Here is a 57,671-nt window from a genome sequence, read left to right on the forward strand (position 1 = left end):
ACCAAGCCCGGCCCTTCAAATGGACCAAGACCGCCGACCAGATCCTCGACCGCATCTGCCGCTACTGCGACAGGATCTCCAAACCAGGTCACTAGGGATACGCCGCCAGCACCTCGGCCCGGCACGCGGCCGGGGTGCCCCAGGCGTCCCGCAGGGGCCGGGCCTTGCGCAGCCAGAGCGAGAGGTCCAGCTCCTCGGTGTATCCGACCGCCCCGTGGAGCTGGAGCGCGGCCCGGGCCGCCGTGTACGCGGCCTCGCCCGCCGCCGCCTTCGCCGCCGCGAGGTCGCCCGGGGCGAGGGTGAGCGCAGCCCCGTACACCAGCGGGCGCGCGAACTCCACCGCGAGCAGCGTGTCCGCGAGCCGGTGCTTGACCGCCTGGAACGAGCCGATCGGCACCCCGAACTGGGTGCGCTGCTTGACGTACGCCACGGTCCGCCGCAACAGCTCCTCGGCCACCCCGACCGCCTGCGCCGCCGCCGCGAGCCGCGCCCAGCGCACCGCGCACCCGACCGCCTCGGCCAACAGGGGCCCGGAGGAGAGGAGTTCGCCTCCGGGGTCGGGGCGGCCCAGCCGCCGCGCGGGGTCGAGGGAGGCGTGGAGAGGGCCGTGGCCGGGGGCGAGCCGGAGGTGGGGGCCGACGGAGCCGGGGCCCACGGCACCGGGCTCTCCGGCCTTAGCCGTGGCGGCACCGACCTCTCCGGCCTCTGCCGTGGCGGCACCGGACCCTCCGGCCCCGCTCGCCCCCGCCCCCGCCCCCGTCACCACCAGCACCGTGTCCGCCCCATCCGGATCCAGGACGTACCCCCCGCCCTCCGGCACGCTCAGCGTGATCACCGTCTCGCCCGTGAGCAGGCCCGGCAGCAGGCGTTTGGCCGGGGCGGGGTCGCCGCCGTCCGCCAAGTGGCACAGCAGGGCCGTCGCCGCCGCCGTCTCCACCAGCGGGCCCGGCACCGCGTGGCGGCCCAACTCCCGGTAGGAAAGGGCCATTTCCACCGGGAGGCGGCCCAGGCCGCCGTGCTTCTCCGGCGCCGCGAGCGCGAACACTCCCGCCCCGGCGAGCCGCTCCCACAGCGCCCGGCCGGGCCCGTGGTCCCCGGCCGACCAGGACCGTACGGCCGACGGGGTGTCCGAGGCGGTCAGCAGCGCGTCCAGGGAACGGGTGAAGTCGCGCTGCTCGGCGGTCGGCAGAAACCTCATCGGAGGCGGCCCTTCGGTAGGCCGAGCAGGCGCTCGGCGACGATGTCGCGCTGGATCTCGTTCGTACCGGCGTACACGGGCCCGGCGAGCGCGAAGACGTACCCCTGAGCCCATCCGCCGGGCCCGTCCGCCAACTCGCCCTCCTCGCCGAGCAGTTCCAGCGCCGTCTCGTGCAGCGCGATGTCGTACTCCGACCAGAACAGCTTGTTCAGGCTCGACTCCGCGCCCATCTCCCCGCCCGCCGCGAAGCGCGACGCGCCCGCGTACGTGAACAGCCGATAGGCCCGCGCCCCGATCACCGCGTCCGCCACCCGGTCGCGCGCCCCGCGCTCCTCGCCGCGCTCGCGCCACAGCCGTACGAGCCGGTCGGCGGCGGCCAGGAAGCGGCCGGGGGAGCGCAGGGTCAGCCCGCGCTCGTTGCCGGTCGTCGACATCGCGATGCGCCAGCCCTGCCCGGGCTCCCCGATGACGTCCTCGTCGGGGACGAACACCTCGTCGAGGAACAGCTCCGCGAACGCCGGTTTGCCGTCGAGGCGGCCGATCGGGCGGACGGTCACCCCGGGCGCCCGCAGGTCGAACATCAGATAGGTGAGGCCCTGGTGCGGCCGGGGCGCCCCCGGGTCCGTACGGAAGATGCCGAAGGCGCGGTCGGCGAAGGCGGCCCGCGAGGACCACGTCTTCTGGCCCGAGAGGAGCCAGCCCCCGTCCGTGCGCACGGCCCGGGACCGCAGCGACGCCAGGTCGGACCCGGCCTCCGGCTCCGACCAGGCCTGCGCCCACACCACCGCCCCGCTCGCCATGTCCGGCAGCACCCGGGCGCGCTGCTCCTCCGTACCGTGGTCGAAGAGCGTCGGCGCGAGCAGGCTGACGCCGTTCTGGGAGACCCGGCCGGGCGCGCCCGCCGCCCAGTACTCCTCCTCGAAGGCCAGCCACCCGAAGATGTCGGCGCCCCGGCCCCCGAACCGCTCGGGCCAGGAGACGGCCGACCACCGCCCGGCGTGCAGCTCGGCCTCCCACGCCCGGTGCGCGGCGAAACCCTCCGCGGTCTCCAGGGAGGGCAGCGGAGCGGGCGGCACATGGGCCGCGAGCCACGCCCGCGCCTCGGCGCGGAAGGCGTCCTCGTCGGCCGTGTGGTCCAAGTCCATTGCGGGGCCCGCCCCTTCGCGACCGTTCCCTGACCAAGCCGTTCCCTAACAAGTGTTTGGTAGGTTAGCCTGCGGACGTGACCGACAACAAGGTTCCGTACGTGCCCGGGCACGGCCTCCTCGACGGCCGCACCGCCGTCGTCACCGCCGCCGCCGGAGCCGGGATCGGCGGCGCGACCGCCCGCAGGTTCCTGGAGGAGGGCGCGCGGGTGCTGGTCAGCGACGCGCACACGCGCAGGCTCAAGGAGACCGAGGAGGCCCTGGCGGCCGAGTTCGGCGCTGCCGCCGTGGCCGCGCTGCCCTGTGACGTCACCGACGACTCACAGGTGCGCGCGCTGTTCGACCGGGCGGTGCGGCTCCACGGCCGCCTCGACGTCGTCGTCAACAACGCGGGCCTCGGCGGCACGGCCGAGCTCGCCGACATGAGCGACGAGCAGTGGGACCGGGTCCTCGACGTCACCCTCAACGGCACCTTCCGCTGCACCAGAGCGGCCTTGCGCGCCTACCGCGCCGCCGGGCACGGGGGCGTGATCGTCAACAACGCGTCCGTCGTCGGCTGGCGCGCCCAGGCCGGGCAGGCCCACTACGCCGCCGCCAAGGCGGGCGTCATGGCGCTCACCCGGTGCGCGGCGATCGAGGCGGCCGCCCACGGGGTGCGGGTCAACGCGGTCTCGCCCTCCCTCGCCATGCACCCCCACCTCGCCAAGGTCACCTCCGCCGCTCTCCTCGACGAGCTGACCGGGCGGGAGGCCTTCGGGCGGTACGCCGAGCCGTGGGAGGTCGCCAACGTCATCGTCTTCCTGGCCAGCGACTACTCCTCGTACATGACCGGGGAAGTCGTGGCCGTCAGCAGCCAGCACGCGTAGAGCCAGAATGGGCGCGTGCCAGCGAACAAGAAGAAGCCCCAGGTGACCGCCTCGCCCGAGCGGCGGCGCGAACTCCTCGCCACCGCGGCCGAGGTGTTCGCCGCGCAGGGGTACAACGCCACCACCGTCCGCAAGATCGCCGACGCCGCCGGGATGCTCGCCGGCAGTCTCTACTACCACTTCGATTCCAAGGAGTCGATGCTCGACGAGATCCTCTCGGCCTTCCTGGACGAGCTCTGGGAGGGGTACGACGGCGTGCTCGCCGCCGGACTCGGACCCCGGGAGACCATCGAGGCCCTCGTCACCGAGTCCTTCCGGGAGATCGACCGGCACCGCGCCGCCGTGGCGATCTACCAGAAGGAGTCCCGCCACCTGGCCGCGCAGCCCCGCTTCCAGTACCTCTCCGACTCGCAGCGGAAGTTCGAGAAGGCCTGGCTCGGGACGCTGGAGCGCGGGGTGGCGGCGAAGGCGTTCCGGGCGGACCTGGACGTCCGGCTCACCTACCGGTTCGTCCGCGACACGGTGTGGGTGGCCGCGTCCTGGTACCGGCCCGGCGGACAGCACAGCCCGGAGGAGATCGCCCGCCAGTACCTGTCGATGGTGCTGGACGGTATCGCCGTACGCGAGTAATTCGCCGGTACGACAAGGGAGATGGGGAATGGCCGAGGCATTCATAGTCGAAGCGGTGCGCACTCCGGTGGGGCGGCGCGGGGGCGGGCTCGCGGGCGTCCACCCGGCGGACCTGGGGGCGCATGTGCTCGGCGCGCTCGTCGAGCGCTGCGGGATCGACCCGGCCGCCGTGGAGGACGTCGTCTTCGGCTGCCTCGACGCGGTCGGGCCGCAGGCCGGGGACATCGCGCGGACGGCGTGGCTGGCGGCCGGGCTGCCGCAGGAGGTGCCGGGCGTCACCGTCGACCGCCAGTGCGGCTCGTCCCAGCAGGCCGTGCACTTCGCCGCGCAGGCCGTGCTCTCCGGCACCCAGGACCTGGTGGTCGCGGGCGGCACCCAGAACATGTCGATGATCCCGATCGCCTTCGCCTCCCGGCAGGCGGCCGAGCCGCTCGGCCTCACCGAGGGCCCGTTCGCCGGCTCGGCGGGCTGGCGGGCGCGGTACGGGGACCAGCCGGTCAACCAGTTCCACGGCGCCGAGCTCATCGCGCGCAAGTGGGGGATCAGCCGCGAGGACCAGGAGGAGTTCGCGCTCCGCTCGCACCGCCGCGCGATCCGGGCCCTCGACGAGGGCCGTTTCGTCCGCGAGACCGTGCCGTACGGAGAGGTGCGCGTGGACGAGGGCCCGCGCCGCGACACCGGCGCGGAGAAGATGGCGGCCCTGAAACCCGTCGTCGAGGGCGGCACGATCACCGCCGCGTGCTCCTCCCAGGTCTCGGACGGCGCGGCGGCGATGCTCCTGGCGAGCGAGCGGGCCGTACGGGAGCACGGGCTCACCCCGCGCGCCCGGATCCACCACCTCTCGGTACGCGGCGAGGACCCCATCCGGATGCTCTCGGCGCCGATCCCGGCGACGGCGTACGCCCTGAAGAAGACGGGCCTGACGATCGACGCGATCGACCTGGTCGAGATCAACGAGGCGTTCGCGCCGGTGGTGCTCGCCTGGCTGAAGGAGACCGGCGCGGACCCGGCGAGGGTCAACGTCAACGGGGGCGCCATCGCCCTCGGCCACCCTTTGGGGGCCACCGGCGTACGGCTGATGACGACGCTGCTGCACGAGCTGGAGCGCACGGGCGGGCGCTTCGGCCTCCAGACGATGTGCGAGGGCGGCGGCCAGGCGAACGTGACGGTGATCGAACGGCTGTGACCAGCGAGGGAACCCGCTGCGGGGGAGTGGCGCGTGCCACACGGCCGCCCCTTCCCGGCGCGGGGGGATGTGGTAGAGTTTTCCCCGTTGCAGTTTTGGTACCCATAGACTTTATGTGCGCCTGACGGGAATGTTCCTCAGGCGCATTATTGTTTTTCCGGCTTTCTCCGGATGGGGCCCCTACCTATTCAGGAGAATGACATGGCTACTGGCACCGTGAAGTGGTTCAACTCGGAAAAGGGCTTCGGCTTCATCGAGCAGGACGGCGGCGGCCCGGACGTCTTCGCCCACTACTCGAACATCGCGTCCTCCGGCTTCCGTGAGCTCCTCGAGGGCCAGAAGGTCTCCTTCGAGGTCACCCAGGGCCAGAAGGGCCTGCAGGCGGAGAACATCATCCCCGCCTGATCGTCGGCGAATTCCGAGCCGGGGCCCGCACCGCGCAGGTGCGGGTCCCGGCTTGCGTGCTGTCCGTCCACCGGGCCCAGGAAGGCAATTTCCGTATGACGCGTATGACCCCCCGCAAGCGCTCCACCTCCAGCTCCGCCAAGCCCGCCGCGAAGGCCGCGCGCGGCCGGACCGTGCAGCCGCAGGGCGAATTCACGCTGCCGGAAACCGTCACGCCCGCGCTGCCCGCGGTGGCCGGTTTCGCCGACCTCGACATGCCCGCGGCGCTCCTCAAGACGCTGGCCGCGCAGGGCGTGACCGAGCCGTTCCCGATCCAGGCCGCGACCCTGCCGAACTCCCTCGCGGGCCGTGACATCCTCGGCCGCGGCCGCACCGGCTCGGGCAAGACCCTCGCCTTCGGCCTCGCGCTCCTCGCCCGTACGGCCGGCCACCGCGCCGAGCCGAAGGCGCCGCTCGCGCTGGTGCTCGTGCCGACGCGTGAGCTGGCCCAGCAGGTCACCGACGCGCTGACGCCGTACGCCACGGCCGTCAACCTGCGCCTGACCACGATCGTGGGCGGCCTCTCACTCACCAAGCAGGCGAACGCGCTGCGGCGCGGCGCCGAGGTACTCGTGGCCACGCCCGGCCGCCTCAAGGACCTCATAGAGCGCGGCGACTGCGTGCTCGGCCAGGTGCGGACCACCGTCCTCGACGAGGCCGACCAGATGGCCGACATGGGGTTCATGCCGCAGGTCACGGCGCTGCTGAAGCAGGTCGAGCCCGGTGGCCAGCGCATGCTCTTCTCCGCCACCCTGGACAAGAACATCGACCGCCTGGTGAGGATGTTCCTCACGGACCCGGTGGTCCACTCCGTCGACCCGTCGGCGGGCGCGGTCACGACGATGGAGCACCACGTCCTGTACATCCAGGACGAGACGGACAAGAAGGCCGTCACCGCGCGGATCGCCGCGCGCGACGGCCGGGTGATCATGTTCCTGGACACCAAGCGTTCGGTGGACCGGCTGGTCAAGCGACTGCTCGCGAGCGGTGTACGGGCGGCGGGCCTGCACGGCGGCCGCTCCCAGCCGCAGCGCAACCGCACCCTGGAGCAGTTCAAGACCGGTCAGGTCACCGCGCTCGTTGCGACGAACGTGGCGGCGCGCGGCATCCACGTCGACGACCTCGACCTGGTCGTCAACGTCGACCCGCCGACGGACCACAAGGACTACCTCCACCGGGGTGGGCGTACCGCCCGCGCGGGCGAGTCGGGCAGCGTCGTGACGCTGGTCCTGCCCGAGCAGAAGCGCGAGATGAGCCGCCTGATGACGTTCGCGGGGATCCGTCCCCGGACGGCGGCGGTGAAGTCGAGCGACGAGGAGCTGGTACGGGTCACGGGGGCGCGCGAGCCGTCGGGCGTCCCGGTCGTGATCGAGGTCCCGGCCCAGCCGCAGCCGTCCGCGGGTGGCCGCGCCCGGAGCCGGGGGGCGCGCGGGGGCTCCCGCACGTCGTCGGGCCGCGCCCAGTCGCAGGGCGCCCGCACGCAGGGCTCCGCCCAGGGGGGTCGCACGGGTCAGTCCCGCGCCGCCGCTCAGCCCCAGGCCGCCGGGGCGCGCCGTGGCCGCCCGTCTGCGGGCGGCCGCCGCAACGCGCCGGCGTAGCCGGATTGATCCCCCGCCCCTTCCCTGCCGCGACATGTGCGGCTCCGCCGCGTGGCCTGGGCGGGCGGCCGGACACTTCGTCTGCGGCCCGTGCCGGGTTGCTCGCGCCCACGCGGCGGAGCCGCAGATGTCACAGCCCCGCGCCCCTGAGCGCACCCCTTCGGGGCGCCCCGGGGATGCCGCGCAGCGGCATTCAAGGGGCGCGGGGAACTGCGCGACCAGCCACAACGGCCCGCAGACAAACGGGGTCCGGGGGTGAAGCCCCGGGTAACCCGCCCACCCCACTCGGGGCCCGGGGCGGAGCCCCGAAGCGGGGTGCAGGGGCCGCAGGCCCCGCTCGGGGGGCGGGGTCGTAGCCCCCGGGGGAACCGCCTCAGGTCGCTCCCGCCCCCGGAGGGTTCAGGGAAGCCCCATCGAATTGCAGTCAGCGCAGCCGACGTTGAACGGCCTACCTGTCTCAGGGGTGACTGTGAGGGTCACCCCGCGACCGTGCGGACAGAGTCGACGGGGGCGTCTTCCGGGGCGCTTTTCGACCCGAAGGCGCTGCCAGCTCGCCAGTAGCTTGCTGTACCGAGGGTCATCCCACCTGCGGGGCTCTCCGCCTTCTTCGCTCACTGTGGTTCCTTCCTGACGGACCGTAGCCAACTTTAGAGCGGTAACCGCAAGTTGGGGACAGATCTGCCGCCGGTCACTCAGACGGCTTGCGGAGCCGAGCATCCCGACCCGCCGTCGGTGCACTCGCTGTGCATGCAGTCGGCGGACACCAGCACCTCCTCCTGCGTCGCCTTGGCCCACAGGTACAAGTCCGGCACGTACCCGGCACGTTCGATGGCGCACAGCGTCCGGATCACTGTTGCTTCGTCGTGCTGCTTCGTCGCCGGGTTCTCCGGTACGTGGTGAACGAACCTGCCGAGTTCGTCCGTCAGGCGCTTATAGGTACGTGTGTCCTGAATCAGGGCATGCCACCCCTCATCGACGATCCGTGAGGGCCGAAGAGCGAGACCGGGCGTCCTGTTATGGGGGGCGGGGTCTTCGGGGCATGGGGGATCACCTCCAATTGAGAGGACGTGAGGTAGGCAGGGGCCGTGTCCGGTGGTCCAGCCCGCCCAAAGTGCCGCGCCCTGGCGAAGGGGACCGCTATGTTTGATGGCAGTCAGTTGGGGCGAGGGGGTGTGATGGAGGAGAGTCAGGCTCGCTACGCGATCGACGTGTCTCAGACTGCTTCGTTCTCAGCGCCCGAAGCTCCCGGTGAGGCGTGGATGCGGCGGCTGAATATGGACCTATGGGAATTCGCCCGCAGTCTCCACCGCAAAGGCGAAATTGAAGACCTCGTCAACGAGTTCTTGGAGGACCTGGCGGCCGCTTGGCGTGACCGCTTGTTCTCCATCCACGAGTGGGACGCGCGGCCTCTCGGGCCTGCTGCTGACGGTGTCCTCCTGCTGCTCTCACGTCTTCTCGACCTGCTCTCACGTCTCCTCGATCGAGCCGCAGCGAACGACGGACCTGTGTGGACGCCCGTCCCCATCGACACGTCACCACAAGTCACGCCCAGAGGGCCGAACTCTGCCTTCCCCGTGAACATCAACCGGGGCGGGCATCACCGCAGCACGCTGGGGAGCGTCGTACTCGCTGCGTAGACAGCCCGCCGACCCTGCAAGGTCGGAAGGCTCAACCATCGTGATCCACATGCCGGAGAACGCCCCTTGGTGGGCTGTACTGGCCGAGTTCATCATCTTCGGCGGTGTCATGTTCTGGGGCATCACGTGGCCCCAAGACAGCCGGGACCGTCGCGCGCTTCTCGAAGCACGGCGACGTGACCGCGCCGAGCGGCGGAAGGAACGCAACCGGCGCCGCATGCTGGGCCGTTGACCCCGTGGTGTTGGGGTCGCTCAGCGCCGTACGTCATGCGGCGCGAGCGGCCCCGAACTCCGTACTCGTCTTCAGTCCGTGGCACCCGTGGCACCCTGAACGTTGCTGTCTATGTCCTCGCCACCGAGGGACAGCGGCGCACATGGTCCACGTCCACCCCGTCCGCGGGGAAGTCGCCCAAGCACCAGTCACACCACGCGGAGCCCCGTTCCTGCACTCGCCGGCGGAGCCGTGCCGCAGCGTCATAGCGGGCGGCGCGTCGGGGTCCCTGTGCCCGGCGAGTACGGACGCTCGGGCGCCCCTCATACACCCCGTGGTGAGCCTTGCAGCGGCCGCTCGTCCTCGCTGGCAATGCGGGACAGCGGGGGGACTGCACGCGCTGACAACCCCTTTCGGCTCGCCCTGATGGGCGATTTACTCGTGGGCGGTGCAGTCCCCGCACTCGTTGCCTCACGACCCCTGCGACCACCCCGGTAACGCGGGTTGTGTGGTGCACGGGCAACGCTGAACCGAGCGCCGGACACTCAGACCGCCTGATGTCCCCGTAGGGCGGGTGCGCGGTAATGCCGGGCTCGGTAGTAGTGGAGAGCAAAGGTTGCCTACCGGCCGGAGGAGCATGGAATTCCCCGACTGCCTGACCTGCGCAGATACCGCCACGACCCGATCACTCCAGAACTATGACTCTGGAGCATCGGGAAGGGGCGGGGTGGGGGCAAAACCCCCGAGGCGCGACAACGTCGCCTCCGCCTCCCCCATCATCCTCCCCACCAGCTCCCCCACACTCGGCAGATCCCCGATCACCCCGGCCACCTGCCCGGCCGCCATCACCCCCGCCTCCACCCGCCCCTCCACCATCGACGCCCGCAACAGCATCGGCGTATTCGCCGCCAGCAGCACCTGACTCCACGTCAAGTCCTTGCCGTGGCGCAGCGCGCGCCCGTCCGCCACGAGGCGGGCCCACGACGACCCGGACAGCGCGCGGAACGCCGCCGCGTGGCGCACCGCCGAGGCGAGCGAACGTACCCGCCCGGTCCGTTCCAGCGACGCCACCAGATCGGTCCGCAGCAGCCGGTGCGGCAACCCGTCCACCGCCCGCGTCACCGTCACATCGGCCACCCCCGCCGCCAGATACCGCGCCTTCACCGCATCCGGCACCGGAGAGTCCGAGGTGAGCAGGAACCGCGTGCCCATCGCGACCCCCGCCGCCCCGAACGCCAGCGCCGCCACCAGCCCGCGCCCGTCGTGGAAGCCCCCGGCCGCCACCACCGGGATGTCCACCGCGTCCACGACCTGCGGGAGCAGGACCGTCGTCGCCACCTCGCCGGTGTGCCCGCCGCCCTCCCCGCCCTGCACGATCACCGCGTCCGCGCCCCACGCCGCCACCTTCTCGGCGTGCCGCCGCGCCCCGACGGACGGCACGACCACCACTCCCGCGTCCTTGAGCTCCGCGATCAGCTCCCGCGAGGGGGCCAGCGCGAAGGACGCCACCCGTACCTCCTCCTCCACGATGATCCGCACCCGCTCCCGCGCGTCCCCCGCGTCCGCCCGCAGATTCACCCCGAACGGCGCGTCCGTACGCGACTTGACCTCCCGTACCGCCGCGCGCAGCTCATCCGTCGTCATCGTCGCCGAGGCGAGGATGCCCAGCGCCCCGGCCCGGGCCGTGGCCGTCACGAGGCGGGGCCCGGCCACCCACCCCATCCCCGTCTGCACGATCGGGTGCCGCACCCCCACCAGCCGGGTCAGTGCCGTCTCCATCAGCCACGGACCTCCCCGTCGCGCCGCCCCCGCGGGTCCAGCACCTCCCGGATCAGGCGCAGTTCCTCCGCCGTCGGGCCCCGGGTGTACGGGACCTCGTCGGCCACCGCCGGCGCGAAGCCCGTCGCCGCGCGCACCTGCTCCACCGTCACCCCGGGGTGCAGCGACGCCAGCCGCATCGTTCGGTCCGGCGTGGCGAAGTCGAACACGCCGAGGTCGCTGACGACCCGGGGGATGCGGTGGTAGCGCGCCCCGACGGCGGCCGCCCGGTCGTGGCCGACGCCGCACACCATGTCGACCTCGGCCACGAACACCCGGGGGGAGTGGCGCGGGATCCAGTAACTCACCGGGTTGTTGAGGGTGTTGACCGGGGCTCCGCGTACCCCGAGCAGCTGGCGCGTGGGCGCGGCCCAGTCGCCGATGCAGGAGATGTTCTGGTTGCCGAACCGGTCGATCTGGCTCGCCCCCATCATCACGTGCCGCCTGCCCCCGGTGACCATGGTCAGATGGCGGCGGTACGGCAGCCAGCCCTCCGCCGCCCCGTCCGCCCCGACCAGCGTCGCCTCGCCGTCGGTGAGCAGCAGGTCCGGGGCGAAGGTGAGCCGGGCCAGCCGCGCGCCCAGCGACGGGATCAGCCCCATCGGGCTGGCCAGCACCTCCCCGTCGCCGCGCCACGCCTCGGCGCAGGCGATCACGCAGTACTCGGCGCGGCTGATCACCACGGTCGCGTCCGTCATCGGGCCTCCTCGTGCCAGGCCTGGACGGCCGACTGGTAGCTCTTCTCGTCCGGCCCCGCCAGGAACCGGGTGGTGAACTCGTCCCACGGTGTCGTCGCGTACAGCTTCTGGAACGGCTCGTCCCGCCCGTAGTCCGGCACGCACGACGTGAAGTGCGCCCCGTTCGGCGTCTCGACGACGCCCATGACCGAGTGGCGCCCGACGAGCAGGGTCTGCGGCACGGCGTCCGCGAAGCCGCCCGGCTCGACGAGCTGTTCGCAGGAGACGTACGCGCTGTCGGCGGCCTCGCAGAACAGGTCGTCGAAGTACGGGTCGGGGCCCAGGTACTGGGCGTTGCCGAGCCGGTCGGCGCGGTTGAGGTGGACCAGGGCCGCGTCCATGCGCAGCGCGGGCACCGCCACGAACGTTTCCCCGTCCTCGTACGGTGAAGTGACCGTCCGCAGCCCGGGGTTGACCCGCATCACGTCCGAGCCGAGCCCGGCCCGTACCGGCAGGAAGGGCAGCCGATTGGCGGCCGCGTGCAGCCCCCACATGAACATCGCCTCGTCGATCTCCGTCAGCGTGAACGCCCCCGCCTCGCGCGCCGCGCGGAAGTGCGGCTCCAGCGGGATCGAGTCGAGGGTGGCGAAGGGGGCGACCAGCTTGCGGATCCTCCCGGCGGCCGCGAGCAGCCCGACGTCCGGGCCGCCGTACGAGATCACCGTCAGATCCGTCAGCGACGATCGGAGCACCGCCCTGACCAGCGCCATCGGCTTGCGGCGCGAGCCCCAGCCGCCGATGCCGAGGGTCATGCCGCTGTGCAGCCGCGCGACGACGTCCTCGGGTGTCATGGTCTTGTCCGTCATGCCCGCTCCCTCCCCTTTCCCGGTTGCTCGCCGAAGGTGTCCCGGATCCGGTCGGCCACCCCGCTGAGGTTGGCCTCGAAGGTGAAGCCCTGCTCGAAGCGGTAGCTGCGGCGGACGTCGACGGGGTCGATGCCGTTGATGGCGGCCTTGGCCAGCCGGATGAGCGAGCCGTCCTTGCGGGCGATCTCGCGCGCCAACTCCCTTGCGGCGTCGAGGAGTTCGGTACGCGGTACGACCTTCCACACCGATCCGTGGGCCAGCAGCTCCCGGGCCGTGGCCGTCCGCGAGGTGTAGTAGAGCGCGCGCATCAGGTGCTGGGGGACGAGCCGGGCCAGATGGGTGGCGGCGCCGAGCGCGCCTCGGTCCAGCTCGGGCAGCCCGAAGGTGGCGTCCTCGCTCGCGACCACCACATCGGCGTTGCCGACCAGGCCGATCCCGCCTCCCAGACAGTGCCCCTGCACCGCCGCGACCACCGGCACCTCGCATTCGTACACCGCCGCGAAGGCCTCGTAACAGCCCCGGTTGGCGCCGATGAGCGCGCTGTGGCCGGGGTCGCGCCGCATCTCCTTGATGTCGACGCCCGCGTTGAAGCCGCGCCCCTCGGCGGCCAGGACGACGCAGCGGACGCCGGGGTCGCGCCCCGCCGCGCGCACCGCGTCGGCCAGCTCGTACCAGCCATGCACGGGGAGCGCGTTGACGGGCGGGAAGTCGACCGTGACGAGGGAAATCCCCTTCTCGGGGCCGGTGGTGGAGACACCCATGGGCGGATCAGCTACCTTTCCACCAAACATTTGTTAGGTGAGGAAGGTAGCAGCGGATGGAGCTGGCCGGGAAGGCGGCGGTCGTCACGGGCGGCACCCGGGGCGTCGGCGCGGGCATCGCGCGGGCGTTCCTGGCGGCCGGCGCCGAGGTGGTGGTCTGCGCCCGCAGACCGCCTGAGCGGCCGGTCGAAGCGGCGGGCCGGAAGGCCGAGTTCCGACCGCTGGATCTGCGCGAACCGTCGGCCGTACGGGAGTTCTTCGACGCGGTCGCGGCGGAGTGCGGGCACCTCGACGTGCTCGTCAACAACGCGGGCGGCACGCCCTACCGCCTGCTGGGCGAGTCGTCCGCCGAGCGCCACGCGCGCGTGGTGGAGCTCAACCTGACCGCGCCGCTCACCGCCTCGCTCGCCGCGTACCCGCATCTGCGCGCGTCCGGCGGCTCGGTGGTGATGATCGGCAGCGTCAGCGGCACGCGTGCCTCGCCCGGCACCGCCGCGTACGGCGCCGCCAAGGCGGGGCTGGAGAACCTGGCCCGCTCGATGGCGGTGGAGTGGGCGCCCGGGGTGCGGGTCAACACGCTCGTGCTCGGCATGGTCCGCACCGAGCTCGCGCGGCTGCACTACGGGGACGCGGAGGGCGTCGCGGCCGTCGCCCGGACCGTACCGCTGGGGCGGCTCGCCGAGCCGGACGAGGTGGGGGAGGCGGCGGTCTTCCTCGCCTCGGACCGGGCCGCGTACATCACCGGCGCGTCCCTCCTGGTCCACGGCGGCGGCGAGCGCCCGGCGTTCCTGGACGCGGCCACGGTCAACAAGTCACCCGAGAGGTACGGGAGTTGAGATGACGGACATGAGTGCGGGGCGGGTCGTCGTGGTGACCGGGGCGGGGCGAGGGCTCGGCCGTGCGCACGCCCTGGCGTTCGCGGCCGAGGGGGCGAAGGTCGTCGTCAACGACCTCGGTGTCGGTCTGGACGGCGCCCCGGCCCCCGGCAGCCCGGCCGAGCAGGTCGCCGGCGAGATCCGCGCGGCGGGCGGCGAGGCGGTCGCGCACGGCGGGGACATCGCGACGGCGAAGGGCGCGGCCTCCCTCGTCGAAGCCGCCCTCGACCACTTCGGCCGACTGGACACGCTGGTGAGCAACGCGGGCTTCCTGCGCGACCGGATGCTGGTCAACCTCGACGAGGACGACTGGGACGCGGTCCTGCGCGTCCACCTCAAGGGCCACTTCCTGCCGCTGCGGGAGGCGGCGGCGCACTGGCGCGCCGAGTCCAGGGCGGGCCGCCGGCCGGTGGCCCGGGTCGTCCACACGACCTCGGGCGCGGGCCTGCTCGGCAGTGTGGGCCAGGGCAACTACGCGGCGGCCAAGGCCGGGATCGTCGGTCTGACCCTGGTGGCCTCGGCGGAGCTGGCCCGGTACGGCGTCCAGGTCAACGCGATCGCCCCGGCGGCGCGCACCCGGATGACCGAGCAGGTCTTCACCGGCCTCGCGGCCGCCCCCGAGGACGTGTCGCCGCTGGTGGTGTGGCTCGGTTCGGCGGCGAGCGAGGGGGTGACGGGCCGGGTCTTCGAGGCGGAGGGGGGCCGCATCACGGTGATGGAGGGCTGGCGCCCGGGCCCGACGGCCGACAACGGAGCCCGCTGGACCCCGGCGGAGGCGGGGGAGGCGGCCCGAAGGCTGCTGCGGGAGGCTCAGGCGCCGGGGGCGGTGTACGGGGCGGGGTGAGGGGGCGGCGGCGCGGCGGCGCGTCCCGCGCTACGGCCCCAGCCGCGCCGCCGCCTCGCGCTGGAGCGTGCTGTTGCCGGCGAGGAAGCGGATCACGGTTTCCAGCTCGTCCGTCGTGAACTCCTCGCAGAAGTCGGCCACTTGATGGGACCAGTCCACGAAGAACCGCTTCAGGTCGTCGATGTTCTCCCGGCGGATCTCGATGAGGACGCGCCGCTTGTCCGTGGGGTGCTTGGCGCGCCGTGCGAACCCCTTGGCCTCCAGACGGTCGACGAGGCCGGTGACGGAGGCGGGGGCGAGACCGGTGTGCTGGGAGAGTTCTTTTGCGGTGAGCGGACCGAACCGCTCCAGCAGATCGAGCGTCTTGGTTTCGGAGGCGCCCAGGCCTTGCCTTTCGGCGACCGCGGTGTGGAACATCACCGTGACACCGCTGTGTTCGCGCGTCACGGAGACAAGATCTTCGACCGCTTTGGCGCGGTCGGCAGCGAGTCTGTGGTCCATGGCGGGAGAGAGTAGCAAGGCCTTTAGTTCGCTTAAACGAAAGAATGGCAAATTCTTTCCATGAGAGCAAAGAGCGGCGGACGGTTCCGTTACGGGCGGGTGCCGCAGGTTAACTCGTGGGAAATTCAACGGAATTGGCGTTGACGGCGGCGGGTCTACGCGCGTCATCATGACCGCATGAGAATCCCCCCACGCATCACCACGTTCGGCGGAATCGCGACCCTCGCCGCCGCCCTGCTCCTCGGCCCGGGCGCGCTCGACGCCACCGCGTCCACGACGTCCGCCGCCTCCGTCCAGAGCGCCGGCAGCATCTGCTACTCCGAGCTGCCCTCGCAGGCGTACGACACGCTGCGGCTCATCGACAAGGGCGGCCCGTTCCCGTACTCCCAGGACGGTGTCGTCTTCTCCAACCGCGAGGACGTGCTGCCGTCGGAGCCGAGCGGCTACTACCACGAGTACACGGTGAAGACGCCGGGCTCCCCGACGCGGGGCGCCCGCCGCATCGTCACCGGCCGCCAGGCGCACGAGGACTACTACACCTCGGACCACTACGGGACGTTCGACCTGGTCGACTTCGCCTGCTGAGGACGCGCGCTCCAGTTTCACCTGCGGGCCGGTTCGGGCTGAGTGCGCCCACGCGGCGGAGCCGCACATGTCACAGCCCCGCGCCCCTTGGGGGGTGCGGGGCGCTGCACCCCGCATCCTTCAGGGATGCGGGGAACTGTGCGACCAGCCCGCCGGGAGACCACCCGCTACGTGTCGCACGTCAGTACCGCCCCGCACACCCCGCACCGCACCCGCACCCTCCCCCGGACCCCCACCCGATTCCGCTGCCCGCACGTAGGGCACGGGAAGCACACCCGCAGCGAGGCCCCCTCCCCCTCGAAGGAGTACGGCATGCCGAGGGCCGCCCGCACTCCCTCCCGCGCGCCCCGCCGATCCTTCGCGTACCGCCGCCGCCCCACCCACCCCGCCGCCGCCAACGGCGGCTGCTCCGCGTCGAGGCGGGCTCGGGCCTGCCCGGTCCGGTACGCGGGGTACGCCTGCGGGCTGGTGAACCACGGCGACGGGTCCTCGCCGAACACCGCCGCCCGCTTCGCCAGGACGTAACCGAACTCCTCCGGCGTCAGATAGCCCAGCTTCTGGCTGGACACCCCGTCCTCCCGGAACGCGTCGAGCAGCAGCCACCCGGCCCCCAGATACGTCGTCGCTGTGTCCGTGAGGATCTCGTTGTCCCGCGTCCCCGGGAACGCCAGTCCGAGCCGGTGCAGCAGCACGTGCGTGATCTCGTGCGCGAGCGCCGCCCCGATGTCCCGCCGGTGGCGCCGGAAGCGGTCGTTGAGCTCGATGAAGTACTCGGGCCCGGCGGCCAGTTCGACCGACGCCGCGTGCTGCATCTCGCGGAAACCGACGATCATCCGGGCGTCGGGCAGGTGCAGGTGCTGGACCAGCGCCCGGGCCACCCGCTGGGCGCCCAGATGGAGGTCGTCGTGGTCGGCGAAGGCCACGTCGACGGGGAGGACGCTCGTCGCGTACCCCTGGATCCCGTCGTACGACAGCCGCCGGTACAACGCGGTGATCGACGCCCGCACGGTCTCGATGTGCGGAAACCCGTGGACGACCGGACCGGACGGGCCACCGGACCCGGACCCGGCCGCGCTCTCGTGGGCCACGCTGTCACCCCCGTACGCCGGTGAACCGGCCTCCACTGTACGAGGGACCCGCGGCATCCCGCCCCTCCCCGCGTATGGCCGGAAAGCAAGCCTTGTCGGGCGCCCCGGGGGCTCTCATACTCCACAGCACGCGCATTGACGCGCCCATGTCATCCCCATGGCGCGCCGGGGCGCGGACACCAACCCCCCACGAAGGGCAGTCCCTTGAAGAACACACTCGTGCGTGCGCTCAAGAGATGCATAGCCGTCGCGGCGGTCACCCTCGCCGCGTTCACCCTCCAGCCCGCCACCGGCGCCTCCGCGTCCCCCGCGCCCGTGGTCGGCGGAACCCGCGCCGCCCAGGGCGAGTTCCCGTTCATGGTCCGCCTCTCCATGGGCTGTGGCGGCGCCCTCTACACCCAGCAGATCGTCCTCACCGCGGCCCACTGCGTGGACGGCTCCGGCGCCAACACCTCCATCACCGCGACCACGGGCGTCGTCGACCTCCAGAGCAGCAGCGCCGTCAAGGTGAGGTCGACCAAGGTGCTCCAGGCGCCCGGCTACAACGGCAAGGGCAAGGACTGGGCACTGATCAAGCTCGCCAAGCCGGTCAGCCAGCCGACCCTGAAGATCGCCACCACGACCGCGTTCAACAACGGCACCTTCACCATCGCCGGCTGGGGCGCCCGCAGCGAGGGCGGCGGCCAGCAGAGGTACCTCTACAAGGCGACGGTCCCGTTCGTCTCCGACGCCCAGTGCCAGCAGGCGTACGGCAGCGACCTCGTCCCGAGCGACGAGATCTGCGCGGGCTACGTCCAGCAGGGCGGCGTCGACACCTGCCAGGGCGACTCCGGCGGCCCCATGTTCCGCAAGGACAACGACAACGCCTGGATCCAGGTCGGCATCGTGAGCTGGGGCCAGGGCTGCGCCGAGCCCGGCTACCCCGGCGTGTACAGCGAGGTCTCGACCTTCGCCGCCGACATCGCGAAGGCCGCGGCGACGCTGTAGCCGCCGCGTTCACCCGCGGGCCGGTGGCGGGCCGCTCGGGCGGTTCCCCGCGAGCAGCCCCCACCGGGCCGCGGACGAGCACTTAATCCAACACCCCCCTCCCCTTTGTCCATGGGCACGCCACCCCCGTCCGCCCCATCGTGACCAGGCACGAGACACCCCGTCACGAGGAGGACGCCGACGTGAACGCCGACATACGCGGACCCAAGCGGAGGACGGTGGTGGCCGCCACCGCGCTGGCCGGGGCGGGGGCCGCGCTCGGCGCGCCCGGCGCCGCCCGCGCGGCGGCGGACGGCGAGCGCGTCATCCGCTCGCCCGACCTGGACGTACGCCTCGACACCGCCTTCCCCCGCATCGTCTCGTACACCGACCGCGCGAGCGGCGCGAAGCTGTACGGGCAGGCGGAGCCGGTGACGAGCGTGCTGGTCGACGGGGCCGCCCACACGCCCCGGGTCACCGCGCGCACGGGCCGGGACCGGGCCGCGTACACGCTCGCCTTCGACGGCGGCACCGAGATCGGCGTGGAGATCCGCGTCCGGGGCCACCGCGTCGACTGGCGGGTGACCCGGATCGACGACACCGCGTCCCTGCGCGTCGGCACCTTCCAGATCCCCGGTCTGGCCCTGCTCTCCGTGCGCGGCGACCAGCCGGGCGCGGCCCTGCTCGCCGCCCGGATCCAGCTGGACAAGGCGAAGAGCGGCGACACGCTGGTCACCGTCACCCCGGACACCGCGCCGGACCCGGCGCCGGTCGGCTGCGCCTATGCCGTGGTCGCCCACGACGGGCTCGGCGGGGCCGTCGAGACCAACACCGTCTACGACAAGCCCGACAGCGCGGCCGGGACCACCTGGGAGAACGGGCGGCTGTGGCGCCAGGTCCTCAAACGGGACGGGTACGTCGAGGCGCGGCTCGTCCCCGGCCAGTGGACGCACCGGGCCGCCACCGCCGCCGTCCAGGACACCGAGCCGCTGCCGTACGCCACCGTGATCGTCACCGGCGACCGGAACGGCGACGGCACCGTCGACTGGCAGGACGCGGCCATCGCCTTCCGCGACATCATGGTGAACCCGCTCGGCGCCGACGAACAGCACCTGCGGGTCGTCCCGCACATCCCCTTCAACTTCGCCTCGCAGGCGACCAACCCGTTCCTGGCCACCCTCGACAACGTCAAGCGGATCTCGCTGGCCACCGACGGGCTGCGCCAGTACACCCTGCTCAAGGGCTACCAGTCCGAGGGCCACGACTCGGCCCACCCCGACTACGCGGGCAACTACAACGAGCGCGCGGGCGGCATCGAGGACCTCAACCACCTGGTCCGCGAGGGGAAGAAGTGGAACAGCGACTTCGCCGTCCACGTCAACGCCACCGAGTCCTACCCCGTCGCCCACGCCTTCTCCGAGACGCTGGTCGACAAGGCGAACGAGCAGTGGGACTGGCTCGACCAGTCGTACCGCATCGACCAGCGCCGCGACCTGGTCTCCGGTGACATCGCCCGGCGGTTCGCCGCGCTGCGCCGCGACGCGGACCCGGCGCTGGACGCCCTCTACATCGACGTCTTCCGCGAGTCCGGCTGGACCTCCGACCGCCTCCAGCGCGAACTGCGCGACCAGGGCTGGCTGGTCACCTCCGAGTGGGGCCACGGCCTGGAGCGCTCCTCGCTCTGGTCGCACTGGGCCAACGAGACGGACTACGGCGGCGACACCTCGCGCGGCATCAACTCCCGCCTCATCCGCTTCATCCGCAACCACCAGAAGGACGTCTTCGCCGACAAGTGGCCGACCCTGCTCGGCCACGTCCGCATGGGCAACTTCGAGGGGTGGGTCGGCAAGACCGACTGGACGGCGTTCTACCAGCTGATCTGGACGCACTCGCTGCCCGCCAAGTACCTCCAGGCGTATCCGGTCCGGCGCTGGACCGACCACGAGGTCACCTTCTTCGGCCCCGGGGCCACCTCGGTCTCCGACGCCGACGGCACCCGCCGGATCACCACGGACGCGCGCGTGGTGTACGACGGCGGTGCCTATCTGCTGCCCTGGGAGCCCCGCCGCGCCGCCGACCCGGCCAAGCTGTACCACTACAACCCGGCCGGTGGCACCACCAGTTGGCGGCTGCCGCGCGGCTGGGAAGGAGCCCGCACGGTGGTCCTGTACCGGCTCACCGACCAGGGCCGGGCGTACGAGCGCGAGCTGCCGGTCCGCTCCGGCACGGTCACCATCGAGGGCGCCGCGGCCGGACAGCCCTATGTCGTCCTGCGCGAGCGCGCCCGCGGCCGGGACCCGCGCTGGGGCCAGGGCACCGGGCTGTACGACCCCGGCTTCCACTCCGGCTCCCTGAAGGGCTGGACGGTCAGCGGCCCCGCGTCCGTACGCCGCAGCGCGCTCGGGGACTACGAGCTGGTGATCGACGCGGGCGCGGCGGCCTGCGTCGGCCAGCGCCTGGCCCGCCTCGCGCCCGGGACGTACGCCGCGTCCGTGCAGGTCGAGGTGGGCGAGCGGGCGGGGGAGCGGCGGGTCGCGGCCCTGGAGGTGCGCACCGCCGACGGGGTGAGCGCGCGGACCTGGACGGAGACCTCCACCGCGGGCAACTACGTCGCCGCCGACCGCAAGCACGGCACCCGCTTCCAGCGGATGTTCACCCACTTCACGGTCCCCGAGGGCGGCGGCCCGGTCGAGCTGAGCCTGCGCGCGGAGGCGGGGCAGGCCCGGGTGCGGTTCGACAACGTACGGGTCGTGGCGGCCCGGCCCACCGCCAAGGAAGGCGCGCTGGCCTACGAGGACTTCGAGAACGTGCCGCAGGGCTGGGGCGTCTTCGTCAAGGGCGACGCGGGCGGCGCCACCGACCCGCGCACCCACATCGCGCAGCGGCACGCCCCGTACACCCAGCGCGGCTGGAGCGGGAAGGCGATCGACGACGTGATCGACGGCGGCCAGTCGCTCAAGTCACGCGGCGAGAACGACGGCCTGGTCTACCGGACCGTGCCGTTCACCGTCCGTTTCCTCCCCAGTAAGCGCTATCGCGTGGGCTTCCGTTACGAGAGCGAGAAGGCCGGCCAGTACGCCTGGATCACCGCCGTCGACGAGGGAGACGGCACGCGCGAGCTGAGCCGTGAGATGTTCGGCGAGGCGACCGGACCGACCGCGTTCGTCTACGAGTTCACGGCCCCCGCGACCGGCGAGGCGTGGGTCGGGCTGCGCAAGACCGGGGACGACGGCACGGCGGAGTTCACGCTGGACGCGTTCGAGGTGACGGAGGTGTAGGCAGAGGCGGACCGTCCGGCGGCCGGGGAGAGGCTGCCGGACGGTCGTTCACTCACGCCGCTCAGTTGAAGAAGATGTTCTGGACCGTGTTGCCGGCGCACTCGCCTCATGAAAGCGCGTTCCCTCTCCCGACGCGCCCGCCTCGAGGCTAATGGAACGTCACTTCCGGACCCGTTGAGTCCTCAGCCTCGAGCTCCCACACCCAGACCTCGTTGGCTTGATCCCGCAGCACCGCCCCCGGGACGTACAGCGACCGGTGTGGCCCGACGGTCCAGTAACGTCCGAGGTTGAAGCCGTTAACCCAGACGAAACCCCGTACCAGGCCTGCGAATTCAAGGCGTGCGTCGCCGGGACGGGGTGCATCGAAGGTGCCTCGAAACAGTCCCCGCCCCGCCTCCGCAGGTGAACGGAACGGCAGCCGCCGCACCCGCCCGGCGTCCTCGAACGCGTCCAGTCGCAGCCCCCGCACCCGCACACCGTGCAGGAACTGCCGTTCGTGCAGCACTCCGCCGGTGATCCCCTTGGGCTCGGCGAGCCTGGGCCCGTAGTTGACGCGCCCCAGCGACTCCACCCACAGCTCGACCACGGCGGGCCCCGCCACGGGCTCCGGCAGCGCCGCGTCGTCCTCGGTGAGCACCCCGGCCCGCACCCCGTCGACGTACACGACCGCCCGGTCCCGCAGGCCCAGCACCCTCAGCGGATAGGGCTGCCGGGGCCCGGGCACCTCGAACCGGTAGCGCACCACGCCCCGGTCCACGTCCAGCTCCTCGAACGTCGGCGGCACCCCGTGCTCGCCCTCCGCCGAGCCCAGCGCCTCCAGCACGTCCTCGGCCGCCACCCACTGTGTCAGCGGCACGGTGACCGGGGCGCCCAACACCGGTGGCGCGGGCGGAAGTTCGGGCAGCGGGCCGTCCGCGTACTCGGCGAGCACCTCGCGGAACGCCCAGAACTTCGGCGTCGGGCGGCCGTACTCGTCGATCGGCGCGTCGTAGTCGTACGAGGTGACGTCCGGCCGCAGCGTCCCCAGATGCGCCTCGCCGTCCCGGTTGGCGCCCGCCCAGCCGGCGAAGCTGGTGCCGCCGTGCGCCATGTAGAGGTTGACGGAGGCGCCGCACCCCAGGATCTCGCGCAGCGCCCCCGCCGCCTCGCGCGCGTCCCGCACCACCGGCTCCGCGCCCCAGTGGTCGAACCAGCCGCACCAGAACTCCATGCACATCAGCGGCCCCTCGGGGCGGTGGCGGCGCAGCACCTCGAAGGCTTCGCGGGCGCCTGAGCCGAAGTTCGCGGTGGCGAGCACCCCCGGCAGGGACCCGCCGCTCAGCATGTGGTCCTCGGGCCCGTCGGAGGTGAACAGCGGGACGCCCACGCCCAGTTCGGCGAGGAGGTCCGCGAGCACGCGCAGATAGACCCGGTCCGAGCCGTAGCTGCCGTACTCGTTCTCCACCTGCACCATCACCACCGGGCCGCCCCGGTCCGCCTGCCGGGCCACGACCTGCGGCAGCAGCACCCGGAACCAGCGCTCCACCTCTCGCAGATACTCCGGGTCCCGGGTGCGCACCCGCCGCCCCAGCGCCCCCGTCAGCCAGTGCGGCAGCCCGCCGTTCTCCCACTCGGCGCAGATGTACGGGCCGGGGCGCACGATCGCCCACAGCCCGGCCGCGTGCGCCGCGTCCAGGAACCGGCCCAGCGCCTGCGGGTCCCGGTGGCGGCCCGGAGCCGGCTCGTGCAGGTTCCACGGCACATACGTCTCGACGCAGTTCAGCCCCATCGCCCGCAGCATCGCGAGCCGGTGGCCCCACTGGGACTCGTGCACCCGGAAGTAGTGCAGCGCCCCCGAGAGCAGCCGCACCGGCCGCCCGTCCAGCAGAAAGTCCTCGTCACCCACGGTGAAGTCAGCCACCGGCCCCGCCCGTCTCTCGATCATCCGGGCTCAGCCTCGCCTCTGGCGCGGGCGCCGGTCCATGGACAAAGATCGGCGCTGATTGGACGCAAAGGGGGGACGGGAGGCGGCAGAACCGGCATGTACCACACCTGGATGCGCTACTTCACGCCGAGCCCGGTCCACCACCGGCTCGGTCTGGTCTGCCTCGGCGTCGGGATGCAGCACGGCGCGCTGCCCACCGTCGGGCCGCGCACCCTGGACCACCACGTCGCCGTGGTGATCGGCGCGGGCGGCGGCTGGTTCCGGGGCGCGGACGGAGAGCGCCTCACCGTGACCGCGCCCGCGCTGCTCTGGCTCACCCCGGGCGTGCCGCACCACTACGGGCCCGACCCGGCCACCGGCTGGGACGAGTCGTTCGTCGACTTCACCGGGCCCGCCACCACCACGTACACCGAACTCGGCTACATAGAGCCCGACCGGCCCGTCGTCCCCCTCGCCGACACGGCCGCCGCCCGGGCAGCCGTCGGCCGGATCGCCCGGGCGGCCCGCCGGGGCAACCCGCTCCTGGAGGTCGAGACGGGCGCGGCCGTCCACGAACTCCTCGTCGCGCTGCGCCGCGCCCGCGCCGATCTCGCGCCCGACGGCGACCCCGTCCTCCAGGCCCTCGCCCGCGACGCCTTCCAGCCCCTGTCGGTGGCCGAGCACGCCGCCCGGCACGGCATGACCCCCGCGGAGCTGCGCACGGCGGTGCGCCGGGGCGCCGGGTGCAGCCCCAAGGACTACCTCCTGGGCATCCGGCTCGGCCGGGCCAAGGAGCTGCTCGCCGCCACCGAGCTGCCGGTCGCCGCGGTGGCTCGCCGGGTGGGCTACGACGACCCCGCGTACTTCTCGCGCCTGTTCACCCGCCGTGTCGGCACCGCCCCGGTCCGCTTCCGCGAGCAGCAGGGCCGGGCGGTTCCCGGCGGCTGGAGCAGCCGGATCCCGGATCCTGAACACCCTCCGACGATCCCGGGCCCGGCCACGTAAGCTCGACGACCATGACCACGATCGACCCCTCCGTGCAGGCGGAGCTCGCCCGGCTCCGGGACAGCATCGACAACATCGACGCGGCCGTCGTCCACATGCTCGCCGAGCGCTTCAAATGCACCCAGCAGGTCGGCCACCTCAAGGCCGAGCACAAGCTGCCCCCGGCCGACCCGGCCCGCGAGGCCGAGCAGATCGACCGGCTGCGGGGCCTGGCGGAGAGCGCCAAGCTGGACCCGGCCTTCGCCGAGAAGCTGCTGAACTTCATCATCGCGGAGGTGATCAGACACCACGAGACGATCGCCAAGTCGTCCTGAGCCGCCGCGCGCCCTTACCCGCCCTGCGCTGAGAGCGCAACGGAATCCCACTGTGCGGACAGGGGCCCATCGGGCAGCATGGCCCCCATGTCCGTACTGACGCGCGACGAAGCGCAGACCCGTGCCCGGCTCCTCGACGTCCAGCGGTACGAGATCGAGCTCGATCTCACCACCGGCGAGGAGACCTTCGACTCCCAGACCGTCATCCATTTCACCGCACGCGCGGCCGGGGACACGTTCGTCGAGGTCAAGCCGGCCACCCTGCGCTCGGTCAGCCTCGACGGGCAGCCGCTGGACCCCGCCGCCCTCGTCGAGAACCGCCTCGCGCTCACCGGCCTCGCCGCCGGCCCGCACGAGCTGCGCGTCGAAGCCGAGATGACGTACTCGCACACCGGCGAGGGCCTGCACCGCTTCACCGACCCGGTCGACGGCGAGACCTACACGTACACCCAGCTCTTCATGGAAGACGTGCAGCGCGTCTTCGCCGCCTTCGACCAGCCCGACCTGAAGGCCGCCTTCGACCTCACGGTCACCGCGCCCGAAGGCTGGACCGTGCTGGCCAACGGCATCACCGAGCACCAGGGCGACGGCCGCTGGAAGGCCGCCACCACCCCGCTCCTCTCCACCTACTTCGTGGCGCTCGCCGCCGGCCCCTGGCACTCGGTGACCACCGAGCACGCGGGCCTGCCCTTCGGCCTCCACTGCCGCCGCTCGCTCGCGCCCCACCTGGACGCCGACGCCGAGGAACTCTTCGAGATCACCCGGCAGTGCTACGACCGCTACCACGAGAAGTTCGACGAGGCCTACCCCTTCGACTCCTACGACCAGGCCTTCGTGCCCGAGTTCAACGCGGGCGCCATGGAGAACCCGGGCCTGGTCACCTTCCGCGACGAGTTCATCTACCGCTCCGCCGTCACCGACACCGAGCGCCAGACCCGCGCCATGGTCGTCGCGCACGAGATGGCCCACATGTGGTTCGGCGACCTGGTCACCCTGCGCTGGTGGGACGACATCTGGCTGAACGAGTCGTTCGCCGAGTACATGGGCTACCAGACCCTCACCGAGGCCACCCGCTTCACCGACACCTGGGTCGACTTCGGAATCGTCCGCAAGGCCTGGGGCTACGACGCCGACCAGCGGCCCTCCACCCACCCCGTCGCCCCCGACCCGGACGCCGTGCCCGACACCGCCTCCGCGATGCTCAACTTCGACGGCATCTCCTACGCCAAGGGCGCCTCCGCACTGCGCCAGCTGGTGACCTGGCTGGGCGAGAAGGACTTCCTCGCGGGCATCAACACCCACTTCAAGCGGCACAAGTTCGGCAACGCCACGCTCGCCGACTTCATCGACAACCTGGCCTCCGCCACCGACCGCAATGTGCACGCCTGGGCCGAGAAGTGGCTGCGCACCACCGGCGTGGACACCCTGACGCCCGTGGTCGGGGAGAACGGGGGCTCCTGGACGCTCGCCGTCGAGCAGGACGGCGACCGGCCGCACCGGATCGCCGTCGGCGCGTACGACACCGACCCGGCGCGCCCCGGACAGCTGGTGCTGCGCGAGCGCTTCGAGACCGACGTGCCCGCCGCCGAGCCGGTCACCCGCACCGGCGCGCGCCCCGCGCTCGTACTCCTCAACGACGGCGACCTCAGCTACGCCAAGGTGCGCCTGGACACCGAGTCGTGGCAGACGGCCCTGCGCTCCCTGTCCGCACTGCCCGCCCCCCTGGCCCGAGCCGTCGTCTGGAACGCGGCCCGCGACATGGTCCGCGACGGGCAGCTGCCGCCCGCCGCCTACCTGGAGGCGGCCCGCGCCCACCTCCCGTACGAGTCGGACCTGGCGATCGTGCAGGGCGTCCTCACCTTCGCCACCGCACAGGTCGTCGGCCGCTATCTCGCGGACGGCGCGCGCCCCGCCGCCCTCGCGCTGCTCGGCGAGCTGACCCGGGACCTGATCCGGCGCACCGAGGACGGCGACAACCCGGGCCTGCGGCTCACCGCCGTGCGCCACTTCATCGACTGCGCCACCCAGCCCCACACCATCCAGGAGTGGCTGGCCGACGGAAGCGTCCCCGGCGGCCCCGAGCTCGACCCGGAGCTGCGCTGGCGCGTCCTCAACCGCCTCGCGGTGCTGGGCGCGACCTCCGAGGACCGGATCGCAGCCGAGCTGGCCCGCGACCCCAGCGCGACCGGCGAGGAGGGCGCGGCGCGCTGCCGCGCCGCGCTGCCGGACGCGTCCGCGAAGGCCGCCGCGTGGGCCGCGATGTTCGAGGACGACGCGCTCTCCAACTACCTGTTCACGGCGACCGCCCAGGGCTTCTGGCAGCCCGAACAGGCCGATCTGGTACGGGAGTACGTGTCCCGCTTCTACGTGGACGCGGTCCCGCTGGCCGCCCGGCGCGGCCCCGCGATCGCGGAGGCGGCGGGCCGCTACGCCTTCCCGGCCTTCGCGGTCGACCCGGAGGCGGTGGCCCTGGGCGAGGCGTGCCTGTCCCGCGACGACCTCCTCCCGGCCCTGCGGCGCAAGCTGACCGACCAGGTCGACGACCTGCGCAGGGCGCTGGCGGTGCGGGACGCCTGACCCGGGCTCCTGGGGCGGTGGCGTGCTCATACCAGTGCGCCACCCCCCAACACCCCGCCTCCGGGGGGCCAGTACCACTTTCGGGTTGAGATCGTTGTGCAGGGCAGCCCCACCGCGCCGGGACGCTCCACGCTGGTGAGGCCGTCGTTCGCACACCGAAGGACACCCCCCATGCACACCCCGCCCCTCGCCGGCGGCCCCACCGGCCCCGCCGCCCTGCACCCCCTCCTCGGCGTCGTCCTCGACGCGTTGCGCGACGGTGCGGTGGCCCGGGGCGGCCCGCTGCCGGGCGGCGGCCCGGAGGCGGTGGCCGTACGGGTCAGGGCCGCGGTCGGGGAGGCGTTCCCGTCACACGGCACCAGCGCCGAGGAGGCGCTGACCACACTGGTGCGGGCCCTGGCAGAAGGCGCGGCCGACCCCGCCGACCCCCGCTGCGCCGCCCACCTGCACACCCCGCCGCTGGCCCTGGCCGCGGCCGCCGACCTCGCCGCCTCCGCCCTCAACCCGTCCCTCGACTCCTGGGACCAGGCGCCCGCCGCCGCCGAGCTCGAAGCCCTCGTCACCCGGGCGCTGGCCGCCGAGTTCTGGCCCGGCGGCGACGCGCTCGTCACCAGCGGCGGCACCGAGTCCAACCAGCTCGCCCTCCTGCTTGCCCGCCAGCGGCACGGCGCCGTCCAGATCGTCCAGGGCGCCCACACCCACCACTCCATCGCCCGCGCCGCCTGGCTCCTCGGCCTCCCCGAGCCGGTCACCGTCCCCGCCCCCTCCGGCACCCTCGACCTCGCGGCCCTGGACGACGCCCTCACCGACCTGCACCGCCCCGTCCTGGTCACCGCCACCGCCGGCACCACCGACACCGGCGCGATCGACCCGCTCGCCGAGATCGCCGCGCTGTGCGCCCGGCACGGCGCCGAGCTGCACGTCGACGCCGCGTACGGCGGGCCGCTGATCTTCAGCGACAGCCACCGCGGCAAGCTGCGCGGCCTCGAACACGCCCACTCCGTCACCCTCGACCTGCACAAACTCGGCTGGCAGCCGGTCGCCGCCGGACTGCTCGCGGTCCCCGACCCGGCCCGCCTCGCCCCGCTCGCGCACACCGCCGACTACCTCAACGCCGACGACGACACCGAAGCGGGCCTGCCCGACCTCCTCGGCCGTTCCCTGCGGACCACCCGCAGACCGGACGTACTGAAGATCGCCGTCACGCTCCGCGCGCTCGGCCGCACCGGCCTCGCGAGCCTCGTCGACCGCACCCTCGCCCTCGCGATGACCTTCGCGGACCTGGTCGAGGAACACCCCCGCCTCGACCTGTACGAGCGCCCCGCGCTCTCCACCGTCCTGTTCCGCCCGACGGGCGCCCCCGACGACGAGGTCGCCGGGATCCGCCGCGCCCTGCTCACCGAGGGCCGGGCCGTCCTCGGCAGGGCCCGCGCCGACGGCCGCCTCTGGCTCAAGGCCACCCTCCTCAACCCCCACACCACCACCGGCGACCTGGCACAGCTCCTCAAGACCGTGGAAGGCAGCATCCCGCGATGACCGCACCGGCACCCGCCCAAGACATCGACCGACCGCACGACCTGGTGGGCATCGGGGTGGGCCCCTTCAACCTCTCGCTCGCCGCCCTCGCCCACGGTGTGCCCGGCGGGCTCTCGACCGCCTTCTACGAACAGCGCCACGCCTTCCACTGGCACCCCGGGCTGCTCATCGAGGGCGCCACCCTCCAAGTCCCGTTCCTGGCGGACCTGGTGACCCTCGCCGACCCCGCGAGCCCCTGGTCGTTCCTCAACTACCTGCGCCACCGCGAGCGGCTCTTCCCGTTCTACTTCGCCGAGCGCTTCCACATCCAGCGCACCGAGTACGACGCGTACTGCCGCTGGGTCAGCGAGAACCTTCCCGGACTGCACTTCGGGCACCAGGTCGACGCGGTGCGCTGGAACGCCGAAAGGGAGGTGTTCGAGGTCGACTTCACCCAGCTCGACGTCCACGGCCAGGCCGAGGCGCTGGGCCGCGCCTTTGCCCGCAACCTCGTCCTCGGCGTAGGCACCGAGCCCTACGTGCCCGAGGCGCTGCGCCCGCTCGCCGACGCGCCCGCCGTCCCGGTGATCCACTCGTCCGACTACCTCGACCACCGCGACCGGTTCCTCGCCGCCGACCACATCACCGTCATCGGCTCCGGCCAGTCCGGCGCCGAGGTCTTCCTCGACCTGCTGCGCAACCGCCCGGCGGGCCGCGAGCGCCTCACCTGGCTCGCCCGCACCGAGACGTTCGCGCCCATGGAGTACTCCAAGCTCGGCCTGGAGCACTTCACCCCCGACTACACCCGCTACTTCCACGCCCTGGCCGAGCCCGTCCGCGACGAACTCGTGCCCCGCCAGTGGCAGCTCCACAAGGGCATCGACGCGGACACCATCGCCGCCATCCACGACGAGCTCTACCGCCGCACCCAGCACGGCGGCTGGCCCGACGCCACCCTCACGCCCGGCGTCAACGTCCGTACGGCGGGCCGCGTCGCCACCACCAAGGTCGAGCTGCACCTGGAACACACCCAGCAGGGCGTGCGCTCCCGGCTGACCACCGACGCGGTGGTCCTCGCCACGGGCTACCGGGAGCGCCCCCTGGCCCGCATGCTCTCCGGCCTCGACCCCTACATGCGCCTGGACGCCTCCGAACGACCGCGCATCGACGCGGACTTCCGCCTGGTCCTGGACGGCTCGGTCACGGGCGCGGTCTACGTCCAGAACGCCGAGAAGCACACGCACGGGGTCGGCGCCCCCGACCTGGGCCTGGCGGCCTGGCGCAGCGCGGCGATCCTGAACACCCTGACGGGCAAGGAGCCGTACCCGCTGCCGGAGCGCACGGCGTTCACGACGTTCGGCCTGGCCAAGCCGGAAGAGGCCCGCCCGGCACCGAAGGCGCCGGGCGGCTTGATCCCCTTGGAGGGGTGACCCATTCGGAGGGCGGTCGGCGAAAACCGCGCCGTCCCCCGGACGAAGGCCTAGAACACAGCGACCCCGTCCCGGACCAGCTTCCAGTCCACGGAGGCAAACGCGGCAGGGTCGACAACACCCTTCGCCTTCACCCACGCGATGATCGTGTTGCGGATCTCCTCGGAGTTCGCCCACAGCTGCTTGGCCGCGGCGACATGCGGGAAGTTGCCCCCGCCATTGGCCCGGTAGTTGTTGACGGCCAGCACGAACTGCGCGGCGGGATCCAGCGGCTTGCCCTGGAACGTGAGGTTCGAGATCCGCGACCCCGCCGCCTTCGCGATGTCGATGTCGTACTTCAGCCCCGACACCGCGTCGTAGTTGTAGTCCGGCGTGTTTTCGGCGTTCGTCAGCTTCGCCGGGTCGACGGGCGCCCCGGCCGCCGTCTGGACGTAGTACCGGGCCGAGAACTCCAGGTAGTCCTTGAGCTGCGCACCCGTCAGGAGCCGGGCCTCCAGCGTGTTCTCGAACGGATACAGCCCGGCCGCGTCCTTGATGGTGACCTGGCCGGCCGGGATGACGGCCGTGCGCGAGAAGCAGGACGCCTGCGACAGCACCGGCAGGGACGCGTAGGCGCCGCCCGCCAGCGCCGCCTTGACCGTGTCCACCTGAACCGCGTTGATCAGGTCGATGATCGGCTCGTCCTTCCAGGCCGCCTCGGCGGTGGTCATGGCCGCCTTCGACGTGCCGATGACCTGGTTGACGTATGCCACGACCTTCTTGTGCTCGTCGGAGAGCAGCCGGACGATCTTCGGGTCCTCGACGGCGGTGTTGGAGTTGAGGACCTTGGACCCGGCCTTCTCGACCGCCCAGCAGCCCTTCTCCCACACCAGCTCGAAGTCGAAGACGGTCAGCCGCTGGCCCCACTTCAGCGGCTCGGAGAGCACGACGTCCTTGCCGGTCTGCTTGTTCTTCACCCGGTACTCGGGAATCTCCACATGCGCGTGCCCGACCAGGATCGCGTCGATCCCCGGCACCTGCTCGGCCACCAGCGCGGCCGCGTTCTCGATGTACGGGAGCTGGTCGCCGTACGAGGAGGTGCCCGAGGAGCCCGCGTGGGCGGCCACGATCACCACGTCCGCGCCCATCGAGCGCAGCTTGGGCACCCACTTCGCGGCCTGCTCCTCAAGGCCGGGGAAGACCATCTTGCCGCTGACGTTGGCCTTGTCCCAGATCGCGATGCCGGGGTTGGTGAGACCGAGGATCGCGACCTTGACGTCCCGCCCGTGCGGGGTGCGCAGCCGCTTGATGACGTACGGCCGGAAGGCCGGCTTCAGCGTCTTGGCGTCCAGCGCGTTGGCGCCGAGCAGCGGGAAGTCGCACTGCTCCTCGAACTTGCGCAGCACCGGGATGCCGTAGTTGAACTCGTGGTTGCCGAGGGCGGCGGCGTGGTAGCCGATCGCGTTCATGGCCTGCGCCATCGGGTGCACCGGCCCGTGCTTGGCCGTGATCGGGTCGACCTTGGCGTAGTAGTACGAGAGCTGGGTGCCCTGGATGGTGTCACCCGCGTCGATCATCAGGGTGTTGTGGCGGCCCTTCTCCTTGCGGATCTGCTCGACGAGCGTGGAGATCTTGGCGAGGCCGACGTCGTTGTGTGCCTTGTCGTCGAACTCCTTGTCCGTGAAGTAGTCCCAGTTGAAGACGTTGCCGTGCAGGTCGGTGGTGCCCATGACGCTGAACGAGTACCGCTTCGGCGCACGCCCGTGGCCGTGCCCGTGCTCGTGGGCCTCGGCGGGAGCGGCGGCACCCCCGACTATGGCCGCACCGGCTCCGGCGGCGGCCGTGGTGCCCAGGAACGTCCTACGGTTCAGCGGCATGTGATGCACTCCCTGACGATGCGTTACGCGCGTAGACAGGGGCGACGCGCGTAGATGGTCGAGAGGATTTTGGCGCAGAACAGCCGTCCGCAACACCCCTGACGGGTTTCGATCGAGTGACCGTTCGAAGTCACACGGCGGGACCTCGGGCGAAGGCGCTCGCCCGAGGTCCGCCGCACCCTCCTTGCTTTGACGGCCCCGGGGTCGCCGCACCCCCCGCTTGGTTGCCCTGGGGCCGCCGCACCCCCTTGCTTTCAGGGGCGCGGGGCTGTGACATCTGCGGCTCCGCCGCGCGGGCGCGACCAGCCCCTACCGGCCCGCAGACGAACGCTAGGCACAAACAACCCGAGGCCCACCCCAGTCACCGTGGTCATAGTCGACCCCGTCACCCGCGTCGGTGACGACGAGCCGCACCTCAAGCGCGCCCGACAGATCGGCGGACAGCTGCTTCGCGGGGTCCGCCGACGTCAACTTCCCGCTGTCGGCGGCAAGCACGCCGTCGCGCCAGATCTGAAAGACAACAGACCCCTTACCGGCGACCTCGTCATCCACCCCCACCGCCGTGGTCAACGAGGAGCACGAACCTCCCAGGTAGTACGAGACGGAACTCGCCGCATGCGTGCCGAGCCCCTTCGCGTACACCGTCCCGTTGACCGTGAGCGGCGTACCGTCCCCCGCCGCCTGCTCCGCGTTGCTGCGGTCCCGCTCCACCGGCCCCCACCCGTTCGCGGCCGAGGACCAGGTCAGGTCGCTGAGGTCGTGCGTACCGGCCGAGGGACCGGCCCCGCAGGCCAGCTTCGCGTCGGCCCAGTCGGCGTGGTCGTAAGTGATGCCGTCGCCTCCATCGGTGACGACGAGCCGCAGCTTCGTCCCGCCCTTCACGTCGACGCTCAGGTGCTTCGGCGGATCGGCCGCGGTCCGCACCCCGCTGTCGGCGACCATCGTCCCGTCCCGCCAGACCTGGAACCGTACGGACCCGCCGTTCGTTGACTCGTCGTCGACGCCCACGTCGACCCCGAGCGAGGAGCAGGCGCCGCCCAGGTAGTAGGAGATGTCGCTGGGCGCGTGCGTGCCGAGGCCCTTGGCGTAGGCCGTGCCGCCGATGGTCAGGGTGCGGCCGTCGCCCGCCGCCTGCTCGCCGTTGCTGCGGTCGCGCTCCACCGGGCCCCAGCCGCCCACCGCCGACGTCCACGGCAGATCGCTCAGCTGGTTCAGTCCGGTCGGTGGCGGCACCGGACTGCCGGGCGTCACCCGGAACATGACCGTGCCGTGCGCGGGCACCGACGCGCTGATGGCGCTGGTGGTCGTGCTCGTGGCCTTGGACCACAGGTCCTTCAGGGCGTACGAGGACGCCCCGCCGATGCCGATGTCCTTCACGGTCGTCGAGACCGTCCTGGTCGAGGTGGTCTCGTTCGTCAGCGTGACCGAACGGCCGCCGTCGGCCAGCGGCTTGGACATCACGACCAGGCCGCCGGAGCTGGAGACGACCGTGCCCTGCTTGCCGAGCGGGTCCTGGTCCACCGCGATCACGTCGGCGTTCTTGAGGATGGCGAGCGTCGAGGCGCTCGCGGTGCGCAGATCGCTGCCGATCAGCAGCGGCGCGGCCATCTGCGACCAGAGGCTGAAGTGGGTGCGGTACTCGGTGTCGGTCATCCCGCCGTTGCCGACCTCCAGCATGTCGGGGTCGTTCCAGGCGCCCGGCCCGGCGTACGGCGCGAGCGGCTGGTTCTGGTGCGCGATGGAGATCATGCTCGACCAGGAGTCGCTGATGTCACCGGTGGTCCGCCAGGAGTTGCCGACCGCCGGAGCCCAGGTCCAGGGCTGGTTGGAGCCCCACTCGCAGATGCTGTAGAGGATCGGCCGGCCGGTGGTGCGCGTGGCCGCCTTCAACGCGTCACCCATCGCCTTGTACCGCTGCCTGGCGTCGACGTTGTTGTTGTTGCAGTTGTCGTACTTGAGATAGTCGACGCCCCAGGAGGCCCACAGGTTGGCGTCCTGCTGCTCGTGGCCGAGTCCGCCGGGGAAGCCCTGACCGTCGCAGGTCTTGGTGCCCGCGCTGGAGTAGAGGCCGAACTTCAGCCCCTTGGAGTGCACATAGTCGGCCACCGCCTTGATGCCGTGGGGGAAGCGCACCGGGTCGGGGACGAGGTTGCCGCTCGCGTCCCGGTTCGGCTGGGCCCAGCAGTCGTCCAGGTTGACGTAGGTGTAGCCGGCGTCCTTGAGGCCCTGCGAGACGAAGGTGTCGGCGATCCCCTTGACCATCGCCTCGTTGAACTCGGCGCGGCAGTGCGTGGAGTTCCAGTTGTTGAACCCCATCTGCGGGGTCCGGGCGAGGCCGTTGTCGACGGCCGCGGCGGGGGTGGCGGTCGCGGCCGTGAGGGCGGCGGCCCCACCCGCGAGGAGGGAGAGGGGGAGGAGGGGCAGCGCGGCGAGTGCGGCTCCGGCCCGTTTTCTGAACGAGTTCATGTGCGGCTCCGTCGGTGTAGTAGCACGCAATTCAACGAGGTCGAACGAAAACTCACATATTCCATCGTTGAGGCCTGAACATGTCAAGGCTTTGCGCCGAGCGCGCGAAGAACTCCGCCCCGCTCATCGGAGCGCCCCTGCGCACAATTCAACAGTTGTCAATAACCCTTCATGCAAAGGTTGTTGAGTAGTCACGCGGGACCAATTCTCTACCGGCCGGTAAGGCCTAGGCTCGAACCATGCGCCGAGCAAAGATCGTCTGTACCCTGGGGCCCGCCACCGACACGTACGACCAGATCAAGGCACTGGTCGAGGCCGGAATGGACGTCGCCCGCTTCAACCTCAGCCACGGCACGTACGCCGACCACGAGGAGCGCTATCAGCGCGTACGCAAGGCGTCCGACGAAACGGGCCGCAGCGTCGGAGTGCTCGCCGACCTTCAAGGCCCGAAGATCCGCCTCGGGCGTTTCCGTGAAGGTCCCGTACTGCTTGAACGCGGCGACGAGTTCACCATCACCGTCGAGAACATCGAAGGCGACCGCCACACCTGCGGCACCACCTACACGGGCCTCGCCGACGACGTCACCACCGGCGAGCGCATCCTCGTCGACGACGGCAAAGTGGCCCTGGAAGTCGTCGGCGTCGAGGGCCCGCGCGTGCGCACCCGCGTCGTCGAGGGCGGCATGGTCTCCGACCACAAGGGACTCAACCTCCCCGGCGTCGCCGTCTCCGTGCCCGCCCTCTCCGAGAAGGACATCGACGACCTGCGCTGGGCCCTGCGCACCGGCGCCGACATCGTCGCGCTCTCCTTCGTCCGCAGCGGCCGCGACATCGAGGACGTCCACCGCGTCATGGACGAGGAGGGCCGCCGCGTCCCGGTGATCGCCAAGATCGAGAAGCCGCAGGCCGTCGACAGCATCGACGACATCGTCGCAGCCTTCGACGGAATCATGGTGGCGCGCGGCGACCTGGGCGTCGAAATGCCCCTCGAACAGGTCCCGATCGTCCAGAAGCGAGCGATCAAGCTCGCCAAACGGAACGCCAAGCCGGTCATCGTGGCCACCCAGATGCTCGACTCGATGATCGACAACTCCCGCCCCACCAGGGCCGAGGCGAGCGACGTGGCCAACGCGGTCATCGACGGCACGGACGCGGTGATGCTCTCCGGCGAGACGAGCGTGGGCAAGTACCCCGTGGAGACCGTCCGCACGATGAGCCGCATCGTCGAAGCGGCCGAGGAAGACGTCCTGGCCAAGGGCCTGCCGCCGCTCACCGAACGCAGCAAGCCCCGCACCCAGGGCGGCGCGGTGGCCCGCGCGGCCGCCGAGATGGGCGACTTCCTCAACGCCAAGTACCTCGTCGCCTTCACCCAGTCCGGCGACACCGTCAAGCGGCTCTCCCGGTACCGCTCCCCGATCCCGCTCCTCGCCTTCACCCCCGACCCGGCCACCCGCTCCCAGCTCAACCTCACCTGGGGCGTGGAGACCTTCCTCGGGCCGCACGTGGAGTCGACGGACGCGATGGTCGCCCAGGTCGACGAACAACTCCTGAAGATCGGCCGCTGCCGGCGGGGCGACATCGTGGTCATCACGGCGGGCTCCCCGCCCGGCGTCGCGGGCTCGACCAACCTCGTCCGCGTGCACCACATCGGCGAGGCGGACAGCCTGAGGGGCTGAGCGCGCCGGCCGGGCCTGTCAGTGCTTGGGGCCGATGTGGCGGTCCATGAGGGCTACGGAGTCGCGGCGGGCGACATCGACGTTCCTCGCGCCGTCGCGGAGCAGGGTCAGTGCCTGTTGTCGCACGCTCGTGCCATGAAAGTGCATGGGCGCAGTCTGTGGCGACGGCCCGTGACCACGAGCGGCTATGGCCGCTTTTCACGAGAACGAGAAGGTCCGCTTCGGAATTGCGACCTTGGAATCGAAGGAAAAGTGCCCCGGGTCGGACTCGAACCGACACTGTGTGGGTTTTGAATCCACTGCCTGCTGCCAATTGGGCTACCGGGGCCCGAAGAATCAAAGGTTTTCCTTGACCCTGCGCGCGTCCACCATACCGCAGCTAGGTAGGCTCATGGAGAGCAGTACTTGCCCCGCATCAAGGAGCCCCCGTGACCGCCCCCGAGTCGCCCCAGCCCGTCGCCGACGACGACCAGTCGCACGTCCCGCCGCTGACGACCCGCGTCGTCATCGCCGAGGACGAGGCCCTGATCCGCCTCGATCTCAAAGAGATGCTCGAAGAAGAGGGCTACGCGGTCGTCGGTGAGGCCGGGGACGGCCAGAAGGCCGTGGAGCTGGCCCGGGAGCACCGCCCCGACCTGGTCATCCTCGATGTGAAGATGCCGGTCCTGGACGGCATCTCGGCCGCCGAGCAGATCGCCAAGGAATCCATCGCGCCCGTCCTGATGCTCACCGCGTTCTCGCAGCGCGACCTGGTGGAGCGGGCCCGGGACGCCGGGGCGATGGCGTATCTGGTGAAGCCGTTCTCCAAGAGCGACGTCGTGCCCGCGATCGAGATGGCGGTGTCCCGGTTCACCGAGCTGAAGGCGCTGGAGCAGGAGGTCGCGGACCTCTCCCAGCGTCTGGAGACGCGCAAGCTCGTCGACCGCGCCAAGTCGATTTTGCAGACGCAGTACGGGCTGAGTGAGCCCGCCGCGTTCCGCTGGATCCAGAAGACGTCGATGGACCGGCGCCTGTCGATGCAGCAGGTCGCGGAGGCGGTCATCGAGGACGCGGAGGAGAAGAAGGCGGCGAAGGGGTAGCCCTGGCCCGGTCTTCGGCTTCCGGTGGTCTGTGGCTGGTCGCTCCCCCAAGTTCTCGGCTTCGCTCGAACAGGGGGGACCCCCATCGCGGCGGAGCCGCGAATGTCCCGGCTCCGCGCCCCTCAACGTGTACGGGCCGCGCCACGAAGTGTGGCGCGGCCCGTACACGTAACCCCTGCTAGTCCTCGCCGAGGTACGTCTTGCGGACGTTCTCGTCGTGGAGGAGGTCCTGGCCGGAGCCGGAGAGCTTGATCTCGCCGACCTCCATCACATGGGCGTGGTCCGCCAGGGAGAGCGCGGCCTGGGCGTTCTGCTCGACGAGCAGGATCGTGGTGCCCTGGGCCTTGAGCTCGACGATGGTCTCCATGATCTTCTGCATCATGATCGGGGAGAGCCCCATCGACGGCTCGTCCAGCATCAGCAGCTTGGGCTGGGACATCAGGGCCCGGCCCATCGCGAGCATCTGCTGTTCACCGCCGGAGAGCGTGCCGGCCGCCTGCTTGCGCCGTTCGCCCAGGATGGGGAAGAGCTCGTAGGCGCGCTGGACGTCTTTCTCGATGCCCGCCTTGTCGCTCCGCAGGAACGCTCCGAGCTGGAGGTTCTCGGCGATCGTCAGCCGCGGGAAGATATGCCGGCCCTCGGGGGAGTGGGCCAGACCCAGCGAGACGATCTTGTGTGCGGGGATGTTCTCCAGCGGCTTCCCGTCGAAGGTGATCCGTCCGCCCGAGGGCTTGAGGAGCCCCGACAGGGTCCGCAGGGTCGTGGTCTTGCCGGCGCCGTTGGTGCCGATCAGCGTGACGACCTGGCCCGCCTCGACGCTGAAGGAGATCCCCTTGACGGCCTCGATCTTGCCGTAGGCGACGCGGAGGTCTTCGACTTCCAGAAGAGCGGTCACTGGGAGTCTCCTTCGGTACGGGTCTTTCCTGGAGCGTCGGCGTCGGCGTCGGCGTCAGCGCCGGCCTCGGCCTCGGCCTCGGCCTCAGCCTCGGGGGAGGCGGCGGCTTCGGCTTCGGCCGGAGCATCGGCGGCTTCGGCCGGAGCCTCGGCGGTCTCGGCCGGGGCCGGAGCGGCCTCCGGCGACGGGGAAGCCCCGGCCGAGGCCTCCGCGGCCTCCACCTCCGCGACCTCCTCGTCCCCGGGCGCCCCCTCGAACGGGGTGCCGAGGTACGCCGCGACGACGCGCTCGTCGCCCTGCACCACGTCGGACGTGCCCTCGACGAGCTTCTCGCCCTGGAGCAGCACCGTCACCCGGTCGCACAGGTTGAAGATGAAGCGCATGTCGTGCTCGATGACGAGGACGGCGATGCCCATGTCCCGGATGGCGAAGACCAGTTCCTCGGTGGTGCGGGTCTCCTGCGGGTTCATACCGGCGGTCGGCTCGTCCAGGAGCAGCAGCCCCGGCTCGCTCGCCAGCGCCCGGGCGATCTCCAGCTTGCGCTGCTCGCCGTAGGGCAGATTGCGGGCGAGGTGGTCCGCCTTGTGCTCCAGGCCGATGAACGCCAGGAGTTCCATGGCCCGTTCGCGGGACTTGGCCTCGGCCTTCTTGAAGCCGGGGCCGCGCAGCAGGGCGGACCAGAGGCCCTCCTTGGTGCGGGTGTGCCGCCCGACGAGGACGTTCTCCAGAACGGTCATGTTGGCGAAGAGCCGGATGTTCTGGAACGTCCGCGCGATGCCGGCCTGGGTGACCAGGTGCGGCTTGGGCGGGAGGACGGTCCCCTTGTACGAGACCTTGCCCTCCGTGGGGACGTAGAGCCCCGTGAGGCAGTTGAAGAAGGTGGTCTTGCCGGCGCCGTTGGGGCCGATGAGACCGACGATCTCGCCGCTGTTGACGGTGAGGTCGACATTGCGTACGGCGGTCAGACCGCCGAACCGCATGGTGACGCCGGACGCTTCGAGCACCGGGCTGGGGGCGATGGTGGTGGTCATGATGGTTACGCCTCCGCCTTGGTGACGCCGACGGTGGTGTCCGGAAGGCCCTGTTCGGGCACGTCCAGTTGGCCGGTCTCGTGGAATTCGAGCTGGCGGCGCCGGTTGGCGACGATGCCCTCGGGGCGGAACCGCATCAGCAGGATGAGGGCGACGCCGAAGCCGAAGAGCTCGTACTCCTTGAGGAAGCCCAGCTTCTCGGGGATGAGGTAGAGCAGCGAGGCGCCCAGGAGCGGACCGCTGACCGTGCCCATGCCGCCGAGGACGACGGCCGCGAGCAGGAAGGCCGAGTTGGGCGGCGCGGCGCCGGCGAACTGGAAGGGGCTCGGCACCACGCTGTAGTTGACGTGGGCGAAGACGGTGCCCGCGAGGCCGGCGAGGGAGGCGCCCAGGGCGAAGGCGATGAGCTTGGCCCGGAAGCCGTTGATGCCCATGGCGGTGGCGGCGGTCTCGTCCTCGCGGATGGCGATCCAGGAGCGGCCGATACGGGAGTTGGCGGCGCGGTTGAAGACGAGCACGATGAGCGCCGTGATCAGCAGCATCAGGAACAGGTAGTTGCCGAAGCGGCCGATGGTGCGTCCGGCGATGTCGTGTGCGGCGCCGAGGTTGAACCCGAAGATCTCCAGGTCGGGGATCTGGGAGATGCCGTTGGGGCCGTTGGTGAGGTTGGGGCCGGAGCCGCCGTCGAGGTTGTTGACGGTGATCCGGAAGATCTCTCCGAAGCCGAGGGTGACGATGGCCAGGTAGTCGCCGCGCAGTCGCAGGGTTGGTGCGCCGATGATGACGCCGAAGACGAGCGACGCTCCCATGCCGATCAGTGCGGCGGCCCAGAACGGGACCTGCACGCCGGAGAAGCGGGAGAACTCGGAGCCGGAGACCAGCGCGGCCGCGTAGGCGCCGACGCCGAGGAAGGCCACGTAACCGAGGTCGAGCAGACCGGTGAGGCCGACGACGATGTTGAGGCCGAGGGCGACGGTGCCGAAGATGAGGATGTTGGCGCCGAGGTTGGCGTTGTGGTCCTCGCTCTGGGTGAACGGGAAGATCACGGCGGCCAGGAAGACCGCGGTGGTCGCGAATCCCTTGTGCCGGGCGTTGAGTTCGGTGAACCGGTCGAAGAGTCCGGCGGCGAACAGCGCCATCGACCCGAACAGGACCAGGAGCAGCAGACCGATGAAGGTCTCGCTCTCGTCGTCGTTGACGCCGATGCCGTAGGTGAAGACGACCAGGCCGAGCGCGGTGGCCACCGAGATGATCAGACGCTGGGCCCAGCTGGGCAGCGGCGCGGCGGCCGGGATGCCGTCGGGCTTGGCGATGTGGTCGCGCAGCGAGCGGCCCGGGTGCGGCAGCGCGAGCGCGCCGATGACGGGCAGCAGGGAGGAGACGGCCGCGACGTACGCGCCCGGCTCCAGGTTGGCCAGGCCGCCCAGGTCGTAGGCGATGGCGATCGCGGTGTACCAGACGACCGCGAACGCGGAGACGGCGGCGAGGAGTACCGGGTTGTTGGTGCGGCCGGGGTTGAGCCAGCCCAGGCCCCGGATTCCGTAGCCGGCCAGGGCGTAGAGCAGGGTGAGTGCTCCGGCGACCAGGGTGAGGGTCTGGAGCCCGGCCGGGTAGCCGGTGACGGTGAGGTCACCGGGGAACTCGGAGGTCCAGGTCCAGGCGAGGAAGGTGGAGGCGATGGTGGCGACGGCGCCGATCGCGACGAGCGGCCGGGCGACGGACGCGGGCAGCGGGACGATGCCGCGCGGCTCGGCCGGGGTGGCGACGGTCTTGGTGGTGCTGGTGGTCATGTCGATCACGCCCTGTCCGCGACGCGTTCGCCCACCAGGCCTTGTGGCCTGAAGAGCAGGACGAGGATGAGGAGGACGAACGCCCAGACGTTGGCCCAGCCCGAGCCGCCGAGCTGCTGCATCCCGGGGACGTTGGAGATGTACGCGCTGGCCATGGTCTCGGCGAGGCCGAGGACCACACCGCCGATCATGGCGCCGTAGATGTTGCCGATGCCGCCGAGGACGGCGGCGGTGAACGCCTTGAGACCGGCCTGGAAGCCCATCTCGTACTTGATGGAGCCGTACTTGAGGCCCCAGGCGATGCCCGCGACGGCGGCGAAGAGGCCACCGATGGCGAAGGCGATCATGATGATGCGGTTGGTGTCGATGCCCATCAGCTGGGCGGTGTCCGGGTCCTGCGCGGTGGCCTGCATGGCGCGGCCGGTGCGCGAGGAGCGGACGAACAGGGCGAGCGCGGCCATGCAGAGCGGCGCCGCCGTGATCAGGAAGATGTCACCGGTGCCGAACGTGATGGAGCCGAGGTGGAAGGGGCCGCCGGGGATCTGCGGGAAGACCTCGTCGTTCTTGGCGTTCGGGTACCAGTTGAAGACCGCCTGCTGGAGCGCGAGCGAGAGACCGATCGCGGTGATCAGTGGCGCCAGGCGTGGCGCGCCGCGCAGTGGTCGGTAGGCGAAGCGTTCCGCTCCCAGGGCGATGAGCACGGAGACGAGTGCGCCGCCGATGAGCATCAGGGGGAGGGCTATCCACATGGATATGCCGTCGGGCAGCACGTACAGGTAGACCGTGAGTCCGCCGAAGGCGCCGGTCATGAAGATCTCGCCGTGGGCGAAGTTGATGAGCTGGACGATGCCGTACACCATCGTGTAGCCGATGGCGATCAGCCCGTACATCGAGCCGAGAAGCAGCCCGTTGGCCAGCTGTTGCGGCAGAGTGTGCACCGCATGGCCTCCATGTGGATGGGGAGTGTGCAGGGAGTAGACGTCGGGCCGCGCGGTATGACGGGTGGTCGTGGCCGCGCGGCCCTGTTGTCGTGCGGTGGAGCGTTGAGCGGTGGTGCTGTGGAGCGGGGGTGCTGTGGATCAGGCGCTACGGGTCGTACGTGACCGGCTGGATCAGCCGGCGTTGTACGTGCCGCTCTTCACGGCCTTCCACTTGCCGTCGGTGACCTGGTAGACGGTCAGCTGCTTGTTGGTGGTGTCACCGAACTGGTCGAAGGCGACCTGGCCGGCGATGCCGTCGAACTGCGTCTTCTGGACCTCGGCGACGATCTGCTGACGGGCGTCGGACGGGACCTTGCCGTCCTTCACCACGTTGCCGACGGCCTTGATGATCGCGGTGGCCGCGTCGTACGAGTAGCCGCCGTAGGTGCCGTAGTCGCCCGGGTACTTCTTGTCCTTGTACTTCTGGACGAAGTCCTTGGCCTTGTCCAGGGTGTCGACCGGCACGCCGACCGAGGTGGCGAGGTCGCCCTCGCTCGCCTTGCCGGCGGTGGTGATGAAGGTGTCGCTGTAGATGCCGTCGCCGCCGAAGAGCGGGAGCTTGGTGCCCGCGTCCTTGAGCTGCTTGGTGACGATCTGCGCCTCGTCGTACTGCCCGCCGTAGTAGACGAGGTCCGCACCCGAGTTCTTGATCTTGGTGACGAGGCTCGCGAAGTCCTTGTCGCCCACGTTGACGTGGTCCTCGCCCGCGACCTTGCCGCCCGCCTTGACGAAGCCCTGCTTGAAGAGCGCGGCCAGGCCGGCGCCGTAGGTCTGCTTGTCGTCGACGACGAAGACGCTCTTCTTCTTCATCGTGTTGACCGCGTAGTCCGCGGCGAAGCCACCCTGGATGGCGTCGGTGGTGGCGGTACGGAAGTAGGTCTTGAACGGGCGGGTCTTGTTCCCGGCCGCCCAGTCCTTGCCCTGGGTCAGGGTGGGGTTGGTGTTCGAGGGGGAGATCTCGACGAGGTTGGCGTTGGCGAAGACCTGCTGCATCGTCTGGGCGACGCCGGAGTTCAGCGGGCCGACGACACCGAGGACGTCCTTGTTGGCGACGAGCGCGGTGGCGTTCTGCTGGCCGGTCGGCGGCAGCGCCTTGTCGTCCAGGGCCTTGACCGCGAACTTGACGCCCGGGACCAGGTTCTTGGCGTTGGCGTCGTCGACGGCTATCTGTACGCCGTACTGGATGCCGAGGCCGGTGGCGGAGTTCTGGCCGGTCAGGGGCGCGTCCACACCGATGACCACGGTCGTCGTCTTGCCGCCGCCGTTGTCGTCCTTCTTGTCGCGCGAACCGCACGCGGTGAGGGTGAGAGCCCCCGTGGTGAGCACGGTGGTGAGTATGAGCAAGGAACGGTGTCGCACGATATGTCCTCTCCCTGGCGCGACGCCTCCGCTGAGGCGTCGTGTGACTCGCCGGGCCGTACTGGGGTGGTACAGGTGCCGTGCAGCAGACGCGCCCGGCGGCGCGGTGACTGGCCGTGACTCTAGGCGCAGGTTGCTGAGCCGGGACCAGGGAAGGTCAGGATGTGACTTTCTTGTTATGACGAGCGGACACGGCTGGGGGAGCTCTATGGACAGATGGGGGCATTGCTGAGCCCCAAGAGTGCCCACATGCTGAGAATTCCCAGTTCCGCTAAGGGGCTTGAGCCGATCTTGCTACTGACAGGGGGGTGCGGTGGGGGTGCCCGCCCCACCTGCGGTGATTCCCGCGGTTCCGGATTCCGGTGATGATCTTGTGAATGCGCCCCGGAGGGCTGGATCCCGTTTATCCATTTCGCCCGAGTTACGGAGCGTTACGATCGGGAGTGGCTGGAAGGTCGGTGTGGACCGCTACGGACCTCTGTGGCCAACCTCCGTCGCGGAGCTAGTGCCGACCACCTCCCAGGGCGCCGTGACGCGCGGTGCACTCCTGCCGTGCCTGACGCCCTATCAGCTGAAGCGCGGCCTCCGTGCCGTGTGCGCGCTGCTCATCGCGCGCGGCCGCGACGACCCGCTCGTGGATCATGTGCTGGTCGATCGAGAACCCCTTCTGCTCCCAGTCGAGGCCCGACCAGCGGTTGCCCTGGATCATCGCCCGCGCCCAGTACTCGACCAGCCGCCGGCAGTCCTCCTCCGGGGTGCTGGTGGAAGGTGCCGGGACGGGAGTGACGGAGGTGGCGTTCCGCCCCTCGCTCCCCTTCCCGCCGGAACACCCGACGGCGGTGGCGGCGACGAAGACGAAGCCGCCGACGGCACACCCGGCCAACCGGAACGCCGCGTACCGCCGCCCACCACGGTGTCCGGTTCCCGCTGGACTCGCCATGACGGGAACGGTAGGGGGTCACGATCGGTGACACAACTGGTGTGACGGTTAAGGGGGTTGGGGGGGTGGGGTGGGGGCGGCGGCGGTGCGCTTGTGTCTGCGGGCCGTCTGTGGCTGGTCGCGCCGTTCCCCGCGCCCCTTAGGCACCTCCGGCCTCTCCGGCGCTTGAGGGGCGGGTCGTGGGGCGGAGCCCCAGGGGATGGCGGGGGTGCCCGGGCGCCGGGTGTGGCCTGGTGCCGTCCGGCCCGTCGGGGTCCGGGGCGGAGCCCCGTGGCGGGGTGCAGGGGGCGCAGCCCCCGCCCGGGGGCCTGGGGGCGGCGCCCCCGGGGAGGAACCCCTCCCAGACCCCCGGAGGGTTTGGGGAAGGGGCGGGGCGGGGGCCTCCAACCCGTCAGCCCCGAGCCGCCGCCTCCGCGGCGTACCGCCCAACCCGCCGGTCCGGGGCGGAGCCCCGTGGCGGGGTGCAGGGGGCGTAGCCCCCGCCCGGGGGGCCTGGGGGCGAGGCCCCCCGGGGAGCAACCCCTCCCCCCACCCCCGGAGGGTTTAGGGAAGGGGCGGGGTGGGGGCCTCCAACCCGTCAGCCCCGAGCCGCCCCCTCCGCGTCCCGCAGCAGACACGTCAGCCGCGCCGTACAGACCCGCTTGTCCTGCTCATCCGTGATCACGATCTCGTACGTCGCCGTGGAGCGCCCCCGGTGCACCGGCGTAGCCACCCCCGTGACCAGCCCACTCCGCACCCCCCGGTGATGCGTGCAGTTCAGGTCGACCCCCACCGCGATCTTCGAGCTCCCCCCGTGCAGCATCGAGCCCACCGACCCCAGCGTCTCGGCCAGCACGGCCGACGCCCCGCCATGCAGCAGCCCGTACGGCTGGGTGTTGCCCTCGACCGGCATCGTGGCGACGACGCGCTCCGCCGAGGCCTCCAGGACCTGGATGCCCATCCGGGTGCCGAGGTGCCCCGCGGAGAACAGCGCGGGCAGGTCGATGCCCAGCGCCGCGTACTCGTCGATGACCTCCTGCGGGAACTTCACCTTGCTCTGCTCACCCATGGGCGGGACTCCGATCGTGGTCCGGTTCCATCCGGCCGCCTGTCCGGCAGGCCTGTCTGAGCGAACGCTTAGACGGGCGCCGATTGTTCCAGACGCACGATCACGGACTTGCTGGCAGGGGTGTTACTGGTGTCCGCCGTGGAGTCCAGCGGCACCAGGACGTTGGTCTCCGGGTAGTACGCCGCCGCGCACCCCCGCGTCGTCGGGTAGTACACGACCCGGAAGCCGGGCGCCCGCCGCTCCACGCCGTCCTTCCACTCACTGACCAGGTCCGCGTACGAACCGTCCGCCAGCCCCAGTTCGCGCGCGTCCTCGGGGTTCACGAGCACCACCCGGCGGCCGCCCTTGATGCCCCGGTACCGGTCGTCCAGGCCGTAGATCGTGGTGTTGTACTGGTCGTGCGAGCGCAGGGTCTGGAGGAGCAGCCGGCCCTCGGGCACCGTCGGATACTCCACCGGCGCGGCCGTGAAGTTGGCCTTGCCGGTCGCCGTCGGGAAGCGCCGCTCGTCGCGCGGCGCGTGCGGCAGCCGGAAGCCGCCGGGCTTCGCCACGCGCGCGTTGAAGTCCTCGAAGCCGGGGATCACGCGTGCGATGCGGTCGCGGATCGTCGCGTAGTCCTTCTCGAACTCCTCCCAGTTCACCCTGGACCCCGCGCCGAGCGTGGCGCGCGCGAGGCGGGCGACGATGGCGGGCTCGGAGAGCAGATGCGGGCTCGCGGGCTTGAGGTTGCCGCGCGAGGAGTGCACCAGACCCATCGAGTCCTCGACGGTCACGAACTGCACGGTGTCCTTCTTGCCGGGAGCGCTCTTGCGGACGTCCTTGTCGGTGCGCCCGAGCGTCGGCAGGATCAGGGCGCGCCGCCCGGTGACCGCGTGCGAACGGTTGAGCTTGGTCGACACATGGACGGTCAGCGAGGCGCGGCGCATCGCGGCCTCGGTGACCTCGGTGTCGGGCGTGGCCCCCACGAAGTTGCCGCCCATGGCGAAGAACACCTTCGCCTTGCCGTCGCGCAGCGCCTCGATGGAGCGCACCACGTCATACCCGTGGTGGCGCGGCGGCGCGAAGCCGAACTCCTTCTCCAGGGCGTCGAGGAACGCGGGCGCGGGCCGCTCGAAGATGCCCATGGTGCGGTCGCCCTGCACGTTCGAATGGCCGCGCACCGGGCAGACGCCCGCTCCGGTGCGACCGATGTTGCCGCGCAGCAGAAGGAAGTTGACCACTTCCCGGATGGTCGCCACCGCGTGCTTGTGCTGGGTCAGGCCCATCGCCCAGCAGACGATGGTGCGCTTGGAGGCGAGCGCCATGGACAGCGCCTGCTCGATCTCCGCGCGCGTGAGCCCGGTCGCGGCCAGCGTCTCGTCCCAGTCGGCCTGCCGGGCGGCCGCGGCGAACTCCTCGTACCCATGGGTGTGTTCGCGGACGAACAACTCGTCCACAGCCCCCTCGGTCTCCACGATCAGCTTGTTGAGCAGGCGGAACAGGGCCTGGTCGCCGCCGATGCGGATCTGCAGGAAGAGGTCGTTGAGCGCCTGGCCGCCGAGCGCGAGGCCCTTGGCGGTCTGCGGGTTCTTGAAGCGCTCCATGCCCGCCTCGGGCAGCGGGTTCACCGAGATGATCTTCGCGCCCGCCGCCTTGGCCTGCTCCAGGGCCGAGAGCATCCGGGGGTGGTTCGTGCCCGGGTTCTGCCCGGCGACGATGATCAGGTCGGCCTGGTGCAGGTCCTCCAGGGAGACACTGCCCTTGCCGATGCCGATGGTCTCGGTAAGCGCCGAGCCCGACGACTCGTGGCACATGTTGGAGCAGTCCGGCAGGTTGTTGGTGCCGAACTCGCGCGCGAAGAGCTGGAGCAGGAACGCCGCCTCGTTGCTGGTGCGGCCCGAGGTGTAGAAGAGCGCCTCGTCCGGCGAGTCCAGCGCCTTCAGCTCGTCCGCGATGATCTCGAACGCCCGCTCCCAGGTCACCGCCTCGTAACGCTCCGCGCCCTCCGGCAAGTACATCGGCTGGGTGATCCGGCCCTGCTGGCCCAGCCAGTACCCACTGCGGCCCGCGAGGTCGGAGAGGGGGTGCGCGGCGAAGAAGTCGGGGGTGACGCGGCGCAGCGTCGCCTCCTCGGCGACCGCCTTCGCCCCGTTCTCGCAGAACTCCGCGACGTGCCGCTTGTCGCCCTCCGGCCAGGCGCAGCCCGGACAGTCGAACCCGTCCTTCTGGTTGACCTTCAGCAGCGTCCGCGTGGCCCGGGCCACGCCCATCTGCTGCTGGGCCATCAGCGCCGTGTACCCGATGGCGGGGAGTCCGGCGGCGGCGTGCTTGGGCGGCGCGACCTGCGGCGCGTCCTGAACCGGATCCCCTGCGGGCGGCTTGGTGGCCATGGCGCTCCCCTTCGAGCGACGTGTGCGATACGTACGGTTCCGATCCTGTCACGGACCACTGACAACGGCCCCGGCGCGGTCCCCGCTCCGCACTGGCGGGGATTGTCAGTGGGGCGTGGCAGGATCGGGGACGTGGCTGAGACAGCATCGAAGAAGACCCCTGACAACCGACCGCGCCTGCTCCTCATGGACGGGCACTCCCTGGCGTACCGGGCGTTCTTCGCGCTGCCCGCGGAGAACTTCACGACCGGCGCAGGTCAGCCGACCAACGCCGTGTACGGCTTCATGTCGATGCTGGCGAACACGCTGCGTGACGAGACGCCCACACACTTCGCGGTGGCGTTCGACGTGTCGCGCAAGACCTGGCGCTCCGAGGAGTTCCCGGAGTACAAGGCGAACCGCTCCAAGACCCCCGACGAGTTCAAGGGCCAGGTCGAGCTGATCGGCGAGCTCCTGGACGCGATGAACGCACCGCGCTTCGCGACCGACGGCTTCGAGGCCGACGACATCATCGCGACGCTCGCCACCCAGGCCGAGGCCGAGGGCTTCGAGGTCCTCATCGTCACCGGCGACCGCGACTCCTTCCAGCTCGTCTCCGAGCACGTGACGGTGCTCTACCCCACCAAGGGCGTCTCCGAGCTGACCCGCTTCACCCCGGAGAAGGTCGAGGAGAAGTACGGCCTGACCCCGCAGCAGTACCCGGACTTCGCGGCGCTGCGCGGCGACCCGTCCGACAACCTGCCGGGCATCCCCGGCGTGGGCGAGAAGACCGCCGCGAAGTGGATCAACCAGTTCGGCTCCTTCGAGCAGCTGGTCGCGCGCGCCGACGAGGTCAAGGGCAAGGCCGGGCAGAACTTCAGGGACCACCTGGAGTCCGTCAGCCTCAACCGCCGCCTCACCGAGATGGTGCGCGACGTGGAGCTGGACAGGACCCCGGCCGACCTGGAGCGCGCGCCGTACGACAGGACGGCGCTGATCGGCGTCCTGGACGTGCTGGAGATCCGCAACGCGTCCCTGCGCGAGCGGCTGCTCGCGGTCGACCCGGGCGCGGGCGAGGAGGAGGCCCCCGCCCCCGCCGCCGGCGTGGAGCTCGACGGCACGGTCCTGAGCGCGGGCGAGCTCGCCCCGTGGCTCGCCGAGCACGGCTCCGGGCCGCTGGGCGTGGCCACCGTCGACGCCTGGGCGCTCGGCACGGGCAGCGTCAGCGAGATCGCGCTGGCCGCCGCCGACGGCCCCGCCGCCTGGTTCGACCCCTCCGAGCTCGACGAAGCCGACGAACGCGCCTTCGCCGCCTGGATCTCGGACGCCGCCAAGCCGAAGGTCCTGCACAACGCGAAGGCCGCGATGCGGGTCTTCCCCGAGCACGGCTGGAGCGTCGCGGGCGTCACCATGGACACGGCGCTCGCCGCGTACCTGGTCAAGCCCGGCCGCCGCTCCTTCGCCCTGGACGCGCTGTCCGTGGAGTACCTGGGCCGCGAGCTCGCCCCGGCGGCCGCCCACGGCCAGCTCGCCTTCGGCGCCGACGACCAGGCCGAGGCCGAGGCCCTGATGACCCAGGCGCGCGCGGTCCTGGACCTGGGCGACGCCTTCACCGAGCGCCTCAAGGAGGTCGGCGCGGCCGACCTGCTCCACGACGTGGAGCTGCCCACCTCGGCCCTCCTCGCCAAGATGGAGCGGTACGGCATCGCGGCCGACCGCGCCCATCTGGAGGCCATGGAGCAGCAGTTCGCGGGCGCGGTGCAGCAGGCCGTGAAGGAGGCGCACGCCGCGGTGGGCCACGAGTTCAACCTCGGCTCGCCCAAGCAGCTCCAGGAAGTCCTCTTCGGCGAGCTGGCGCTGCCCAAGACCAAGAAGACGAAGACGGGCTACACGACGGACGCGGACGCGCTGGCGTGGCTCGCCGCCCAGACCGAGCACGAGCTGCCGGTCATCATGCTGCGCCACCGCGAGCAGGCGAAGCTGCGGGTCACCGTCGAGGGTCTGATCAAGACCACCGCGGCGGACGGTCGCATCCACACCACCTTCAACCAGACGGTCGCGGCGACCGGCCGCCTCTCCTCGACCGACCCCAACCTCCAGAACATTCCGGTGCGTACGGACGAGGGCCGCGCAATCCGCCGCGGCTTCGTCGTCGGCGAGGGCTTCGAGTCGCTGCTCACCGCCGACTACAGCCAGATCGAGCTCCGGGTGATGGCCCACCTCTCGGAGGACGAGGGCCTCATCGAGGCCTTCACCTCGGGCGAGGACCTGCACACGACCGTGGCGTCCCAGGTCTTCGGCGTCGACAAGGCCCACGTCGACCCGGAGATGCGCCGCAAGATCAAGGCGATGTCGTACGGCCTCGCCTATGGCCTCTCGGCGTTCGGCCTCTCCCAGCAGCTGAACATCGAGGCCGGCGAGGCACGCGGTCTGATGGACACGTTCTTCGAACGCTTCGGCGGCGTACGGGACTACCTTCAGCGCGTGGTGGAGGAGGCCAGGGCGACCGGTTACACGGAGACGATGCTCGGCCGCCGCCGCTATCTGCCGGACCTCAACAGCGACAACCGCCAGCGCCGCGAGATGGCCGAGCGGATGGCGCTCAACGCCCCGATCCAGGGCACGGCGGCGGACATCGTCAAGGTCGCCATGCTCAAGGTGGACCGCGCCCTGACCGAGGCGGGCCTGGGCTCCCGTCTGCTGCTCCAGGTCCACGACGAAATCGTCCTGGAGGTCGCGCCGGGGGAGCGCAAGAAGGTCGAGGCCCTGGTCCGCCGCGAGATGGCCTCGGCGGCGTCCCTGCGCGCCCCGCTGGACGTCTCGGTGGGCTCGGGCGCCGACTGGGAGTCCGCCGCGCACTGAGCGCCGGGCCCGGACGACCGGGCTCGGACGACTGGGCTCCGAGGCTCCGAGGACCTGCCCGCCGGGTGCCGCACCCGGCGGGCAGGACCATGTACGGGAGCCGGGTGCGGTAAGCCGGTGGGCGGTAGCCCGTGGGTGGGGAAGCCCGTGCACGGTAAAGAGGAACCGGTTCTCCGCCATATCGGGGCAGCTCTCAGGTGATGAAGCGGTGAAAAGGTGAATAAGGGTCAGGGGGCGGTGTCGCCACACCCAGTGGGTCCGTTAGGGTCTCCTGAAGCCTGCGCTGGGGAGCGCGACTGCTGACCACGGGGAGGGGCTGGACGTATGGCACCGCAGATCGGGCGACGGCTGCGCAAGGGAGCGACCACGACCGCTGTGGCCGCGGCGGCGGTGGCGGCGCTCTCCGCCTCCCAGGGACCCGGCGTCCTGGCCAACGGCCCGGCGGGCGAACACGCGGCGTCCGGCACCCCGACGCCTCCCCCCGGAGCCCCCGCCAGCGGCAACTCGCCGTACTACACGGACCTCCCGCCCCTCGTCTCCCCGAACCCGCCGGGCGCCCCGACCACCGGCTCGCCCGTCATCGGCGCCGACCAGCAGGGCATACCCGCGACCGTCCTCGACGCCTACAAGAAGGCCGAGGCCGAACTCGCCCGCGACCGGGCCTCCTGCCACCTCCCCTGGCAGATACTCGCGGCCATCGGCAAGGTCGAGTCCGGCCAGGCCAACGGCGGCCGCGTCGACGCCAACGGCACCACGCTCAGTCCGATCCTGGGCCCCGTCCTCAACGGCGTCGGCTTTGAGAACATCACCGACACCGACGGCGGCTCCTACGACGGCGACACGGTCCACGACCGCGCCGTCGGCCCCATGCAGTTCATCCCCTCCACCTGGGCGACCTCCGGCCGCGACGGCAACGGCGACGGCCGCAAGGACCCCAACAACATCTACGACGCCTCGCTCGCCACCGCCTACTACCTCTGCGGCAACCGCGACCTGGCCGTCCAGTCCAACCTGGACAAGGCGGTGCTCAGCTACAACCACTCGCAGGAGTACCTGAGCACGGTCCTCTCGTGGTTCGACTACTACAAGCGCGGCACGCACGAGATCCCGAACGGTACGGGCGTGCTGCCGGGCAGCCGCAGCGACATCCCGGTCCGCCGGCCCTCCGGCACGGTCCCGACCCCGCACCCGTCGACTCCCGGCCCGACGCCGAAGCCCACGCCGTCCAAGCCGGGCCCGACGCCGACGCACCCGGAGCCCTCCAGGCCCACCCCGAGCCAGCCCGGCACGCCCAGGCCGCTGCCGTCGAAGAAGGCGAGCACGTTCGAGGACGCGGGCACCGCACCCCTGACGGCCACCGCGGGCTCCTCGTTCGCCGGGCAGTCCAAGGTGAGCGTCAAGGACCAGTTCGGCCGGCCGATGGGCAAGGCGACCGTCCGCTTCCAGGTCATCGGCGCCACCGACGCCCGCTTCCCGGGCGGCGCCACCCAGGTCACGGTTGCCACCGGCACCGACGGCCGCGCCACCGCCCCCGCGCTGGTGGCGGGCGAGCAGACCGGCACCTTCACCGTCCGGGCCACCGTCGTCGGCACCACCCTGCCCGAGATCAAGTGGACCGCGACCGTCAAGGCCCGCCAGGCCGACGCCCTGGCGCGCACCGACACCAAGGAGCTGACGGCCGCCCCCGGCGCCGAGTTCGCCAACTACGTGGAGGTCAAGGCCACGTACAAGGGAGCCGTCGTCCCGGGCATCGCGGTCGCCGCCGCGATGATCGTCACCCCGGAGGCACCCGCCGCCGGCGCTCCGGCCGCCGACCCCAAGGTCAACGACAAGGGCCCCTACTTCAAGGACGACAAGGGCAACCCGATCCGGTCCCTCAAGGATCTGAAGGCCGACGCCAACGGTGTGCTGCGGCTTCCCAAGATCTACGCGGACGGCCAGACCGGCACCTTCGTGCTCCGTCTCACCACCCCGGGCGGCGCCACCCTCGACATCCAGCTCAAGGTCGCCTGACCGCCTCCCTTCCCGCGGCGCTCCGCCGCCGTCGTCTCCGGACCGCTCCCGCCGCCGCAAGTGCAGCGGGGGCGGTCCCACGTGTTCTCATCTCACCCCCGCGTTGCTACGGTGCCCCAATCCTGACGCCCCATCAGCTCCGGGAGGCCGAGCATGCGCGCCCTCGTCGCCGCGGCCATCGGGCTCGCCGCCGCCCTCGCCCTCGTCCTGACCGTCTCGGCGATCGGCGGCCCCGAGGGCACCACCTCGCCCAAGCCCCTGCTCACCACCGCCCCCACCGCCCCCGGGGCCATTCCGCCCGGGAAGTAGAGGAGAGCCGGCCGCATGCGACGCAAAGCCAGCCTGATCCTGCTAGCCCTCGCCGTCTTCTTCACGGCGCTCTCCCCGCTGCTGCGCTGGTATGCCTTCCCCCGGCTCGCCAAGGTCCCGCCCAGCCAGTACCAGGAGACGGTCCTGGAGGCGAAGAACGCCACCCTCCTCGACTACAGCCGGCTCAAGTCCGTGACGGTCCCCAAGGTGACCGTCGTGCAGACCCTCAAGGGCAACGTCGAGGAGTCCCGGAAGATCGAGAAAACCGCGGGCAAGGACGTCGTCGTCTGGGACGCCCTGTCGTATGTCCTCGACGACAAGGGCCAGTTCGTCTCCAAGATCCCCGAGCGCTATGTCTTCGACGCCCACAGCCAGGCCCCGGTCCACGCCACCGGCGAGATGGTCGACGGCGACCCGGTCAAGCGCGGGGGCGTCGAGTTCAAATTCCCCTTCCTCACCGAGAAGCGGGACTACGAGTACTTCGACGCCCAGAGCCGCACCACCGCTCCCATCCACTACAAGGGCACGACCACCTTCCACGGCCTGAAGGTCTACTACTTCGAGGAGATCGTCCCCTGGACCCAGATCCCCTTCCCCAAGGCCATGCCCCTCGGCGTCACCCCCGAAGTCGCCAAGCAGACCGGCCTGACCCGGTGGTACACCACCAAGCGGATGTTCTGGGTCGACCCCGTGACCGGCGGACCGGTCAACGGCGAGGAGATCCACCAGGAGGAACTCCGCAACGCCACGGCTCTGTTCGGCCAAGACAAGATCACCGCCTTCTCCGGTCATGTGAAGATGCGCGAGGACTACGTCGACCACACGGTCGCGCTGATCAAGAAGAACCGCACCCTGGTCCTGTTGCTCACCTCCTATCTGCCCTGGGGCTTCCTCGGACTCGGCACCGCACTGCTCGCCCTCTCCCTGTGGCTGGAGGCCCGCAGCCGTCGCCCCGGCACCCCGGCCCCGACGACCCCTACGGAGCCGGAGCCGGTCAACGCGTGACGTCGGCGCGAGAGCGGGCCGAGAGCACCACGAACAGGACGACCTTGCCCCGGCCGCTCGAACGGCGTCCGTTTCCCCGGGCCGCCTTACCCGCAGGTCGCCCTTCCGCAGGTCACCGTTTGAGCCGGGCGTTGGTGTGGCGCGTCGGCTGGGCCTTCGAAGGGTCCTCCGGCCAGGGGTGCTTGGGGTAGCGCCCGCGCAGCTCGGCCCGGACCGCCCGGTACCCCTCCCGCCAGAAGTTCGCCAGGTCGGCCGTGACGGCGGCGGGCCGCCCGGCCGGGGAGAGCAGATGTATGAGCACGGGCACCCCGGCGACCTCCGGCGTTCCCTCCAGCCCGAACATCTCCTGGAGCTTCACCGCGAGCACCGGCTGCGCACCCCCGTACTCCACCCTGATCCGCGACCCGCTCGGCACCTCGATGCGCTCCGGTGCCAGCTCGTCCAGGCGTGCCGCCTCGCCGCCCGCCCACGGCAGCAGCCGGGCCAGCGCCTGCCCCGCGTCCAGCCTGCCCAGATCGGCCCGGCGCCGCGCCCGGGACAGCTCCGGCTCCAGCCACTCCTCGGCCCGCGCGAGCAGGGCCCCGTCCGACACGTCCGGCCACGGCTCGCCCAGCGTCCGGTGCAGAAACGCCAGCCGCTCCCGCAGCCCCCCGGCCTCCCGCGACCACCGAAGCAGCCCTATGCCCTCCTTCGCCAGCCCGTCCAGGAGCGCCCGCCGCACCAGAGCGGGGTCGGGCTGCTTCAGCGGACGCACCGACAGCTCCACCGCGCCCAGCCGCTCCACCTCCCGGGCGACCACATCGCCGTCCTCCCAGCGCACCTCCTCTCCCATGGCCCTCAGCGGCCCGGCCGCCGCGCGCGCGATGCCCTCGTCCACGACGGCGGCCAGCCGCACCCGCGCCGAAGCGGCCTGCACCGGCCGGTCCGCCACGGCCACCGCGAGCCACCCCGCACTCCGCAGCCCGGACCCCTGGCCCAGCTCGGCCCGGGTACCGGACACCATCAGGAACGAGCCCTCGCCCCGAGCCCGCGCCACCCGCTCCGGGAACGCCAGCGCGGTGACCAGCCCGGCAACGGCGTCGTCCGACCGTGGCGCCGCCCCTGACCCCGGCGCGGACCTTGCCCCTGACCCCGGAGGGGTCTCCGCACCGGAATCGGAATCCAAGCGAGCGGTGGCCATCGGAGCGGTGGCCATGGAAACAGTGGCAAAGGGGGAGGCCGACACGGAGCCCGCTCCCGTCACCGCCGACGTCAGCCGCCGCACCTCCTGGCGCCAGCGCGCCGCGTACCCGTCGCCGCCCCGGCGGGCTGTGCGCCACGCCGCCGCCAGGTCGTCCCCGTACTCCCTCGGCGGCTCCTCGCTCAGCAGCGCCACCACCTCGGCCGCCCGCCGCGCGCCCACCTCGGCCGCGCCGTCCAGGAGTGCCCGGGCCAGCCGGGGGTGCACCCCGAGCCGAGCCATCCGTACGCCCCGCTCGGTGGCGCGGCCGGCCTCGTCCACCGCGCCGATCGCGGTCAGGACGGAGCGGGCCGCCGCCATCGCCCCGGTGGGCGGGGCATTGAGCAGCGCCAGCCCCTGCGCGGTCGGATCGCCCCAGCACGCGGCCCGCAGGGCGAAGGACGCCAGGTCCGCGATCTTGATCTCGGGGGAGGGGAAGCGCGGGCGCCGCGCGTCGTCGGCGGGCGCCCAGCACCGGTACACCGTGCCGAACGCCTCCCGGCCCGCGCGACCCAGCCGCTGGGTCGCCCCGGCGTCCGACACCGACACGGTCGCCAGCGAGCCGAGCCCCCGGGCGTGGTCGACGCGCGGTTCGCGGGCCAGCCCCGAGTCGACGACGATCCGCACGCCCGGCACGGTCAGGCTGGACTCGGCCACGGAGGTCGCGAGGACCACCCGCCGACGCCCCTCACCGCCCCGCAGCACCGCGTCCTGGACCGCCGCCGGAGCGCGCCCGTGCAACTGGAGGACCTCGGCATCCACCCCGTCCAGCATCCCGGCCGTCCGGGCGATCTCGCCGGTGCCCGGCAGGAAGCACAGCAGATCCCCGTCGTGCGCCTTCAGGGCCAGCCGGACCGTCGCGGCGACGTGCCGCAGAAGTTGCGGGTCCACCCAGGTGCCGTGTGCCGGGCGGATGCCGGCGGGCGGCGGGGCGTAGTGGATCGCCGCGCCGTGGCCCTGTCCCGTACTCCGTACCACCGGGGCCGGGCCCGAGCCGTCGGCCACGGTCAGGAGCTGCGACCAGGCCTCGGCATCGCTGGTGGCGGACGCCGCGATCAGCTGGAGTTCCGGGCGCAGGGCGGCCCGTACGTCCACCAGGAAGGCGACAGCCGTGTCCGCGTCCAGATGGCGTTCGTGGCACTCGTCGAGCAGCACCACGTCCACCCCCGCGAGCTCGGGGTCGCGTTGCAGCCGTTGCAGCAGGACGCCGGTCGTCACCACTTCGACGACCGTGCCGGGGCCGGTGCGGCGCTCCCCGCGGACGGAGAAACCGACCGTGTCCCCGACCTCCTGGCCGAGCAGCCAGGCCATCCGGCGGGCGGCGGCCCGGACCGCCATCCGCCGAGGCTCGGCCACCAGCACCCGCCGCCGTGGCCCCGCCCCGGTCAGCCCGGCCAGCGCCAGCGGCACCAGCGTGGTCTTGCCGGTGCCCGGGGGCGCGGACAGGACCGCCGTGCCGCGCCCCTCGAGTGCGCTCAGCAGCTCGGGCACGGCATGGCGTACGGGAAGACGCTCGATCGCGTCGGTTCGGATCACGACCACAGTTTCGTACGTCCCGGCCCGGACCCGTTTCCGGGCGTCCACAGACCAGCTGGTTTGTGGGTTTGTATTACTAATGGGGTTGCTGGCCGGGTTCGGCGGGGCGCCGCCGCACCCGCCAACCCGGCGCGTCCGTCCAATCCCGCTCGCGCCCGCCAATCCCGCGTGCGCACGAAACGCGCGCTAATCCCGCTCGCACACAAAAATCGCCGTGCCCGGAATCAGATTGCCCCGCAGCGGGGACCAGCCGCCCCACTCCTGTGTGTTCCAGGTGGGCCACTCCGGCTCGACCAGGTCGACCAGCCGGAAGCCCCCGGCCACCACGTCGCGAACCCGGTCGCCCAGGGTCCGGTGGTGCTCGACGTACACCGCGTGCCCCGCCTCGTCCTGCTCCACGTACGGCGTGCGGTCGAAGTAGGACGCGGCCACGCTCAGCCCCTCCGGGCCAGGCTCGTCCGGGAACGCCCAGCGGATGGGGTGCGTGACGCTGAAGACCCAGCGCCCGCCGGGCCGCAGCACCCTTCGCACCTCGCGGAAGACTCGCACCGGGTCGGCCACGAACGGGACCGCCCCGTACGCGGAACACGCGAGATCGAAGGAGCCGTCCGCGAACGGGAGCGCGCCCGCGTCCGCCTCCACCAGCGGAACCGCCCCGCCGTCGATGCGCAGCGCGTGCTGGAGCTGGCGGTGCGAGAGGTCCAGGGCGACCGGCCGGGCGCCCTGGGCGGCCAGCCAGCGCGAGCACTGGGCGGCCCCGGCGCCGATCTCCAGGACGTCCAGTCCCTTCAGGGACTCCACAGGACCGAGCAGCGCCGCGTCCGCCTCGTCCAGCCCCTCCGGACCCCAGACGAAACGGTCGTCCCCCAGGAACGCTCCGTGGTCGGTCTGGTACTCGTCGGCGTTCCGGTCCCACCAGCCGCGGCTTGCCCGGCTGCTCTCCGTGTCGTCGGTGTCACGGCGTGTCGCCTCGGGCTCGTATTCACCCTCGTACTCTTGGATCATCGTGCCCGTCGTTGTAGTTTGCGCAGAGCGCGAGCGCGGCTGTGCCGCCGCGTTCTGCTTGGGCCGGCATGGGCCCTGCGTGGCCTCGGAGAACCTCATTTGTGCCGGGAATGCGGGGATCCGCCCCGGGTGTGCGCCTTCGCGCATTGACCCTGTCCGGCTGCCCCCGTATGCTACAAGTTGCGCTGCGAGCCTGCGCACCTCAGACCTAGCAGGCGCGCTCCCACTGTTGTATGTCCCCTCGGTTTCGAGGCGTCCTCCGGTTCGCCGGGTTGGGCGTTTCCTAGGCTGTCCGGCTTCTGCAGAGGCGATACGGGCTTTCGGCGTAGCAGTACC

General features: G+C 71.6%; 46 protein-coding genes and 1 tRNA gene. 23 read left to right on the forward strand and 24 right to left on the reverse strand.

Features of this window, described 5'->3' with window-relative positions:
* Positions 1-91: 91 nt before the first annotated feature.
* Both AB0G17_RS20265 and AB0G17_RS20270 read right to left on the reverse strand, forming a co-directional pair.
* A complete protein-coding gene (locus tag AB0G17_RS20265) occupies positions 92-1,198 on the reverse strand; it encodes an acyl-CoA dehydrogenase family protein (protein ID WP_361384254.1) in 1,107 nt (368 codons plus the stop codon).
* Positions 1,195-2,343 (reverse strand): acyl-CoA dehydrogenase family protein, encoded by a 1,149-nt coding sequence (locus tag AB0G17_RS20270; RefSeq protein ID WP_361384257.1) that lies wholly within the window; start codon positions 2,341-2,343, stop codon positions 1,195-1,197. Before AB0G17_RS20270 ends, AB0G17_RS20265 begins: the two co-directional genes overlap by 4 nt.
* Positions 2,344-2,420: 77 nt before the next feature.
* Here AB0G17_RS20270 and AB0G17_RS20275 point away from each other — a divergent pair, with 77 nt between their 5' ends.
* The 5 genes from AB0G17_RS20275 (at position 2,421) to AB0G17_RS20295 (ending at position 7,067) form a co-directional block, all read left to right on the forward strand.
* On the forward strand, positions 2,421-3,209 hold the full coding sequence (locus tag AB0G17_RS20275) for an SDR family oxidoreductase (RefSeq protein WP_361384260.1): 789 nt from the start codon (positions 2,421-2,423) through the stop codon (positions 3,207-3,209).
* Positions 3,210-3,224: 15 nt separating this feature from the next.
* Positions 3,225-3,839, forward strand: coding sequence for a TetR/AcrR family transcriptional regulator (locus AB0G17_RS20280; RefSeq protein WP_361384263.1), 615 nt, complete (start codon positions 3,225-3,227; stop codon positions 3,837-3,839).
* Positions 3,840-3,867: 28 nt separating this feature from the next.
* Positions 3,868-5,025, forward strand: a complete 1,158-nt coding sequence (locus tag AB0G17_RS20285; protein ID WP_361384266.1) for an acetyl-CoA C-acetyltransferase — start codon at positions 3,868-3,870, stop codon at positions 5,023-5,025.
* 201 nt (positions 5,026-5,226) lie between these two features.
* Complete coding sequence (locus AB0G17_RS20290) at positions 5,227-5,430, forward strand: cold-shock protein (protein WP_030794464.1); 204 nt, start codon at positions 5,227-5,229, stop codon at positions 5,428-5,430.
* A gap of 95 nt (positions 5,431-5,525) precedes the next feature.
* Positions 5,526-7,067 carry a DEAD/DEAH box helicase gene (locus AB0G17_RS20295; RefSeq protein ID WP_361384270.1) on the forward strand — a complete coding sequence of 514 codons (1,542 nt, stop codon included), beginning with the start codon at positions 5,526-5,528 and terminating at the stop codon, positions 7,065-7,067.
* Between the two features lie 692 nt (positions 7,068-7,759).
* Here AB0G17_RS20295 and AB0G17_RS20300 read toward each other — a convergent pair.
* The gene (locus tag AB0G17_RS20300; RefSeq protein ID WP_361384273.1) at positions 7,760-7,918 is read right to left on the reverse strand and encodes a hypothetical protein; all 159 of its coding nucleotides are present in this window, start codon (positions 7,916-7,918) and stop codon (positions 7,760-7,762) included.
* Positions 7,919-8,242: 324 nt separating this feature from the next.
* Between AB0G17_RS20300 and AB0G17_RS20305 the strand changes: the two genes are divergently transcribed.
* Positions 8,243-8,704, forward strand: coding sequence for a hypothetical protein (locus AB0G17_RS20305; protein WP_361384276.1), 462 nt, complete (start codon positions 8,243-8,245; stop codon positions 8,702-8,704).
* 49 nt (positions 8,705-8,753) lie between these two features.
* Positions 8,754-8,936: a hypothetical protein gene (locus tag AB0G17_RS20310; protein ID WP_361384279.1), complete on the forward strand. Its 183-nt coding sequence runs from the start codon at positions 8,754-8,756 to the stop codon at positions 8,934-8,936.
* Between the two features lie 675 nt (positions 8,937-9,611).
* Here the strand turns inward: AB0G17_RS20310 and AB0G17_RS20315 are convergent.
* From AB0G17_RS20315 to AB0G17_RS20330, 4 genes are read right to left on the reverse strand one after another with little or no spacing between them, the layout of a single operon-like run.
* Complete coding sequence (locus tag AB0G17_RS20315; RefSeq protein ID WP_361384282.1) at positions 9,612-10,694, reverse strand: nitronate monooxygenase; 1,083 nt, start codon at positions 10,692-10,694, stop codon at positions 9,612-9,614.
* Positions 10,694-11,431 carry a CoA-transferase gene (locus tag AB0G17_RS20320; protein ID WP_361384285.1) on the reverse strand — a complete coding sequence of 246 codons (738 nt, stop codon included), beginning with the start codon at positions 11,429-11,431 and terminating at the stop codon, positions 10,694-10,696. Before AB0G17_RS20320 ends, AB0G17_RS20315 begins: the two co-directional genes overlap by 1 nt.
* A complete protein-coding gene (locus AB0G17_RS20325; RefSeq protein ID WP_361384288.1) occupies positions 11,428-12,276 on the reverse strand; it encodes a CoA-transferase in 849 nt (282 codons plus the stop codon). The genes AB0G17_RS20320 and AB0G17_RS20325 overlap by 4 nt, the downstream gene beginning before the upstream one ends.
* Positions 12,273-13,037, reverse strand: coding sequence for an enoyl-CoA hydratase family protein (locus AB0G17_RS20330; protein WP_361384291.1), 765 nt, complete (start codon positions 13,035-13,037; stop codon positions 12,273-12,275). The genes AB0G17_RS20325 and AB0G17_RS20330 overlap by 4 nt, the downstream gene beginning before the upstream one ends.
* A 56-nt stretch (positions 13,038-13,093) precedes the next feature.
* Between AB0G17_RS20330 and AB0G17_RS20335 the strand changes: the two genes are divergently transcribed.
* Positions 13,094-13,873 (forward strand): SDR family oxidoreductase, encoded by a 780-nt coding sequence (locus AB0G17_RS20335; protein ID WP_361384293.1) that lies wholly within the window; start codon positions 13,094-13,096, stop codon positions 13,871-13,873.
* A gap of 1 nt (position 13,874) precedes the next feature.
* Positions 13,875-14,756 carry an SDR family oxidoreductase gene (locus AB0G17_RS20340; protein WP_361384296.1) on the forward strand — a complete coding sequence of 294 codons (882 nt, stop codon included), beginning with the start codon at positions 13,875-13,877 and terminating at the stop codon, positions 14,754-14,756.
* Positions 14,757-14,786: 30 nt separating this feature from the next.
* Here AB0G17_RS20340 and AB0G17_RS20345 read toward each other — a convergent pair whose 3' ends face one another.
* Positions 14,787-15,257, reverse strand: a complete 471-nt coding sequence (locus AB0G17_RS20345; RefSeq protein WP_361384299.1) for a MarR family transcriptional regulator — start codon at positions 15,255-15,257, stop codon at positions 14,787-14,789.
* Between the two features lie 177 nt (positions 15,258-15,434).
* On the opposite strand from AB0G17_RS20345, the gene AB0G17_RS20350 reads away from it, so the two are divergent.
* Complete coding sequence (locus AB0G17_RS20350; protein ID WP_361384302.1) at positions 15,435-15,842, forward strand: ribonuclease domain-containing protein; 408 nt, start codon at positions 15,435-15,437, stop codon at positions 15,840-15,842.
* A 167-nt stretch (positions 15,843-16,009) separates the two neighbouring features.
* On the opposite strand, the gene AB0G17_RS20355 is transcribed toward AB0G17_RS20350, so the two are convergent.
* Complete coding sequence (locus AB0G17_RS20355; RefSeq protein ID WP_361384305.1) at positions 16,010-16,930, reverse strand: hypothetical protein; 921 nt, start codon at positions 16,928-16,930, stop codon at positions 16,010-16,012.
* A gap of 204 nt (positions 16,931-17,134) precedes the next feature.
* Here AB0G17_RS20355 and AB0G17_RS20360 point away from each other — a divergent pair, with 204 nt between their 5' ends.
* Positions 17,135-17,917 (forward strand): serine protease, encoded by a 783-nt coding sequence (locus AB0G17_RS20360; protein WP_361384308.1) that lies wholly within the window; start codon positions 17,135-17,137, stop codon positions 17,915-17,917.
* Positions 17,918-18,099: 182 nt separating this feature from the next.
* A complete protein-coding gene (locus AB0G17_RS20365; protein ID WP_361384311.1) occupies positions 18,100-21,174 on the forward strand; it encodes an endo-alpha-N-acetylgalactosaminidase family protein in 3,075 nt (1,024 codons plus the stop codon).
* A 148-nt stretch (positions 21,175-21,322) separates the two neighbouring features.
* On the opposite strand, the gene AB0G17_RS20370 is transcribed toward AB0G17_RS20365, so the two are convergent.
* Entirely contained in the window at positions 21,323-23,074 is a 1,752-nt protein-coding gene (locus AB0G17_RS20370; RefSeq protein WP_361384678.1) for a beta-galactosidase family protein, read from the reverse strand.
* 120 nt (positions 23,075-23,194) lie between these two features.
* Here AB0G17_RS20370 and AB0G17_RS20375 point away from each other — a divergent pair, with 120 nt between their 5' ends.
* The 5 genes from AB0G17_RS20375 to AB0G17_RS20395 all read left to right on the forward strand — a co-directional run bounded on the left by AB0G17_RS20375 (position 23,195) and on the right by AB0G17_RS20395 (position 29,918).
* Positions 23,195-24,082 (forward strand): AraC family transcriptional regulator, encoded by an 888-nt coding sequence (locus AB0G17_RS20375; RefSeq protein WP_361384314.1) that lies wholly within the window; start codon positions 23,195-23,197, stop codon positions 24,080-24,082.
* A gap of 11 nt (positions 24,083-24,093) precedes the next feature.
* Complete coding sequence (locus AB0G17_RS20380) at positions 24,094-24,396, forward strand: chorismate mutase (protein ID WP_361384317.1); 303 nt, start codon at positions 24,094-24,096, stop codon at positions 24,394-24,396.
* An 87-nt stretch (positions 24,397-24,483) separates the two neighbouring features.
* Positions 24,484-26,973 carry an aminopeptidase N gene (pepN, locus tag AB0G17_RS20385; RefSeq protein ID WP_361384320.1) on the forward strand — a complete coding sequence of 830 codons (2,490 nt, stop codon included), beginning with the start codon at positions 24,484-24,486 and terminating at the stop codon, positions 26,971-26,973.
* Positions 26,974-27,144: 171 nt separating this feature from the next.
* Positions 27,145-28,509, forward strand: coding sequence for an aminotransferase class V-fold PLP-dependent enzyme (locus AB0G17_RS20390; RefSeq protein WP_361384324.1), 1,365 nt, complete (start codon positions 27,145-27,147; stop codon positions 28,507-28,509).
* Complete coding sequence (locus AB0G17_RS20395; RefSeq protein ID WP_361384326.1) at positions 28,506-29,918, forward strand: SidA/IucD/PvdA family monooxygenase; 1,413 nt, start codon at positions 28,506-28,508, stop codon at positions 29,916-29,918. Before AB0G17_RS20390 ends, AB0G17_RS20395 begins: the two co-directional genes overlap by 4 nt.
* A gap of 50 nt (positions 29,919-29,968) precedes the next feature.
* Here AB0G17_RS20395 and AB0G17_RS20400 read toward each other — a convergent pair whose 3' ends face one another.
* Positions 29,969-31,774, reverse strand: a complete 1,806-nt coding sequence (locus tag AB0G17_RS20400; protein ID WP_361384329.1) for a 5'-nucleotidase C-terminal domain-containing protein — start codon at positions 31,772-31,774, stop codon at positions 29,969-29,971.
* Between the two features lie 330 nt (positions 31,775-32,104).
* The gene (locus tag AB0G17_RS20405; protein ID WP_361384332.1) at positions 32,105-34,240 is read right to left on the reverse strand and encodes an NPCBM/NEW2 domain-containing protein; all 2,136 of its coding nucleotides are present in this window, start codon (positions 34,238-34,240) and stop codon (positions 32,105-32,107) included.
* Positions 34,241-34,479: 239 nt separating this feature from the next.
* On the opposite strand from AB0G17_RS20405, the gene pyk reads away from it, so the two are divergent.
* Positions 34,480-35,916: a pyruvate kinase gene (pyk, locus tag AB0G17_RS20410; RefSeq protein WP_361384335.1), complete on the forward strand. Its 1,437-nt coding sequence runs from the start codon at positions 34,480-34,482 to the stop codon at positions 35,914-35,916.
* Between the two features lie 18 nt (positions 35,917-35,934).
* Here the strand turns inward: pyk and AB0G17_RS20415 are convergent, their stop codons facing one another.
* Both AB0G17_RS20415 and AB0G17_RS20420 read right to left on the reverse strand, forming a co-directional pair.
* Positions 35,935-36,063, reverse strand: coding sequence for a hypothetical protein (locus AB0G17_RS20415; RefSeq protein WP_361384338.1), 129 nt, complete (start codon positions 36,061-36,063; stop codon positions 35,935-35,937).
* A gap of 106 nt (positions 36,064-36,169) precedes the next feature.
* A tRNA-Leu gene (locus AB0G17_RS20420) sits at positions 36,170-36,244 on the reverse strand.
* A 100-nt stretch (positions 36,245-36,344) separates the two neighbouring features.
* On the opposite strand from AB0G17_RS20420, the gene AB0G17_RS20425 reads away from it, so the two are divergent.
* Positions 36,345-36,995 (forward strand): response regulator, encoded by a 651-nt coding sequence (locus AB0G17_RS20425; protein WP_361384341.1) that lies wholly within the window; start codon positions 36,345-36,347, stop codon positions 36,993-36,995.
* A gap of 178 nt (positions 36,996-37,173) precedes the next feature.
* On the opposite strand, the gene AB0G17_RS20430 is transcribed toward AB0G17_RS20425, so the two are convergent.
* The 8 genes from AB0G17_RS20430 to AB0G17_RS20465 all read right to left on the reverse strand — a co-directional run bounded on the left by AB0G17_RS20430 (position 37,174) and on the right by AB0G17_RS20465 (position 47,407).
* Positions 37,174-37,890, reverse strand: coding sequence for an ABC transporter ATP-binding protein (locus AB0G17_RS20430; RefSeq protein ID WP_361384344.1), 717 nt, complete (start codon positions 37,888-37,890; stop codon positions 37,174-37,176).
* A complete protein-coding gene (locus tag AB0G17_RS20435; protein ID WP_361384347.1) occupies positions 37,887-38,921 on the reverse strand; it encodes an ABC transporter ATP-binding protein in 1,035 nt (344 codons plus the stop codon). The genes AB0G17_RS20430 and AB0G17_RS20435 overlap by 4 nt, the downstream gene beginning before the upstream one ends.
* A 5-nt stretch (positions 38,922-38,926) precedes the next feature.
* Positions 38,927-40,711: a branched-chain amino acid ABC transporter permease gene (locus AB0G17_RS20440; protein WP_361384350.1), complete on the reverse strand. Its 1,785-nt coding sequence runs from the start codon at positions 40,709-40,711 to the stop codon at positions 38,927-38,929.
* 5 nt (positions 40,712-40,716) lie between these two features.
* On the reverse strand, positions 40,717-41,649 hold the full coding sequence (locus AB0G17_RS20445) for a branched-chain amino acid ABC transporter permease (RefSeq protein ID WP_361384353.1): 933 nt from the start codon (positions 41,647-41,649) through the stop codon (positions 40,717-40,719).
* 174 nt (positions 41,650-41,823) lie between these two features.
* Positions 41,824-43,050, reverse strand: coding sequence for a branched-chain amino acid ABC transporter substrate-binding protein (locus tag AB0G17_RS20450; RefSeq protein WP_361384356.1), 1,227 nt, complete (start codon positions 43,048-43,050; stop codon positions 41,824-41,826).
* A 502-nt stretch (positions 43,051-43,552) separates the two neighbouring features.
* Entirely contained in the window at positions 43,553-43,990 is a 438-nt protein-coding gene (locus AB0G17_RS20455; protein WP_361384359.1) for a hypothetical protein, read from the reverse strand.
* Between the two features lie 577 nt (positions 43,991-44,567).
* Positions 44,568-45,038 carry a hotdog fold thioesterase gene (locus tag AB0G17_RS20460; RefSeq protein WP_361384362.1) on the reverse strand — a complete coding sequence of 157 codons (471 nt, stop codon included), beginning with the start codon at positions 45,036-45,038 and terminating at the stop codon, positions 44,568-44,570.
* Between the two features lie 68 nt (positions 45,039-45,106).
* Complete coding sequence (locus AB0G17_RS20465) at positions 45,107-47,407, reverse strand: FdhF/YdeP family oxidoreductase (RefSeq protein WP_361384365.1); 2,301 nt, start codon at positions 47,405-47,407, stop codon at positions 45,107-45,109.
* Positions 47,408-47,539: 132 nt separating this feature from the next.
* On the opposite strand from AB0G17_RS20465, the gene polA reads away from it, so the two are divergent.
* From polA to AB0G17_RS20485, 4 genes are all read left to right on the forward strand, one after another.
* Positions 47,540-50,248, forward strand: a complete 2,709-nt coding sequence (polA, locus tag AB0G17_RS20470; protein WP_361384368.1) for a DNA polymerase I — start codon at positions 47,540-47,542, stop codon at positions 50,246-50,248.
* A gap of 324 nt (positions 50,249-50,572) precedes the next feature.
* A complete protein-coding gene (locus AB0G17_RS20475) occupies positions 50,573-52,261 on the forward strand; it encodes a lytic murein transglycosylase (RefSeq protein ID WP_361384371.1) in 1,689 nt (562 codons plus the stop codon).
* A 153-nt stretch (positions 52,262-52,414) separates the two neighbouring features.
* On the forward strand, positions 52,415-52,570 hold the full coding sequence (locus AB0G17_RS20480) for an SPW_0924 family protein (RefSeq protein WP_361384374.1): 156 nt from the start codon (positions 52,415-52,417) through the stop codon (positions 52,568-52,570).
* Positions 52,571-52,585: 15 nt separating this feature from the next.
* Positions 52,586-53,575, forward strand: a complete 990-nt coding sequence (locus AB0G17_RS20485; RefSeq protein WP_361384377.1) for a DUF3068 domain-containing protein — start codon at positions 52,586-52,588, stop codon at positions 53,573-53,575.
* A 112-nt stretch (positions 53,576-53,687) separates the two neighbouring features.
* Here AB0G17_RS20485 and AB0G17_RS20490 read toward each other — a convergent pair whose 3' ends face one another.
* Together AB0G17_RS20490 and AB0G17_RS20495 are read right to left on the reverse strand one after the other, a co-directional pair.
* On the reverse strand, positions 53,688-56,330 hold the full coding sequence (locus AB0G17_RS20490) for an ATP-dependent helicase C-terminal domain-containing protein (protein WP_361384380.1): 2,643 nt from the start codon (positions 56,328-56,330) through the stop codon (positions 53,688-53,690).
* Between the two features lie 186 nt (positions 56,331-56,516).
* The gene (locus tag AB0G17_RS20495; protein WP_361384383.1) at positions 56,517-57,335 is read right to left on the reverse strand and encodes a methyltransferase domain-containing protein; all 819 of its coding nucleotides are present in this window, start codon (positions 57,333-57,335) and stop codon (positions 56,517-56,519) included.
* Positions 57,336-57,671 lie beyond the last annotated feature (336 nt).

It is taken from the genome of Streptomyces sp. NPDC023838, from assembly GCF_040639555.1.
Lineage (GTDB): Bacteria > Actinomycetota > Actinomycetes > Streptomycetales > Streptomycetaceae > Streptomyces.

What these genes read in the sequence shown, in the direction of transcription:
- AB0G17_RS20380 (WP_361384317.1), top strand. Translation starts at nt 24,094, where the DNA reads ATGACCACGATCGACCCCTCCGTGCAGGCGGAGCTCGCCCGGCTCCGG.
- AB0G17_RS20400 (WP_361384329.1), bottom strand. Translation starts at nt 31,774, where the DNA reads ATGCCGCTGAACCGTAGGACGTTCCTGGGCACCACGGCCGCCGCCGGA.
- AB0G17_RS20395 (WP_361384326.1), top strand. Translation starts at nt 28,506, where the DNA reads ATGACCGCACCGGCACCCGCCCAAGACATCGACCGACCGCACGACCTG.
- AB0G17_RS20495 (WP_361384383.1), bottom strand. Translation starts at nt 57,335, where the DNA reads ATGATCCAAGAGTACGAGGGTGAATACGAGCCCGAGGCGACACGCCGT.
- AB0G17_RS20375 (WP_361384314.1), top strand. Translation starts at nt 23,195, where the DNA reads ATGTACCACACCTGGATGCGCTACTTCACGCCGAGCCCGGTCCACCAC.
- AB0G17_RS20340 (WP_361384296.1), top strand. Translation starts at nt 13,875, where the DNA reads ATGACGGACATGAGTGCGGGGCGGGTCGTCGTGGTGACCGGGGCGGGG.
- AB0G17_RS20465 (WP_361384365.1), bottom strand. Translation starts at nt 47,407, where the DNA reads ATGGCCACCAAGCCGCCCGCAGGGGATCCGGTTCAGGACGCGCCGCAG.
- AB0G17_RS20320 (WP_361384285.1), bottom strand. Translation starts at nt 11,431, where the DNA reads ATGACGGACGCGACCGTGGTGATCAGCCGCGCCGAGTACTGCGTGATC.
- AB0G17_RS20405 (WP_361384332.1), bottom strand. Translation starts at nt 34,240, where the DNA reads ATGAACTCGTTCAGAAAACGGGCCGGAGCCGCACTCGCCGCGCTGCCC.
- AB0G17_RS20270 (WP_361384257.1), bottom strand. Translation starts at nt 2,343, where the DNA reads ATGGACTTGGACCACACGGCCGACGAGGACGCCTTCCGCGCCGAGGCG.
- AB0G17_RS20350 (WP_361384302.1), top strand. Translation starts at nt 15,435, where the DNA reads ATGAGAATCCCCCCACGCATCACCACGTTCGGCGGAATCGCGACCCTC.
- AB0G17_RS20310 (WP_361384279.1), top strand. Translation starts at nt 8,754, where the DNA reads ATGCCGGAGAACGCCCCTTGGTGGGCTGTACTGGCCGAGTTCATCATC.
- AB0G17_RS20290 (WP_030794464.1), top strand. Translation starts at nt 5,227, where the DNA reads ATGGCTACTGGCACCGTGAAGTGGTTCAACTCGGAAAAGGGCTTCGGC.
- pyk (WP_361384335.1), top strand. Translation starts at nt 34,480, where the DNA reads ATGCGCCGAGCAAAGATCGTCTGTACCCTGGGGCCCGCCACCGACACG.
- AB0G17_RS20440 (WP_361384350.1), bottom strand. Translation starts at nt 40,711, where the DNA reads ATGACCACCAGCACCACCAAGACCGTCGCCACCCCGGCCGAGCCGCGC.
- AB0G17_RS20295 (WP_361384270.1), top strand. Translation starts at nt 5,526, where the DNA reads ATGACGCGTATGACCCCCCGCAAGCGCTCCACCTCCAGCTCCGCCAAG.
- AB0G17_RS20335 (WP_361384293.1), top strand. Translation starts at nt 13,094, where the DNA reads ATGGAGCTGGCCGGGAAGGCGGCGGTCGTCACGGGCGGCACCCGGGGC.
- AB0G17_RS20485 (WP_361384377.1), top strand. Translation starts at nt 52,586, where the DNA reads ATGCGACGCAAAGCCAGCCTGATCCTGCTAGCCCTCGCCGTCTTCTTC.
- AB0G17_RS20435 (WP_361384347.1), bottom strand. Translation starts at nt 38,921, where the DNA reads ATGACCACCACCATCGCCCCCAGCCCGGTGCTCGAAGCGTCCGGCGTC.
- AB0G17_RS20345 (WP_361384299.1), bottom strand. Translation starts at nt 15,257, where the DNA reads ATGGACCACAGACTCGCTGCCGACCGCGCCAAAGCGGTCGAAGATCTT.
- pepN (WP_361384320.1), top strand. Translation starts at nt 24,484, where the DNA reads ATGTCCGTACTGACGCGCGACGAAGCGCAGACCCGTGCCCGGCTCCTC.
- AB0G17_RS20265 (WP_361384254.1), bottom strand. Translation starts at nt 1,198, where the DNA reads ATGAGGTTTCTGCCGACCGCCGAGCAGCGCGACTTCACCCGTTCCCTG.
- AB0G17_RS20475 (WP_361384371.1), top strand. Translation starts at nt 50,573, where the DNA reads ATGGCACCGCAGATCGGGCGACGGCTGCGCAAGGGAGCGACCACGACC.
- AB0G17_RS20315 (WP_361384282.1), bottom strand. Translation starts at nt 10,694, where the DNA reads ATGGAGACGGCACTGACCCGGCTGGTGGGGGTGCGGCACCCGATCGTG.
- AB0G17_RS20325 (WP_361384288.1), bottom strand. Translation starts at nt 12,276, where the DNA reads ATGACGGACAAGACCATGACACCCGAGGACGTCGTCGCGCGGCTGCAC.
- AB0G17_RS20285 (WP_361384266.1), top strand. Translation starts at nt 3,868, where the DNA reads ATGGCCGAGGCATTCATAGTCGAAGCGGTGCGCACTCCGGTGGGGCGG.
- AB0G17_RS20460 (WP_361384362.1), bottom strand. Translation starts at nt 45,038, where the DNA reads ATGGGTGAGCAGAGCAAGGTGAAGTTCCCGCAGGAGGTCATCGACGAG.
- AB0G17_RS20455 (WP_361384359.1), bottom strand. Translation starts at nt 43,990, where the DNA reads ATGGCGAGTCCAGCGGGAACCGGACACCGTGGTGGGCGGCGGTACGCG.
- AB0G17_RS20390 (WP_361384324.1), top strand. Translation starts at nt 27,145, where the DNA reads ATGCACACCCCGCCCCTCGCCGGCGGCCCCACCGGCCCCGCCGCCCTG.
- AB0G17_RS20415 (WP_361384338.1), bottom strand. Translation starts at nt 36,063, where the DNA reads ATGCACTTTCATGGCACGAGCGTGCGACAACAGGCACTGACCCTGCTC.
- AB0G17_RS20330 (WP_361384291.1), bottom strand. Translation starts at nt 13,037, where the DNA reads ATGGGTGTCTCCACCACCGGCCCCGAGAAGGGGATTTCCCTCGTCACG.
- AB0G17_RS20305 (WP_361384276.1), top strand. Translation starts at nt 8,243, where the DNA reads ATGGAGGAGAGTCAGGCTCGCTACGCGATCGACGTGTCTCAGACTGCT.
- AB0G17_RS20480 (WP_361384374.1), top strand. Translation starts at nt 52,415, where the DNA reads ATGCGCGCCCTCGTCGCCGCGGCCATCGGGCTCGCCGCCGCCCTCGCC.